General features: G+C 72.0%; 44 protein-coding genes. 24 read left to right on the top strand and 20 right to left on the bottom strand.

The genetic code is table 11. From position 1 onward, the window contains the following. The first annotated feature begins 105 nt into the window (after positions 1–105). From ACIPFH_RS41250 to ACIPFH_RS41230, 5 genes are all read left to right on the top strand, one after another. Positions 106–900, top strand: coding sequence for an MHYT domain-containing protein (locus tag ACIPFH_RS41250; protein WP_401834920.1), 795 nt, complete (start codon positions 106–108; stop codon positions 898–900). Positions 901–941: 41 nt separating this feature from the next. Then, entirely contained in the window at positions 942–3476 is a 2535-nt protein-coding gene (locus ACIPFH_RS41245) for a nitrate- and nitrite sensing domain-containing protein (protein ID WP_401834918.1), read from the top strand. Beyond that, positions 3473–3910 (top strand): roadblock/LC7 domain-containing protein, encoded by a 438-nt coding sequence (locus ACIPFH_RS41240; protein WP_401834915.1) that lies wholly within the window; start codon positions 3473–3475, stop codon positions 3908–3910. Before ACIPFH_RS41245 ends, ACIPFH_RS41240 begins: the two co-directional genes overlap by 4 nt. Positions 3911–3932: 22 nt before the next feature. Beyond that, on the top strand, positions 3933–4343 hold the full coding sequence (locus ACIPFH_RS41235) for a DUF742 domain-containing protein (RefSeq protein WP_401834913.1): 411 nt from the start codon (positions 3933–3935) through the stop codon (positions 4341–4343). Between the two features lie 248 nt (positions 4344–4591). Further along, positions 4592–5197 carry an ATP/GTP-binding protein gene (locus ACIPFH_RS41230; protein WP_356251791.1) on the top strand — a complete coding sequence of 202 codons (606 nt, stop codon included), beginning with the start codon at positions 4592–4594 and terminating at the stop codon, positions 5195–5197. Between the two features lie 22 nt (positions 5198–5219). On the opposite strand, the gene ACIPFH_RS41225 is transcribed toward ACIPFH_RS41230, so the two are convergent. After that, positions 5220–5648, bottom strand: coding sequence for a PPOX class F420-dependent oxidoreductase (locus ACIPFH_RS41225; RefSeq protein ID WP_401834911.1), 429 nt, complete (start codon positions 5646–5648; stop codon positions 5220–5222). Between the two features lie 104 nt (positions 5649–5752). Here ACIPFH_RS41225 and ACIPFH_RS41220 point away from each other — a divergent pair, with 104 nt between their 5' ends. Together ACIPFH_RS41220 and ACIPFH_RS41215 are read left to right on the top strand one after the other, a co-directional pair. Further along, a complete protein-coding gene (locus tag ACIPFH_RS41220; RefSeq protein WP_401834909.1) occupies positions 5753–6163 on the top strand; it encodes a roadblock/LC7 domain-containing protein in 411 nt (136 codons plus the stop codon). Between the two features lie 134 nt (positions 6164–6297). Then, positions 6298–7173, top strand: a complete 876-nt coding sequence (locus ACIPFH_RS41215; RefSeq protein ID WP_401834906.1) for a DUF6397 family protein — start codon at positions 6298–6300, stop codon at positions 7171–7173. A gap of 10 nt (positions 7174–7183) precedes the next feature. On the opposite strand, the gene ACIPFH_RS41210 is transcribed toward ACIPFH_RS41215, so the two are convergent. Both ACIPFH_RS41210 and ACIPFH_RS41205 read right to left on the bottom strand, forming a co-directional pair. Continuing rightward, positions 7184–8050 carry an acyl-CoA thioesterase II gene (locus ACIPFH_RS41210; RefSeq protein WP_356251804.1) on the bottom strand — a complete coding sequence of 289 codons (867 nt, stop codon included), beginning with the start codon at positions 8048–8050 and terminating at the stop codon, positions 7184–7186. Positions 8051–8111: 61 nt separating this feature from the next. Beyond that, positions 8112–10625, bottom strand: a complete 2514-nt coding sequence (locus tag ACIPFH_RS41205; protein ID WP_401834903.1) for a DEAD/DEAH box helicase — start codon at positions 10623–10625, stop codon at positions 8112–8114. 145 nt (positions 10626–10770) lie between these two features. On the opposite strand from ACIPFH_RS41205, the gene ACIPFH_RS41200 reads away from it, so the two are divergent. Further along, the gene (locus ACIPFH_RS41200) at positions 10771–11565 is read left to right on the top strand and encodes a metal-dependent hydrolase (protein ID WP_401834901.1); all 795 of its coding nucleotides are present in this window, start codon (positions 10771–10773) and stop codon (positions 11563–11565) included. An 89-nt stretch (positions 11566–11654) separates the two neighbouring features. On the opposite strand, the gene ACIPFH_RS41195 is transcribed toward ACIPFH_RS41200, so the two are convergent. The 4 genes from ACIPFH_RS41195 to ACIPFH_RS41180 all read right to left on the bottom strand — a co-directional run bounded on the left by ACIPFH_RS41195 (position 11655) and on the right by ACIPFH_RS41180 (position 16606). Next, positions 11655–11912, bottom strand: coding sequence for a type B 50S ribosomal protein L31 (locus ACIPFH_RS41195; protein WP_171395721.1), 258 nt, complete (start codon positions 11910–11912; stop codon positions 11655–11657). 51 nt (positions 11913–11963) lie between these two features. Further along, positions 11964–12434: a DUF5709 domain-containing protein gene (locus tag ACIPFH_RS41190; RefSeq protein WP_356251811.1), complete on the bottom strand. Its 471-nt coding sequence runs from the start codon at positions 12432–12434 to the stop codon at positions 11964–11966. 489 nt (positions 12435–12923) lie between these two features. Beyond that, the gene (locus ACIPFH_RS41185) at positions 12924–14759 is read right to left on the bottom strand and encodes an ABC transporter ATP-binding protein (RefSeq protein ID WP_401834897.1); all 1836 of its coding nucleotides are present in this window, start codon (positions 14757–14759) and stop codon (positions 12924–12926) included. After that, positions 14756–16606 carry an ABC transporter transmembrane domain-containing protein gene (locus ACIPFH_RS41180; RefSeq protein WP_401834895.1) on the bottom strand — a complete coding sequence of 617 codons (1851 nt, stop codon included), beginning with the start codon at positions 16604–16606 and terminating at the stop codon, positions 14756–14758. The genes ACIPFH_RS41185 and ACIPFH_RS41180 overlap by 4 nt, the downstream gene beginning before the upstream one ends. Before the next feature lie 255 nt (positions 16607–16861). Here ACIPFH_RS41180 and ACIPFH_RS41175 point away from each other — a divergent pair, with 255 nt between their 5' ends. The 3 genes from ACIPFH_RS41175 (at position 16862) to ACIPFH_RS41165 (ending at position 21024) form a co-directional block, all read left to right on the top strand. Further along, positions 16862–17695: a L,D-transpeptidase family protein gene (locus tag ACIPFH_RS41175; protein WP_401834892.1), complete on the top strand. Its 834-nt coding sequence runs from the start codon at positions 16862–16864 to the stop codon at positions 17693–17695. A 10-nt stretch (positions 17696–17705) separates the two neighbouring features. After that, positions 17706–19331, top strand: coding sequence for a peptide-N4-asparagine amidase (locus ACIPFH_RS41170; RefSeq protein ID WP_401834890.1), 1626 nt, complete (start codon positions 17706–17708; stop codon positions 19329–19331). A 181-nt stretch (positions 19332–19512) separates the two neighbouring features. Next, entirely contained in the window at positions 19513–21024 is a 1512-nt protein-coding gene (locus ACIPFH_RS41165; RefSeq protein WP_401834887.1) for a cation:dicarboxylate symporter family transporter, read from the top strand. Between the two features lie 78 nt (positions 21025–21102). Here ACIPFH_RS41165 and ACIPFH_RS41160 read toward each other — a convergent pair whose 3' ends face one another. Beyond that, positions 21103–21624 carry a MarR family winged helix-turn-helix transcriptional regulator gene (locus ACIPFH_RS41160; RefSeq protein WP_401834884.1) on the bottom strand — a complete coding sequence of 174 codons (522 nt, stop codon included), beginning with the start codon at positions 21622–21624 and terminating at the stop codon, positions 21103–21105. Positions 21625–21717: 93 nt separating this feature from the next. Here ACIPFH_RS41160 and ACIPFH_RS41155 point away from each other — a divergent pair, with 93 nt between their 5' ends. Next, positions 21718–23520: an ABC transporter ATP-binding protein gene (locus tag ACIPFH_RS41155; protein WP_401834882.1), complete on the top strand. Its 1803-nt coding sequence runs from the start codon at positions 21718–21720 to the stop codon at positions 23518–23520. A gap of 53 nt (positions 23521–23573) precedes the next feature. Continuing rightward, positions 23574–24428: an endolytic transglycosylase MltG gene (gene mltG, locus ACIPFH_RS41150; RefSeq protein WP_401834879.1), complete on the top strand. Its 855-nt coding sequence runs from the start codon at positions 23574–23576 to the stop codon at positions 24426–24428. A gap of 12 nt (positions 24429–24440) precedes the next feature. Here mltG and ACIPFH_RS41145 read toward each other — a convergent pair whose 3' ends face one another. The 3 genes from ACIPFH_RS41145 to ACIPFH_RS41135 all read right to left on the bottom strand — a co-directional run bounded on the left by ACIPFH_RS41145 (position 24441) and on the right by ACIPFH_RS41135 (position 26732). Continuing rightward, on the bottom strand, positions 24441–25517 hold the full coding sequence (locus tag ACIPFH_RS41145) for an NAD(P)-binding domain-containing protein (RefSeq protein ID WP_401834877.1): 1077 nt from the start codon (positions 25515–25517) through the stop codon (positions 24441–24443). 92 nt (positions 25518–25609) lie between these two features. Next, complete coding sequence (locus tag ACIPFH_RS41140) at positions 25610–26389, bottom strand: ABC transporter ATP-binding protein (RefSeq protein WP_401834876.1); 780 nt, start codon at positions 26387–26389, stop codon at positions 25610–25612. 259 nt (positions 26390–26648) lie between these two features. After that, entirely contained in the window at positions 26649–26732 is an 84-nt protein-coding gene (locus ACIPFH_RS41135) for a putative leader peptide (RefSeq protein WP_352340592.1), read from the bottom strand. Positions 26733–26855: 123 nt separating this feature from the next. Here ACIPFH_RS41135 and ACIPFH_RS41130 point away from each other — a divergent pair, with 123 nt between their 5' ends. The 6 genes from ACIPFH_RS41130 to ACIPFH_RS41105 all read left to right on the top strand — a co-directional run bounded on the left by ACIPFH_RS41130 (position 26856) and on the right by ACIPFH_RS41105 (position 36267). Continuing rightward, the gene (locus ACIPFH_RS41130; RefSeq protein ID WP_401834874.1) at positions 26856–27278 is read left to right on the top strand and encodes a secondary thiamine-phosphate synthase enzyme YjbQ; all 423 of its coding nucleotides are present in this window, start codon (positions 26856–26858) and stop codon (positions 27276–27278) included. Positions 27279–27570: 292 nt separating this feature from the next. Beyond that, positions 27571–30420: a SpoIIE family protein phosphatase gene (locus ACIPFH_RS41125; RefSeq protein WP_401834872.1), complete on the top strand. Its 2850-nt coding sequence runs from the start codon at positions 27571–27573 to the stop codon at positions 30418–30420. An 88-nt stretch (positions 30421–30508) separates the two neighbouring features. Continuing rightward, positions 30509–32056 (top strand): sugar ABC transporter ATP-binding protein, encoded by a 1548-nt coding sequence (locus ACIPFH_RS41120; RefSeq protein WP_401834869.1) that lies wholly within the window; start codon positions 30509–30511, stop codon positions 32054–32056. Continuing rightward, positions 32053–33147: an ABC transporter permease gene (locus ACIPFH_RS41115; protein WP_401834867.1), complete on the top strand. Its 1095-nt coding sequence runs from the start codon at positions 32053–32055 to the stop codon at positions 33145–33147. The genes ACIPFH_RS41120 and ACIPFH_RS41115 overlap by 4 nt, the downstream gene beginning before the upstream one ends. A gap of 70 nt (positions 33148–33217) precedes the next feature. Then, a complete protein-coding gene (locus ACIPFH_RS41110) occupies positions 33218–34381 on the top strand; it encodes a substrate-binding domain-containing protein (protein ID WP_401834865.1) in 1164 nt (387 codons plus the stop codon). A 254-nt stretch (positions 34382–34635) separates the two neighbouring features. Next, a complete protein-coding gene (locus tag ACIPFH_RS41105; RefSeq protein ID WP_401834863.1) occupies positions 34636–36267 on the top strand; it encodes a serine/threonine-protein kinase in 1632 nt (543 codons plus the stop codon). Positions 36268–36402: 135 nt separating this feature from the next. On the opposite strand, the gene ACIPFH_RS41100 is transcribed toward ACIPFH_RS41105, so the two are convergent. Next, positions 36403–36618: a DUF4177 domain-containing protein gene (locus ACIPFH_RS41100; RefSeq protein ID WP_057582602.1), complete on the bottom strand. Its 216-nt coding sequence runs from the start codon at positions 36616–36618 to the stop codon at positions 36403–36405. A 162-nt stretch (positions 36619–36780) separates the two neighbouring features. Beyond that, positions 36781–37518: a class I SAM-dependent DNA methyltransferase gene (locus ACIPFH_RS41095; protein ID WP_401834860.1), complete on the bottom strand. Its 738-nt coding sequence runs from the start codon at positions 37516–37518 to the stop codon at positions 36781–36783. 453 nt (positions 37519–37971) lie between these two features. On the opposite strand from ACIPFH_RS41095, the gene ACIPFH_RS41090 reads away from it, so the two are divergent. From ACIPFH_RS41090 to ACIPFH_RS41075, 4 genes are all read left to right on the top strand, one after another. Beyond that, positions 37972–38175 carry a cold-shock protein gene (locus tag ACIPFH_RS41090; protein WP_020125862.1) on the top strand — a complete coding sequence of 68 codons (204 nt, stop codon included), beginning with the start codon at positions 37972–37974 and terminating at the stop codon, positions 38173–38175. A gap of 201 nt (positions 38176–38376) precedes the next feature. Then, positions 38377–39807: a DEAD/DEAH box helicase gene (locus ACIPFH_RS41085; RefSeq protein ID WP_401834857.1), complete on the top strand. Its 1431-nt coding sequence runs from the start codon at positions 38377–38379 to the stop codon at positions 39805–39807. A gap of 214 nt (positions 39808–40021) precedes the next feature. Then, positions 40022–40462 carry an OsmC family protein gene (locus ACIPFH_RS41080; protein ID WP_401834856.1) on the top strand — a complete coding sequence of 147 codons (441 nt, stop codon included), beginning with the start codon at positions 40022–40024 and terminating at the stop codon, positions 40460–40462. 117 nt (positions 40463–40579) lie between these two features. Continuing rightward, complete coding sequence (locus ACIPFH_RS41075; RefSeq protein ID WP_401834853.1) at positions 40580–42301, top strand: hypothetical protein; 1722 nt, start codon at positions 40580–40582, stop codon at positions 42299–42301. 77 nt (positions 42302–42378) lie between these two features. Here ACIPFH_RS41075 and ACIPFH_RS41070 read toward each other — a convergent pair whose 3' ends face one another. From ACIPFH_RS41070 to ACIPFH_RS41045, 6 genes are all read right to left on the bottom strand, one after another. Next, positions 42379–43020 (bottom strand): cutinase family protein, encoded by a 642-nt coding sequence (locus tag ACIPFH_RS41070; RefSeq protein ID WP_401834851.1) that lies wholly within the window; start codon positions 43018–43020, stop codon positions 42379–42381. Positions 43021–43212: 192 nt separating this feature from the next. Further along, a complete protein-coding gene (locus ACIPFH_RS41065; protein ID WP_401834848.1) occupies positions 43213–44421 on the bottom strand; it encodes a PucR family transcriptional regulator in 1209 nt (402 codons plus the stop codon). A gap of 122 nt (positions 44422–44543) precedes the next feature. After that, the gene (locus ACIPFH_RS41060; protein ID WP_401834845.1) at positions 44544–45488 is read right to left on the bottom strand and encodes an alpha/beta hydrolase; all 945 of its coding nucleotides are present in this window, start codon (positions 45486–45488) and stop codon (positions 44544–44546) included. An 18-nt stretch (positions 45489–45506) separates the two neighbouring features. Continuing rightward, a complete protein-coding gene (locus ACIPFH_RS41055) occupies positions 45507–49565 on the bottom strand; it encodes a beta-ketoacyl synthase N-terminal-like domain-containing protein (RefSeq protein WP_401834843.1) in 4059 nt (1352 codons plus the stop codon). Next, positions 49562–51301 carry a fatty acyl-AMP ligase gene (locus tag ACIPFH_RS41050; RefSeq protein WP_401834841.1) on the bottom strand — a complete coding sequence of 580 codons (1740 nt, stop codon included), beginning with the start codon at positions 51299–51301 and terminating at the stop codon, positions 49562–49564. The genes ACIPFH_RS41055 and ACIPFH_RS41050 overlap by 4 nt, the downstream gene beginning before the upstream one ends. 47 nt (positions 51302–51348) lie before the next feature. Then, a complete protein-coding gene (locus ACIPFH_RS41045) occupies positions 51349–52941 on the bottom strand; it encodes an acyl-CoA carboxylase subunit beta (protein ID WP_401835043.1) in 1593 nt (530 codons plus the stop codon). A gap of 340 nt (positions 52942–53281) precedes the next feature. Here ACIPFH_RS41045 and ACIPFH_RS41040 point away from each other — a divergent pair, with 340 nt between their 5' ends. Next, the gene (locus tag ACIPFH_RS41040; protein WP_401834839.1) at positions 53282–54682 is read left to right on the top strand and encodes a cytochrome P450; all 1401 of its coding nucleotides are present in this window, start codon (positions 53282–53284) and stop codon (positions 54680–54682) included. A 102-nt stretch (positions 54683–54784) separates the two neighbouring features. On the opposite strand, the gene ACIPFH_RS41035 is transcribed toward ACIPFH_RS41040, so the two are convergent. Then, a complete protein-coding gene (locus tag ACIPFH_RS41035; protein WP_401834836.1) occupies positions 54785–57262 on the bottom strand; it encodes a CBM35 domain-containing protein in 2478 nt (825 codons plus the stop codon). Positions 57263–57671: the final 409 nt, after the last annotated feature.

Genomic DNA, 57671 nt, shown 5'->3' with positions numbered 1-57671 from the left:
TTCGAGCGTGACCCGATCGTTCCGGCGCACTACTGCGCCACATTTCAACACCTTTCGAAATGCGCCCCCTTTGTGCTCCTGTGCCCCGGCTAGCGTCCCGTGGCCATGGGACACCTGGACCACGCCGCCTTCGGCTGGCTGACCCCCGTGCTGTCGTACGTCATGGCCTGCGTCGGCGCCGCCCTCGGGCTGCGCTGCACCGTGCGTGCGCTCGGCGCCACCGGACGCTCACGCCGCAACTGGCTGATCACCGCGGCCTCGGCGATCGGCACCGGCATCTGGACCATGCACTTCGTGGCCATGCTCGGGTTCGCCGTCAGCGGCACCGACATCCGCTACGACGTTCCGCTGACCGTGCTCAGCCTTCTCGTCGCCATGGTCGTCGTCTGCGCCGGCGTCTTCGCCGTCGGCCACAGCCGCGACCGCACGCGCGCGTTGCTGATCGGCGGGCTCACCACCGGCCTGGGGGTGGCGAGCATGCACTACCTGGGCATGGCCGCCGTCCGACTGCACGCCGACGTGACCTACGACCCGGTACGCGTCGGACTGTCCGTCCTGATCGCGGTCGTCGCGGCAACCGCGGCCCTCTGGGCGGCGCTCAACATCAGGTCGCCGGTCGCGGTCACCCTCGCCTCGCTCGTCATGGGCGCGGCGGTGAGCAGCATGCACTACACCGCCATGTTCGCGGTGAGCGTCCATGTCACGCCCTCCGGTGAGGCGCTGTCCGGGGCCACGGCGATGCAGTTCATCTTCCCCCTCGCCGTCGGCCTCGGCTCCTACCTCTTCCTGACCTCGGCCTTCGTCGCGCTGTCACCCACCACGGGGGAGCGCGAGGCGTCCGCCTCGGCACAACAACCGGTGGACATCCTCACCGTCCGACAGCAGGCCGGGCCCGTCTGACGCGACCGGCCCGCCCCGAACCACTTCCGAGCGAGGAGGCCATGCGTACACCCCGTAGGACCCCCACGGCAGGCGCCGACGCGCCGCCCCCCACGCGCGGGCGCCGCGCCCACGCCGGACCCCCCGCCGACGAGGGACCGGAGGAGCAGACGGACGCACCGGAGGACGCGATACCCCCGCGCGCGCAACGCTGGCGCATCCGACCGCGCACGGTACGCGCCAAGATCGTCTGCCTCCTCATGGTGCCGGTCGTCTCCCTGCTGGCCCTGTGGGCGTACGCCACCGTCAGCACCGCCCAGAACGTGGCCGGGCTGCGCCAGTTGCAGCGCGTGGACTCCCAGGTCCGCGCCCCCGTGGCGGCCGCCGTGGCCGCCCTCCAGACCGAGCGGACGGCCGCCGTACGGTACGCGACCGACCCCGCCCCCGGGCAGGCCGGCGACCTGAGGACGCTCGCGGAACGCACGGACCGCGCGGTGGCCGGGCTGCGGCTCGGTGACGACAGCACCGTCGCCGACGGCCAGGAACTGCCCACGGGGGTGGCCCAGCGGCTCGAGACGTTCGTCTCCGGGGCCGAGGGACTGCCGCCGCTGCGGACCGCGGTGCTCGACGGCAACGCCGACTGGGAGGACGTCTACGGCCGGTACACGAGCACGATCTCAGCTGCCTTCTCGGTCGGCGGTGCCCTCTCCGGCATCCAGGACGCCGAACTCGGCTCGGACGCGCGTGTGCTGCTCGAGTTCTCCCGCGCGGGAGAGGCGCTCGCCCAGGAGGGCGCCGTGCTGGCCGGGGCCCGCCTCGCCGGACGCCTCGACGGAGACCGCCTACGGCTCTTCACCGGCGCCGTCGACACCCGCCGCACCCTGACGGAGTCGGCCGTCGCGGACCTGCGCGGGCCCGAACGCACCGCCTGGCAGCGCCTCGCCGCCGGCAGCGCCTACGCGGCCCTGTACGCCGCCGAGGACAAGGCGCTCGCCGACGTGTCCGGCGCGAAGGCGATCGCCGCCGCTCCCGCGAGAGTCTGGGACAAGGCCCACGCACGCGTGCAGCGCGGGATGCGGACCATCGAGGCGGACGCCGGACGTGGTGTCGCCGACCGCGCCGACCCGTTCACCCGCGGTCTGCTCACCTCGGCCGGTGCCGCGGTCCTGCTCGGCCTCGCCGCCGTGGTCGCCTCACTCGTCATCTCGGTACGCATCGGTCGCGGACTCGTCGTCGAACTGGTCAGCCTGCGCAACAGCGCGCTGGAGATCGCCCGGCGCAAACTCCCCGATGCCATGCGGAAACTGCGCGCCGGAGAGGAGATCGACGTCCGCGCCGAAGCGCCGCCGGGGCCTCCCTCCGACGACGAGACCGGCCAGGTGGCCGAGGCCCTGGGCACCGTGCACCGCGCCGCGCTCCGGGCCGCCGTGGAACGCGCCGAACTCGCCAGCGGAATCTCCGGGGTGTTCGTCAACCTCGCCCGCCGCAGCCAGGTCCTCGTCCACCGTCAGCTGAGCCTCCTGGACAGCATGGAGCGCCGTTCCGACGACCCGAACGAGCTGAGCGACCTCTTCCGGCTCGACCACCTCACCACCCGTATGCGGCGCCACGCGGAGAGCCTGATCATCCTGTCCGGGGCGGCGCCCGGCCGGGCCTGGCGGATGCCGGTCTCCCTCACCAACGTGGTCCGTGCCGCCGTCTCGGAGGTCGAGGACTACGCGCGCGTGGAGGTACGGCAGCTCCCGGAGGCAGCCGTCATCGGCACGGCGGTCGCCGACCTCACCCACCTGCTCGCCGAACTCGTCGAGAACGCGGCCCAGTTCTCGCCCCCGCACACGCGCGTGCGGGTCACCGGCGAACCAGTGGGCAACGGATACGCCGTCGAGGTCGAGGACCGGGGCCTGGGCATGGGCAAGGAGACCTTCACCGAAGCCAACCGGCGCATCGCGCAGTCCGAGGCCCTGGACCTCTTCGACAGCGACCAGCTCGGACTGTTCGTCGTCAGCAGGCTCGCCGCCCGTCACGGCATCAAGGTGCACCTGCGGACCTCGCCCTACGGCGGCACCACGGCGGTGGTCCTGCTGCCGACAGCGCTGCTGCACAGCGCCAAGCCGGAACGTTCCGTCCCCGAGGTGACGCCGGCACAGCAGCCCGCCGAGCGCGTGTACGCGCGTGTGTCCGTTACTGACCGGCACACCGCCGACACCCCCCAGGAGGCCGTCCCCGCCTCCGCCGACCGCCCCGCGCTGGCGGCCCCGGTACGGGCCGCAGCCGACCCGGCGGCCGCCGACCCCCCGCCTCCCGGAGTCACCGCCTTGCGTCTGCACCGCCCTCCGGACGACTCCGAAGGATCCGACGATCTGCCACGCCGGGTACGGCAGGCCAACCTCGCCCCGCAGTTGCGCAGGCCACTCCCCGAGGAGCCGGCCCAGCCGCCCGGCCCGCGCGGCGACGAAGGGCGCACCCCCGAGCTCGTACGGGACCGTATGTCCGCATACCGGAAGGGCTGGGCCCGGGGCGGTGGCAGGCAGCCCGGCCACGGAGCCGCCCCGGCACCCGAACCGGGCAGTGAAAGCAGCGAAGGAGACCCCAGATGATCCAGGACCCGAGCACGAGGTCGGCCCAGCGGTCCGGCGAACTCGACTGGCTGCTGGACGACTTGGTGATGCGCGTGAGTGAGGTTCGGCACGCCGTGGTGCTGTCCAACGACGGCCTCGCCGTGGGTGCGTCGACCGAGCTCAGGAGGGAGGACGCCGAGCACCTCGCCGCCGTCGCCTCCGGCTTCCACAGCCTCGCCAAGGGGGCGGGCCGGCACTTCGGCGCAGGTGGAGTGCGCCAGACCATGGTGGAGATGGACGACGGCTTCCTGTTCGTGGCCGCCGCGGGCGACGGCTCCTGCCTGACCCTCCTCACCGCCGTGAGCGCCGACATCGGCCTGGTCGCGTACGAGATGGCGCGGCTGGTCAAGCGGGTCGGAGAGCATCTCTACTCGGCGCCTCGCCTCGCCGCGCGGCCGCCCGCCGCCGGATGAGGCGAGAGAGCGACCCACGCAGATGACCGAGGACATGACCGGCGCCCCGCGCGAGCTGGGCAGCCAGTGGTACGACAACGAGGCCGGCCCGCTCGTCCGTCCCTACGCCATGACGGGCGGCCGCACGAAACCGGGGCCCACCGGGGTGCGGTTCGACCTGATCGCCCTGGTCACCCTGGATCCGGGCGCACCGGGCACGGACGGCATGCCGCTGGGACCGGAACACAGCATCCTCATCGGCCTCTGCCGCGAGGAGACCCAGTCCGTCGCCGAGCTCTCGGCGGGCGCGGACCTTCCCGTGGGCGTCGTACGAGTGCTCCTCGGAGACCTGCTGGAACTCGGCTGCGTCACCGTCAGCCGTCCGGTCCCGCCCGCGCAGCTGCCCGATGAACGGATTCTGCGTGAGGTGATCGAGGGACTGCGAGCGCTGTAGATGAACTTTCGGACCGACCCGGACGCGTACGGACCCGCCGCACACCGACTCGCGCACGCCTTCGCACACCGAACGCGCAAGAGTCGGTCACATCGGGCAGATAGCGGTCCAACCCCTCGCGAAGGCGCGGCGGTTGCCATGCTGCTGACTTCGCACCCGGGCGCCGAAACCCCGCGCGACCCTTGCGCCGGGGTCCGGCGCCCCGTACCGACCTCGACCGTTGCCGACACTCCCGAGAGAAGTGATCCATGGTCTCCGAGCACTCCGATGCCACGGGCGGCGACTCGGCCCCGCTGGCGTTGAAGATTCTGGTCGCCGGCGGGTTCGGCGTGGGCAAGACCACCATGGTGGGCGCGGTCAGCGAGATCAAGCCGCTGCGCACCGAAGAACTCCTCAGCGAGGCCGGGCAGTCGGTGGACGACACCGATGGCGTGGACCAGAAGGTGACGACGACCGTCGCCATGGACTTCGGCCGGATCACCATCCGTTCCGGCCTTTCCCTGTACCTGTTCGGAACTCCGGGACAGGACCGGTTCTGGTTCCTGTGGGACGAGCTGTCACAGGGGGCCCTGGGCGCGGTGGTGCTCGCCGACACCCGGCGTCTGGAGGACTGCTTCCCCGCGGTCGACTACTTCGAGCACCGGCACATCCCGTTCGTGGTGGCCGTCAACTGCTTCACGGGCACGCGGACCTACGGCGCCCAGGACGTCTCGCGCGCCCTCGACCTCGACGGCGGCACGCCCGTCGTCCTGTGCGACGCCCGTGACCGCGACTCGGGGAAGGAAGTGCTGATCCGGCTGGTCGAGTACGCCGGGCGGATGCACACCGCCCGGCTGCTCGACTCCGTGAGCTGACGTCTCCGTCGACGGGGGCGTGTCAGTCCGCGATGCGCTTCTGCGCCAGGACCTTGTGGACGGCGACCCGCACGAGCAGTTCACCCGGAACCCCGTTGCGGGCACCGAACTCCTCGGCGCGCTCCTCGCCCATGTACCGCGCCGCGATACGAGCCGCCCAGTGCCGGACCTCGTCGAGGTCCTCCGAGATGTGGGCCCGGCCCTGCAGCACCACGTAGTCGAACGGCGGCCGGTCGTCGTCCACACACAGGGCGATCCGGCCGTCCCGGACCAGATTGCGCCCCTTCACCGTGTCCTTACCGGTGTTGAACACCACTTCGTCCCCGTCGAGCAGGAACCAGATCGGTGCCACGTGCGGACTTCCGTCAGCTCGTACGGTGGAGAGCTTTCCGGTGCGGGTCCCGTACGTGACGAAGGCCCGCCATTCCTCATCGGTCATCTTCTGTGCCATGCCGCCATCCTCCTTGCTCCTGCGGCGGCTCGTGGGGAAGGCTTGCGACAGATTCTCCGGCGAGGCGGAGGATCACACGGGGAACGTCACACGGGGAGCGGGACATGGCGCAGAACCAGGGACTGGGTTGGCTGCTGGACGATTTGACCGAGCGCGTCGACCACGTCCGGCACGCACTCGTCCTGTCCAACGACGGGCTGGTGGCGGGCGCGAGCACGGGACTGCTCCAGGAGGACGCGGAGCACCTCGCCGCCGTCTCGTCCGGGCTGCACAGCCTGGCCAAGGGATCGGGGCGCCACTTCGGCGCGGGCCGGGTGCGCCAGACGATGATCGAGTTCGACGACGCGGTGCTGTTCGTCACCGCCGCGGGCACCGGCAGCTGTCTGTGCGTGCTCAGCGACGCGGAGGCCGACATGGGCCGGATCGCCTACGAGATGACCCTGCTCGTCAGCCGGGTCGGAGAGCACCTCAGCGTGGATGCCCGGCAGCCCGGCACACCACTGGAAGACCTCTGACCTGCACTTTTAACTGCCTCCGTGGAGTTATCCACAGGCTCGCCACGCGATCGGCGATTCCGGCTACGGTTTTTCCCGAGGCCACCGCGGACAGCGCGGGCCTGTTCCACTTCACTCCACGGGGGAGACCGACCATGTCCGGAAACACCGTCACGCGACCACGCTCCGATGTCTGCGCGCCGAGCCGAGCGGCGCGTGAACTGGACTTGAAACGAAGCGAGTTCGACCTCGCCGTGCACCTCGGGCGCATCAGGACCCTGCCCGACGAAGGAGGAGGGGGCCGGCGGGTGGCCCGGGCGGAGATCGACCGTCTGCGCTCGGACCCCGGCTTCCCCGAAACGCTGCGCGAGAGCGTGCTGACCGTGGGCACCGGCGCAGGCGCGGCCCTCCTGGGCGTGCCTCCCGCCCGGTTCACCCGCCTCGCGCGGCTGGGGCTGGTGGTGCCCGTCACGTTCTACCTCAACCGCTATCGTGCGGTCGTCTGGCTGTATCTCGCCGACGAACTGCGGCAGTTCGCCACTGACCGGAGCAACGCCTTCCTGCTGACCGGTCGTACGCCCGAGGTGCTGCGGAGCCAGCTGGCCGCGGGCGTCGACCTGCGGCCCCGGAACTGGCGCGGACGCCACCTGGGCTTCTTGTACCGTCAGGCCGACGGCCCCTGGCAACGCGCCGGAGTGCTGGCCGGATTCCTCGACCCGCTCCAGGTCGCGGAGATCGTCAAGGATCCCTACGAACGCTCCCACCTCAACCGGTTCCGGCCGGAACCGCCGGCCCACAGCACCCCCGGCACACCGGCCGCGCACCTCGTCGAGAAGCTCATGACGGCGGACGATCCCGACGAGATCGACTGGCTGAGGTACGACCTGGACCACACCGTGGACGAGGCCCGTGCCGAGCAGCCCGCTCCGCGGCCCTCCCCGAAACCGGCCCCCGCGCCCCCGGGTACGCCCGACGTGCCCGGCCGGCCGCCACGCGGCCTGCTGAACTGGCTGCGCCGCCGGAGCGAGTGACGCACCTGATCTACAAGGCCCGGAACAACCCCTCCTGGACGACGGACACCAGCAGGCGCCCCTCCAGGTCGTAGATGCGCCCGCGGGCCAGCCCGCGTCCGCCGGTGGCGATCGGCGACTCCTGGTCGTACAGGAACCACTCGTCCGCACGGAACGGCCGGTGGAACCACATCGCGTGGTCCAGCGACGCCATGTCGAAGTTCCGCGGGCCCCACAACGGCTCGATCGGGAGGCGGACGGCGTCCAGGAGGGTCATGTCACTGGCGTACGTGAGCGCGCAGGTGTGGACGAGCGGGTCGTCGCCGAGCGGCCCGACCGCGCGCATCCACACCGCGCTGCGCGGCTCGGCCTCCTTGACGTCCTCGGCGCTCCAGCGCAACCGGTCCGCGTACCGGATGTCGAAGGGCTGACGTCGCGCCATCCGCTCCAACTGCTCGGGCAACGCGCCCAGATGCTTCCGGATCTCCTCGACGACCGTGGGCAGGGACTCCGGGTCCGGAACCTCCCGAGCCGGCGCCAGCTGGTGCTCGAAGGGACCTTCCTCAGGCTTGTGAAAGGAGGCGGTGAGATTGAAGATCGTGCGCCCCTGCTGCACGGCGGTGACCCGGCGGGTCGTGAACGACCTTCCGTCCCGCACCCGTTCGACCTGGTACACGATCGGCACACCCGGTCGGCCCGGGCGCAGAAAGTACGCGTGCAGCGAGTGCACGGGCCGGTCGCCGTCGGTGGTCCGGCCGGCCGCGACCAGCGCCTGGCCCGCCACCTGGCCGCCGAAGACCCGCTGCAGGGACTCCTGCGGGCTGCGGCCGCGGAAGATGTTGACCTCGATCTGCTCGAGGTCGAGCAGGTCGACGAGCCTCTCGGCCGGATTCGTCATCGGTGCGGTTCTCCTGTGCCCTCTTCTGTACCTGGTGTACCTGCTGTACCTGCTTCGGGATTTACAGCTGGCCGACGGAGGTGACGCGCACCACCGCGCGGCCCTCGGCGTCGGAGGCCGTGAGATCGACCTCCGCACTGACACCCCAGTCGTGGTCGTCGTTCGGGTCGTCGAAGATCTGGCGGACCCGCCACAGGGCGTTCTGCGGCTCCTCCTGGATGATGAGCAGCTTCGGGCCTCGCGCGTCCGGGCCGGTGCCGAGGTCGTCGTACTCGTCCCAGTACTTGTCCATCGCCTCGCCCCACGCGTCGGCGTCCCAACCGGACTCGGCGTCCAACTCGCCGAGTTCGTCGACGTGGTCGAGAGCGGCGAGCTCGACCCTGCGGAACATCGCGTTGCGGACCAGGACCCGGAAGGCACGCGAGTTGGCCGTGACCGGCTTGACCTCGTCGGCCTTCTCCTGAGCCTCCTCGGCGGTCATCTCCGCGGGGTTGGCGAGCTGCTCCCACTCGTCCAGCAGGCTCGAGTCCACCTGGCGCACCATCTCGCCCAGCCACTCCACCAGATCCTGGAGATCCTCCGACTTGAGGTCGTCCGGGACGGTGTGGTCGAGTGCCTTGTAGGCGCCGGCCAGGTAGCGCAGCACGATGCCCTCGGTACGGGCCAGCTCGTAGTGGGACACCAACTCGGTGAAGGACATCGCCCGCTCGTACATGTCACGGATGACGGACTTCGGCGACAACGGATGGTCGCCGACCCACGGGTGGCTCTTGCGGTACGTGTTGTACGCGTGGAAGAGCAGCTCCTCCAGGGGCTTCGGGTACGAGATGTCCTGGAGGCGCTCCATCCGCTCCTCGTACTCGACGCCGTCCGCCTTCATCGCGGCCACCGCCTCGCCGCGCGCCTTGTTCTGCTGGGCGGCCAGGATCTGACGCGGGTCGTCCAATGTGGACTCCACGACGGAGACCATGTCGAGAGCGTAGGAAGGCGACTCCGGGTCCAGCAGTTCGAAGGCGGCCAGCGCGAAGGTGGACAGCGGCTGGTTCAGCGCGAAGTCCTGCTGGAGGTCCACGGTGAGGCGGACGACGCGGCCCGTGGGGTCCGGTTCGTCGAGCTTCTCGACGATCCCGCCGTCCAGCAGCGAACGGTAGATCGCGATCGCGCGCCGGACGTGCCGCAACTGCTGCTTGCGCGGCTCGTGGTTGTCCTCGAGCAGGTGCCGCATCGCCTCGAAGGCGTTGCCGGGCCGGGCGATCACCGACAGCAGCATCGTGTGCGTGACCCGGAAGCGGGACGTCAGCGGCTCCGGGTCGGACTCGATGAGCTTGTCGAAGGTGTTCTCCGTCCAGCCCACGAATCCTTCGGGCGCCTTCTTGCGTACCACCTTGCGGCGCTTCTTCGGGTCGTCGCCGGCCTTGTTGAGGGCCTTCTCGTTCTCGATGACGTGCTCGGGCGCCTGCGCGACCACCAGGCCCGCGGTGTCGAAGCCGGCCCGGCCGGCCCGGCCCGCGATCTGGTGGAACTCGCGGGCCCGCAGGGTACGCACCCGGTTGCCGTCGTACTTGGTCAGCGCCGTGAACAGCACGGTGCGGATGGGCACGTTGACGCCCACGCCGAGGGTGTCCGTACCGCAGATCACCTTCAACAGGCCGGCCTGGGCGAGCTTCTCCACCAGACGCCGATACTTGGGCAGCATGCCGGCGTGGTGGACGCCGATGCCGTGCCGCACGTAGCGCGAGAGGTTGCTGCCGAACTTCGTGGTGAAGCGGAAGCTGCCGATCAGATCGGCGATCCGTTCCTTCTCCTCGCGCGAGCACATGTTGATGCTCATCAGCGCCTGCGCCCGCTCCACCGCCTGTGCCTGAGTGAAGTGCACGATGTAGACGGGCGCCTGCTTCGTCACCAGCAGGTCGCTGAGCGTCTCCGTCATCGGGGTGTACCGGTACTCGTAGGACAGCGGCACGGGCCGGGTCGCCGAGCGCACCACCGACGTGGGACGGCCGGTGCGCCGGGCGAGGTCCTTCTCGAAGAAGGACACGTCGCCGAGCGTGGCCGACATGAGCACGAACTGCGCCTGGGGCAGCTCCAGGATGGGAATCTGCCATGCCCAGCCGCGGTCGCCCTCCGCGTAGAAGTGGAACTCGTCCATGACGACCTGACCGACGTCCGCGTTCCGGCCGTCGCGCAACGCGATCGAGGCGAGCACCTCCGCGGTGCAGCAGATGACCGGGGCGTCGGAGTTCACGGACGCGTCGCCGGTCAGCATGCCGACGTTCTCCGTGCCGAAGATCTTGCACAGCTCGAAGAACTTCTCCGACACCAACGCCTTGATGGGAGCCGTGTAGAAGGTGACCTCGTCGCGGGCGAGCGCCGCGAAGTGCGCGGCCGCCGCGATCATGCTCTTGCCGGAGCCGGTGGGCGTCGACACGATCACGTTCGCCCCGGAGACCACCTCGATCAGCGCCTCCTCCTGGTGGGGGTAGAGCGTCAGACCACGCTCCTGCGCCCAGGACTCGAAGGCTTCGTACAGGGCGTCGGGGTCTGCGGTCGGCGGCAACTGATCGATGAGGGTCACGACCCCATCTTGCCTGCCCGCACCCCTGAGGGGGGAATCGGATGCCGGCCCGAAGATCACGACCGCTACGCTGTGTCGCCGACGGAGCGTCAACGCACCCGGTCAACTGGACAGCGGCATTCGAGGAATAGGGCGGACACCGGCCATGATGGGACCAGCACACTCACTGTCGGGCGCCGCAGCCTGGCTCGGCGTCGGTGCGGCCGCCGCCGCGGCCGGGCACACGATGCCCTGGCCGGTGCTCCTCGCGGGTGCGCTGATCTGCGCCGGAGCCGCGCTCGCTCCGGACCTCGACCACAAGGCCGCCACCATCTCCCGGGCCTTCGGTCCCGTCTCGCGCTGGCTGTGCGAGATCGTCGACAAGCTCTCCTACGCCGTCTACAAGGGCACGAGGAAGCAGGGCGACCCGCGCCGCTCCGGAGGGCATCGAACACTGACGCACACCTGGCTGTGGGCCGTCATGATCGGCGGAGGTGCCTCGGCGCTGGCGATCACCGGTGGCCGTTGGGCGGTCCTGGCGCTTCTCTTCGTGCACATGGTGCTGGCGATCGAGGGGCTGCTGTGGCGGGCGGCCCGGGGGTCCAGCAGCGACGTGCTGGTGTGGCTGCTGGCGGCCACCAGTGCCTGGATCCTCGCCGGTGTCCTGGACAAGCCCGGCAACGGCTCGCACTGGCTGTTCACGGACCCGGGTCAGCAGTACCTGTGGCTGGGGCTGCCGATCGTGCTGGGCGCCCTGGTGCACGACATCGGCGACGCGCTGACCGTCTCGGGCTGCCCCGTCCTGTGGCCCATCCCGATCGGGCGCAAGCGCTGGTACCCGATCGGCCCGCCCAAGGTGATGCGGTTCCGGGCGGGCAGCTGGGTGGAGCTGAAGGTGCTGATGCCCGTGTTCATGCTGCTCGGGGGAGTGGGCGGGGCGGCCGCCCTGAACTACATCTGACGCCTCCGACGAGCGGCCCGACCGGTGCTGTCAGCGGCCGTCACGGTGGCGTCGACGGCCGCGAGGACGGTGGTCGTGACGGGGCCGGCTCACGTCATCGCTCCGCCGTCGCCGTAGCGCCGCTCGAAGCGGGCCACCCGGCCCTCCGTGTCCACGGTGCGCGCCTTGCCGGTGTAGAAGGGGTGGCTCTCGGAGGAGATCTCCACGTCCACGACCGGGTAGGTCTCGCCGTCGTCCCACTCGATGGTCTGATCGCTGGTGGCGGTGGACCGGGTCAGGAAGGCGTAACCGGCGGTCCGGTCGCGGAAGACGACCGCGTGGTAGTCGGGCTGCTTGTCCTGCTGCATGCGTGCTCCTCGTGCGGTGGAGGTGGTGGCGACGGACCGGCCATGGGCGGGTCAACCGGACAGGGCGTCCTCGTCGACGATGTGCATCGCGGCCTCCTCGGCGGAGGCCGCAGCGCCGTCGATGCCCACGTCCGTGGCTATCAGCGCGTTTTCCTCGTCCTCGTGAACCCCCTCGTCCGGTGCCACGAGCCGGCCCGAGCGTGCGGAGCCGACCTCGTTGTCGAGGAGTTCCCCGTCGGTGCCGTCGCAGTCACCGAGCCCGTCGCCGTCCGGCGCGTCGAGCTCCGGCACCTCCTCCGCGAGCCGCTGCTCCAGGCTCTCCCCCTGGCGGCGCTCCGCGGCGGTGACCCCGGCGTGCTCCACCGCCCAGGGGCGGTCCGGCGGGGACCAGCCGCGGTCGAGGGGGTCCTCGACACCGTCGTTCTCCAGTGTGTCCTCGGCGTCGAGCAGTCCGGCGTCGTCCTGGACGTCGGACGAGTCCGGCTGGTAGACGTCGTCTCCCCATCCGTCGGCACTGTTCACGGGTACCTCCAGGGGGTGACGTCCCCGTCCTCATCGCGGTCGGCGGCGGGGTGCCGCCGCACGGGGCACCGGTCGGGCGCGGGGTGTTCCGGCGGGATCCCGACTGCCTTCCGCGCGGGTGCCGGTATCCAGCGTTCCACTCCGATTCGGGACTGCGCAACGCCAGAGGAGGCGGGAAGGCGGGACGGGGCCGCCTCGACCGAGGTGCTGCGGCCGCGACCCGAGGCCGCCCCCGGGCCCACGACAACGAGTTCGTCGCCCCGCGCGGAGGCGCCCCCGGCACCCTCGACACGACCGGCCTCCGGCCCCCGCTCCGCTCCCGGCCACTGCCGCCGGGCCGAGAGCATCCGCGCCGGCGCCGGCGGTGAAACCGGCACGGCCGACGCGCTCAGGCGTCGCGCAGGCCCCGCCGGCGATACCGCCGCCAGCGCCACCAGCGCCTTCATGTCTCGCCCCGGCGTTGGTCGGCCGGGTCGGGCGCTTCGCTTCTCAGCCGTGCCACGACCGCCAGAGCGCCGCGTACGCCCCGTCGGCCGCGACCAGCTCGGTGTGGCTGCCCAGCTCGCTGATGCGGCCGTTCTCGACCACGGCGATGACGTCGGCGTCGTGGGCGGTGTGCAGGCGGTGGGCGATGGCGACGACGGTGCGGCCGTCCAGGACGCGGGCGAGGGACCGCTCCAGGTGGCGGGCCGCACGCGGGTCGAGCAGCGAGGTCGCCTCGTCCAGGACCAGGGTGTGCGGGTCGGCCAGGACGAGCCGGGCCAGGGCGATCTGCTGAGCCTGAGCCGGGGTGAGCGCGACGCCGCCGGACCCGACCTCGGTGTCCAGGCCGTCGTCCAGGGCCCGGGCCCAGCCGTCCGCGTCGACCGCGCCCAGGGCCGCCCACAGCTCGGCGTCCTCGGCGTCCTCCGCTTCCACCGGCCCCGTGGAGACGCCCTCGCTCGAGCGGAGTCGCGAGTGGGGGAGGGCGAGCCGGAGGTTGTCGCGCAGCGAGCCGACGAAGACGTGGTGCTCCTGGTTGACGAGTGCCACGTGGGAGCGGACCCGTTCGGCGGTCATCCGCGACAGCTCGGCGCCGCCGAGGGTGATCCGGCCGTCGCGGGGCGCGTAGATCCCGGCGAGCAGCCGCCCCAGCGTGGACTTCCCCGCGCCGGAGGGGCCGACCAGGGCCAGCCGGGTGCCGGGGGCGACCTCCAGGGTCACCTTCCGGAGCACGTCGACACCCTCCCGGTAGCCGAAATGGACCCGGTCGGCGTGCACGTCCCGGCCGTCGGGTGCGAGTCCGGCGTCTCCGCCGTCCGGCTCGATGTCGCGCACCCCGACGAGGCGGGCCAGCGACACCTGGGCGACCTGCAGCTCGTCGTACCAGCGCAGGATGAGGTTCACCGGGTCGACGAGCATCTGCGCCAGAAGCGCGCCCGTCGTGAGCTGGCCGACCCCGATCCAGCCCTTCAGCACGAACGCCCCGCCGAGCATCAGGACCGAACCGAGCACCGTGACGTGCACGAGGTTGATGACCGGGAAGAGCACCGAGCGCAGCCACAGCGTGTAGCGCTCCCAGGCGGTCCACTGCCGGATGCGCTGCTCGGAGATCGCGATGCGGCGGTCGCCCAGCCGGTGCGCCTCGACGGTGCGGCCCGCGTCCACGGTCTCGGCGAGGGCGGCGGCCACGGAGGCGTAGCCGGCGGCTTCGGAGCGGTAGCCGGCCGGCGCCCGCTTGAAGTACCAGCGGCACCCGGCCACCAGCAGAGGCACGGCGACCAGGACGGCCGGCGCCAGCGGCGGCGCCGTGACGACGAGCCCGCCGAGCAGCAGCAGGGCCCACATCACGCCGATGGTCAGCTGGGGGACGGCCTCGCGCATCGCGTTGGCCAGCCGGTCGATGTCCGTGGTGATCCGGGACAGCAGGTCGCCCGTCCCGGCCCGCTCGAGCACACCCGGCGGCAGCCGCACCGAGCGTACGAGGAAGTCCTCGCGCAGGTCGGCCAGCATCCGCTCGCCGAGCATCGCGCCGCGCAGCCGCACCTCTCGTACGAAGGCGGCCTGGACGACCAGGGCGAGTACGAACAGCGTGGCGACGAGTCCGAGGTGGAGTTCACGCGCGCCGTCCGACAGCCGCTCCACGAGGTCGCCGAGCAGCCACGGCCCGACCATCGAGGCGACCGTGGCGACCGTGTTCACGAGCAGGAGGAGCAGGAAGGCGCGGCGGTGCCGGCGCAGGAGTTCGGCCACGTAGGCGCGGACGGTCGCGGGGGCGCCGACGGGCAGCGTGTTCGCCGTCGTCGGTGCCGCCGGGTCGTACGCGGGCGGCGCGACGCCGATCATGCGGTCTCCTCGATCTCTTCGCGTTCGATCTCTTCGAGTGCGTCGTCTTCCAGGTCCTTCAACGCACCACTCAGGGAAGCCTTTTCGGCCCCCGGGGCCCCGACCGGCGCGGCTTCCTCCTCGGTCTCCCTGGTCACCACGGCTCGGTACCGGGGCTCGGAGCGCAGCAGTTCGCGGTGGACGCCCACCGCGACAGCCTCACGCCCGTCCACCAGCACGACCCGGTCGGCCCGGTCCAGGAGCAGTGGGGACGAGGTGAACACCACCGTCGTGCGCCCCGCCCGCAGTTCGCGCAGGCCCTCGGCGATCCGTGCCTCGGTGTGCGAGTCGACGGCGGAGGTGGGTTCGTCGAGGACGAGGACCTCGGGATCCGTGTACAGGGAGCGGGCCAGCGCGAGTCGTTGCCGCTGGCCGCCGGAGAGGGACCGGCCGCGCTCGGTGATGCGGGCGTCCATCGGGTCGTCGGCGTCCAAGGAGCCCTGGACCAGCGCGTCGAGGACGTCCCCGCACTGGGCGGCGGCCAGCGCCGCGCCCGCGTCGATCTCGCCCGAGGCGGGCACGTCGAGCAGGTCGCGCAGGGAACCGGACAGCAGCACCGGGTCCTTGTCCTGGACCAGGACCGCGGTGCGCGCGGAGTCCAGCGGCAGCTCGTTCAGCGGGACACCGCCGAGCAGCACCGAAGGGCTGTCCTCCGGGGGGTGCCCGCCCAGCCGTTCCGCCAGCCGTCCGGCCGCGTCCGGGTCGCCGCACACCACCGCGGTGAGCCGGGCGGCCGGCGCGAGCAGACCGGTCACGGGGTCGTACAGATCGCCCGCGGGCGCCTCGGCGGCGCGCGACCCGCCGACGTCGGTGACCCGTTCCAGGGACAGCACGCGTGCGGCGCGTTTGGCGGACGGACGCGAGAAGGAGTAGGCCATCGCGATCTCCTCGAAGTGCCTGAGGGGATAGGCCAGGACCATGACGGAGCTGTAGACCGTGACCAGCTCGCCGACGGTGATGCGGCCCTGACGGGCCAGGTGGACGCCGTAACAGACGACGGTGATCAGCAGCAGGCCGGGCAGCAGCACCTGGATGGCGCTGATCAGCGACCACATGCGCGCGCTGCGCACGGCCGCGTGCCGGACCTCCTGCGAGGCGCTGCGGTAGCGGTCGAGGAAGAGTTCCTCGCCGCCGATCCCGCGCAGCACCCGCAGGCCGGCCACGGTGTCCGAGGCGAGTTCGGTGGCGCGTCCGGCCTTCTCGCGCTGGAGGTCGGCCCGTCGCGTCGCCGGGGGCAGCAGGGGCAGGACCGCGAGAGCGAGGACGGGCAGGCCCACGGCGACCACCACGCCGAGCGTCGGCTGGTAGAAGACCAGGCCGACGCAGACCAGCAGCACCGTGAGGGCCGCGGCGGTGAAGCGGGACACGGCCTCCACGAACCAGCCGATCTTCTCGACGTCACCCGTGGAGACGGACACGACCTCACCGGCCGCGACCCGCCGGGTCAGCGCGGAGCCGAGCTGCGAGGCCTTGTGGGCGAGCAGCTGCTGGACCCGGGCGGCGGCGGTGATCCAGTTGGTGACGGCGGCGCGGTGCAGAAAGGTGTCCCCGATCGCCGCGGCGGCACCGCACAGGGCCATCAGGCCACCGGTGAGGGCGAGCCGGGTACCGGAACGGTCCACGACGGCCTCGACGGCGAACCCGACACAGAACGGCTGCGCGGAGACGGCCACGAAGTGCAGCAGCCCCCAGGCCAGGGCCTTGAGCTGGCCGCCCAGCTGGTTGCGGCCGAGCCACCACAGGAAGCGGGGTCCCGAGCGTGCGTCCGGCACGCCCGGGTCGGGGTACGGAAGGTCTTGGATCTGCATGACGTCCCAGTGGCTCGAGTCAGCGGTAGGGGGAGAGGGAGAGGGAAGGGGGGAGACGGGAGAGGGCGTGGGGGCCCTGCGGACGAACGGGAAGGTCCGCAGGGGGGCGGCAGCAAACCGTGCAAGGTTCGCGTCGCAGCGTGGTCAAAATCAACCGGTTTTCCATTGCGGCGGCCGGATCCGGCAGCTGTCCGACACGGGTCGGATGTCCGGAAACTGGCGCTGACGCCCGGAAAGTGGTGCGAGCATGGGCCGATGCGATCTGGCGATGGGCGGTGCCCGGGAGCCGCGACGGCGATCTGCGGCCTCTTGCTCACGGCTTTGTCCGCGTGCGGTGGTGCGGCTGTGGAGTACGGGAATGCCGGTGCGTCGGGAGTGGGGGCCGGGAGAGGCGAAACCTCGCCGAGCGCGGCCGCGGCGACCGGCGTCCCGGGCGTCGGTGACCGGTTGCGGCGGCGGATCCCGGCTGTTTCGCGCCAGGTCGTGGCGGTGTACGGCGACGGGAAGGACTCCGTGGACTCCACCGTCGTGCTGTACGCCAGGAGCGGCCGGGTCTGGGAGCGTGTCCGGAGCTGGCGGGGACACAACGGCAAGAAGGGCTGGACCGCCGAGCACCGCGCCGGCGACAACCGCAGCCCCGTCGGCGTGTTCACGCTCACCGCCGCGGGGGGTGTCCTGGCAGACCCCGGCACCAGGTTGCTGTACACCCGGTCCGCCGCCTTCGCGGCGCCGCGCTGGTGGGCGAGGTCGCACTGGCACGACTTCGACTACGTCATCGCCATCGACTACAACCGAGTCAAGGGCGCCCCGCCCAACGACCCGGCGCGACCCGAGGGGGAGCGGAAGGGTGGCGGAATCTGGCTGCACATGGACCACGGCAGCGGTACTTCGGCCTGTGTCAGCCTGTCCAGGACGGCGATGGAATACCTGCTGCGCACCCTCGACCCGGACCGGCATCCCGTGGTGGTCATGGGGGACAGGGACGCGCTGACGGCCTGGGCCGGATCCGCGAGTCCCGCCCGGCCGCGGGCGCCCGAACCGGCGCCCGCGGCGAAGGCGTCATTGCGGGGAGCGGTCGACTCCCCGTAGAACACCGGCCATGAGAAGCCGGATCATCATGTCCATGCTCACCGGAGGGATCCTCCTGGCGAGCACCGTCCTGGGGAGCGGCACGGCGCAAGGGGCGGCCGCCTCCCCCTCGGTGCCGGTGGGGGTCCCCGCCGAGTTCGGCACCGACTGGCACGACCCCCTCACCGCCGCGCCGCCCGTGACCAGGCCTCACGCCAAGGGGTGCCAGGTCACCCTCGCCGAGGCGCGGTTCCGCGACTTCACGCCGTACCGGGGCTCGTACACCCCGCCGGACGGCTGCGGCGACCGCTGGAGCAAGGTGGTGCTGCGGCTCGACGGCAAGGTCAAGGGGCGGCAGTTCGACCGGCTCGGCTATCTGCACGTCGGCGGGGTGGAGGTCTTCCGCACGTCGACGCCCGAGCCGTCGCCCGACGGGATCGAGTGGTCCGTCGAGAAGGACGTCACCCGCTACAGCGACACGTTCCGCTCCGCCCAGGACGTGGAGATGCTCATCGGCAACGTCGTGGACGACACCTACACCGGCGTGATCGACGTCAAGGTCACGCTCACCTTCTACGAGGGAAAGCCCGCCACTGTCCCCGACCGCGTCCTCACCCTGGCCGCCGGCCCGGACGGCCCGACCCTCACCACGCCCCGCAACAGCGAACGCGTCGTCGCCGAGGTGTACGCCACCGGCTCCGGCGGCGGGTGCGAGGAGTACTGGTACCTGACCGTGCCCGCGACAGCGCCCTACTCCTGCCGGGCGGACGACGGACCCTATCGGGAGGTGCAGGTCGAGGTCGACGGCCGACTGGCCGGAATCGCCGCCCCCTTCCCCACCGTCTGGACCGGCGGCTGGTCCAACCCCTTTCTCTGGTACGTGACTCCGGGCCCGCGGGCCTTCGACATCAAGCCGATCGAATACGACCTGACCCCCTTCGCCGGGATCCTCGACGACGGCCGTCCGCACCGCGTCGAGGTGTCCGTCGTCGGTGTGCCCGAGGGGCAGGGCGGCTGGAGCACACCGGTCAACGTGCTCGTCTGGCAGGACGCCGGGAAGGCCGTCGTCGGCGGGGGACTCCTCACGCACGAAGCCGGTGGGCTCACCGACTCCACCACCTACACACCCGGCACCGAGCACCGCGTCGACACCGTGGGCGGGCACCGCCTGACCGTCTCCGGGTACCTCGACACCTCGCACGGACGGGTACGGACGACCGTGACCCGCGCCCTGGCGAACACCTCGGCGCACCGATGGACCGACGGCGAGACCGTGGACGGCCTCGACGCGTCCTGGACGGACGACGAGTCGGTCACCGTCGACGGCCGCGGAGTGGTCCGTACGGTACGCACCCATCGGACGTACACGATGAACGGCACCACCACCCTCGGCGCCGACGACCGACTGCGCACCGTGCTGACCCTCGGCGACCGGGCCGACGCCGTGACGACTCGAAACGGCCGACGCGTGTCGTGGTCCCGGCTCGACGACACGTACCGGGGTGACGCCACGTTCACGGTGAACGTGCCGCGGGACCAGCGCCACGCGGTCGGCACGACGAGCGAGCGCTACCGGCTGTACGGATCGGACGGCTGCTACGACCGTCGACTGGCCACGGTGCAGGGGGTGTTGACCGGAGATCGAACAGGCTGCTGAGCCCGCACGCGTGCGACGCGTCACTCGGGGCGGGATTTACACGGCGGAAACGCGGAGGTCTTGTGCGCGATCAACGGCGCCTCCAAAGTGATCGCTACGGAAACCGCTTTCCGTATCGCAGAAGTTCTGTCCCTCCCTGTGTGAGCTCCTGCGTGTCACCGCCGTCCCCCAAGGAGTGCCCGTGCCGCCGTCCGTCCCGTCCCTGCCGCGACGCGTCGCACGCATACTGCGTACCTCACTCTTCGCGCAGGTCGCCTGCGCGCTCGTCCTCGGCGTCATCGTCGGAAAGCTGTGGCCCGACGTGGCCACGGATCTCCAACCGCTCGGCGACGGTTTCACCCGTCTCATCAAGACGATCATCTCGCCCCTGGTGTTCTGCGTGGTCGTGGTGGGCATCGCCAAGGCCGGTGATCTGAAGGCCTTCGGCCGGATCGGGCTCAAGGCCCTGATCTGGTTCGAGGTCGCGAGCACGCTCGCCCTGGTCATCGGGCTGCTCGCCGCCAACATCGTCCAGCCCGGTTCGGGGATGAACGTCGACCCGTCCACGCTCGACACGTCGGCGGTCGACGCGAAGACGGGCGGCGGTTCGCTGCCCTCGACGACCGAGTTCGTCGTGAACGCGCTGCCCACCAGCTTCATCGGCGCGTTCGCGGAGAACTCCCTGCTCCAAGTGCTCGTTCTGGCCTGTCTGGTGGGTGCCGCGCTGCTGCACCTCGGCCACACCAGGGTGCCGAAGGTCCTGCCGGCCATCGAGCAGGCTCAGGAGATCATCTTCGCGATCGTCGGCTTCGTCATGCGGCTGGCGCCGATCGCCGTGTTCGGGGCGATGGCCGTCCTGATCGGCAACTACGGCCTCGGCGTGATCGAGACCTACGGCAAGCTGATCATCCTCTGCTACGCGGCCGCCGCCCTCTTCGTCACGCTGCTCGCCGTCGCCCTGCGCGTGGTCACCGGACTGAGCCTGTGGAAGTTCCTGCGGTACATCCGCGAGGAGATGCTGCTCGCGCTCGGCACCGCCTCCACCGAGTCCGTCATGCCGCGCGTGATGCAGAAGCTGCGCAACGCCGGCGCCCGCGACGACGCCGTGGGCCTGGTGCTGCCCACCGGCTACTCCTTCAACCTCGACGGCGCCTCGCTCTACCTGTCCATCGGCACGCTGTTCATCGCCCAGGCGGTGGGCGTGGACCTCAGTCTGGGGCAGCAGATCACCGTGATCCTGGTGCTCATGCTCACCAGCAAGGGCATGGCCGGCATCCCCGGCTCGGCCTTCCTCGCCCTGTCCGCGACCGCCTCCTCGCTGGGGGCCATCCCCGCCGGCGCGGTCGCCCTGCTGCTGGGTGTGGACCGCATCATGGACTCGATGCGCGTCGTCACCAACCTCCTGGGCAACTGCGTGGCGGTCTTCGCCGTCTCCCGCTGGGAGGGCGCGCTGGACCTCGAGCGGGCGAAGAGGGTCCTGGACGGCGAGGCCGTTGCCGCCGCGGACGAGGAGCCGGACGACTCCGCGAAGCCGGATCCCTCCGCCGAGCCGGGGGGTTCCGCCGAGTCGGAGGGATCCGCACGGCCGGAGGGATCCGGGCCGACGGAGAGTCCCGCGTCGCCGGAGGGTTCGGAGAGTCCGGGAACGGCGGCCGGGCTTCCGGTCGTGGTCTCCGCGGGGCTCACCAAGGAGACAGCCCCCGAGGCCGGTTGATGGTCCGCGCCGAGCCAACGGGCCGTGGCCGCCCCTCCCGCAGGACGGAGGGGCGGCCACGGCCCGTTCTCGCGCCGCTCAGCAGTTCCGCCCCTGCCCCCGCTCCCGTCCTTGCCCTTGTCGCCGGCTCTGCTCCTGCCCTTGTCTCGGCCTCGGCGTCCGGTCCGGTGGCCCGTCCACCAGTGCGTCCAGCAACCCGCTCAACACCTCGCGCTCCAGGGCCGTCAGGGGATCGAGGATCTCCTCCGCGGCGGACATCCGCGCGCCCCGTAGCTGCCGCAGGGCCTTGCGGCCGTCCTCCGTGAGCTCGATCCGGATCACCCGCCGGTTCGTGGGGTCCGGCATCCGCCGCACCTTGCCGCTCGCCTCCAGCCCGTCGACCAGAGTCGTGACGGCCCGGGGCACCACCTCGAGCCGCTCGGCGAGGTCGGCCATGCGCGGCGGTGCGTCGCAGTGCGCCAGCGTGCGCAGCAATCGGGCCTGCGCAGGGGTGACGCCGAGCCCGCTCCGCTCCAGATGGTGTTTCTGGATGCGGTGCACCCGGCGCGTGAGCCGCAGCAACTGCTCGGCGAGCAGGCTGTCCGAATCGGGGGTGGTCATACGGGAACAATATCAGGATGCCGTTCATTGTGAGTATAGGTAACAATGAGCTATGCTCCGTCAATCCTGACCATCTCACCCTCCGTAGGAGCCATGCCCCGCGACCACATCGACTGGACCCCCTCGCCCGGCACCTCGCCCGAACAGCCTCGGCAGGTGCGCCGCATCCTCACGCTCTTCAAGCCCTACCGTGCCCGGCTCGCGGTCGTCGGCCTGCTGGTCGCCGCCGCCTCGCTGGTCGCCGTGGCCACCCCGTTCCTGCTGAAGGAGACGCTGGACGTCGCCATCCCCCAGGGGCGTACCGGCCTGCTCAGCCTCCTCGCCCTCGGCATGATCCTCAGCGCCGTCCTGGGCGGCGTCTTCGGTGTCCTGCAGACCCTGATCTCCACCACGGTCGGCCAGCGTGTCATGCACGACCTGCGCACGGCCGTCTACGACCGCCTGCAGCGGATGTCCCTCGCCTTCTTCACGCGCACGCGTACCGGCGAGGTGCAGTCCCGCATCGCCAACGACATCGGTGGCATGCAGGCCACCGTCACCTCCACCGCCACCTCGCTGGTCTCCAACTTCACCAGCGTGGTGGCCACGATCATCGCGATGGTCGCCCTCGACTGGCGGCTGACCGTCGTCTCGCTGCTCCTGCTGCCGGTGTTCGTGTGGATCAGCCGTCGCGTCGGCAACGAACGCAAGAAGATCACCACCCAACGCCAGAAGCAGATGGCCGTGATGGCCGCCACGGTCACCGAGTCGCTGTCGGTCAGCGGCATCCTGCTCGGCCGCACCATGGGCCGTTCGGACTCCCTCACACGGTCCTTCTCCGAGGAGTCCGAGCAACTGGTCGACCTCGAGGTGCGGTCCAGCATGGCCGGGCGCTGGCGCATGGCCGTGATCGGGATCGTCATGTCCGCCATGCCGGCGGTCATCTACTGGACCGCGGGCATGGCCCTCCAGTTGGGCGGCCCCGATGTCTCCCTCGGTACGATCGTCGCCTTCGTCTCGCTCCAGCAGGGCCTGTTCCGCCCCGCCGTCAGCCTCCTGTCGACCGGCGTGCAGATCCAGACCTCCCTCGCGCTCTTCCAGCGCATCTTCGAGTACCTCGACCTCCCCATCGACATCACCGAGCGCGACAACCCGGTCCATCTCGACCAGGTCAAGGGCGAGCTCCGCTTCGAGGACGTCACCTTCGGCTACGAGGGCAAGGGCGGGCCCGTCCTCGACGGCATCGACGTCACCGTCCCCGCCGGCGGCAGCCTCGCCGTGGTCGGCCCGACCGGCGCCGGCAAGTCCACGCTCGGCTACCTGGTGCCGCGCCTGTACGACGTGACGGGCGGCCGGGTCACCCTCGACGGGGTCGACGTCCGTGACCTCGACTTCGACACGCTCGCGCGCGCGGTCGGCGTCGTCTCGCAGGAGACGTACCTCTTCCATGCCACGGTCGCCGACAACCTGCGCTTCGCCAAGCCGGACGCCACCGACGAGGAACTGCACGCGGCCGCGCGGGCGGCGCAGATCCACGACCACATCGCCGCCCTGCCCGACGGCTACGACACGGTCGTCGGCGAGCGCGGCCACCGGTTCTCCGGTGGCGAGAAGCAGCGGCTGGCCATCGCCCGCACCATCCTGCGCGACCCGCCGGTACTGATCCTCGACGAGGCGACCAGCGCCCTCGACACGCGCACCGAACAGGCCGTCCAGGAGGCAATCGACGCGCTCTCGGCCAACCGCACCACGCTCACCATCGCGCACCGGCTGTCCACCATTCGGGGCGCCGACCAGATCATGGTCCTCGACTCCGGCCAGGTGGCCGAACGGGGCACGCACGAGGAGCTGTTGGAACGGGACGGGCGATACGCGGCACTGGTGCGACGGGATGCCCGCCTGGAGCCGACAAGATGACAGTATGGCAAGTTATGCCAGGTTTGTGACTATATGAGGGTTACCGTGCCCGCATGCAGATGAACACTCCGCCTCGGAGCACGATTCGACTGACGCGCCGGGGCCGTCTCGTCCTCATCGCGACCGGAGCCGTGGTGGCCGGCACCGCCGTGGCGGTGCCGCTGCTGAGCCTGGAGAGTCCGAAGCAGGAGGCGAAGCCGGCGACCCTGATCATCCCGGAGGGCTGGCGCGCGAGCCAGGTCTACGAGGCCGTCGACAAGGCCCTCGCCCTGCCGGCCGGCACCACCAGGAAAACGTTGCCCAGAGCCGGTCTGAAGCTGCCGAACGACGCCCAGGGCAATCCGGAGGGCTATCTCTTCCCGGCGACGTATCCGCTGGACAAGAAGGCGACGCCCCAGACCCTGCTGTCCTACATGGTCGACACAGCCAACAAGAAGTTCGGCGGGGCGCCGATCGCGGCAGGCGCCCAGCGCAACGCCATGAACGTCTATCAGACGGTCACCATCGCCAGCCTCGTGCAGGCCGAAGCCGCCACCAAGGCGGACATGGGCAAGGTGGCCCGGGTCGTGTTCAACCGCCTGAAACACGGGATGCCGTTGCAGATGGACTCCACCATCAACTACGCGCTGAACCGCCTCACGCTGAAGACGACGGAGAACGACACCCGTGTGGAGAGCCCTTACAACTCCTACCAGCGCATGGGCCTGCCGCCGACGCCGATCGACAACCCGGGCGAGGAGGCGATGCGCGCGGCGATCAGCCCCACCCCGGGCGACTGGCTCTACTTCGTCACCGTCAAGCCGGGCGACACGCGCTTCACGGCGAGCTACGCGGAGCACCAGCGCAACGTCGCCGAGTTCAACCGGAACCAGAAGGCCCCGAAGGGCCCGTCCGCGGCGGCCGGATGACCTGGCGGGCCGTCAGGCGGCGACCGCCGCCTCCGCGAGCAGCCGCCTGATGTCCCGTACGGCCGCGCGTCCGGCCCGGTTGGCGCCGATGGTGCTGGCCGACGGCCCGTAGCCGACGAGATGGATGCGCGGATCGGCGACGACACGGGTTTCCTCGACCCGGATGCCACCACCCGGCTCACGCAGCCGCAGCGGCGCCAGATGGTCGATGGCGGCCCGGAAACCGGTCCCCCACAGGATGACATCGGCGGCGACCCGCCGCCCGTCGTTCCACTCCACGCCGTCCGGAGTGATCCGGTCGAACATGGGCAGCCGGTCCAGCACCCCGTCGGCGAGCCCCTGCCGGATCGCGTCGTTGAGCGGCAGTCCCGTCACGGACACCACACTCTTCGGCGGCAGCCCCTGCCGCACCCGCTCCTCCACCAGCGCGACCGCCGCGCGGCCGGCGCCCTCGTCGAAGGGCCCCTCGCGGAACACGGGGGGCCGCCGCGTCACCCACGTGGTGGCCGCCGCGTACGGCGCGATCTCCAGCAGGTGCTGCGTACCGGACGCACCCCCGCCCACCACGACCACCCGTAGCCCGGCGAACGCCTCGGGACCCGGATACCGCGCGGTGTGCAGCTGACGGCCGCGGAAGGTCTCCTGGCCGGGGTAACGCGGCCAGAACGGCCGGTCCCAGGTGCCGGTGGCGTTGATCAGTGCCCGGGTGGACCACGTACCGTCGGAGGTCTCGACGAGCAGTCGTCCACCGGTGCCCTCGCGCACGGCCCGCACCTCCACCGGCCGCCGCACGCGCAGGTCGAAGGCGCGCTCGTAGGCGTCGAAGTACTCGGCGACGACCTCGGACGAAGGCCGGGCGGGATCCGCGCCCGTCAGCTCCATCCCGGGCAGCGCGTGCATCCCGTGCACCTTGCCGTACGTCAGTGAGGGCCACCGGAACTGCCAGGCGCCCCCCGGCGCAGGGGCGTGGTCGAGCACCACGAAGTCGCGCTCCGGCTCGAAACCGGTGCGCCGCAGGTGAAACGCGGCGGCCAGACCGGCCTGACCGGCGCCTATGACGACGACCTCGACCTCACGCAAGCTGTTCACGCTTCTACCAACGGCAGGACCGGCGTGGATCTTCCCGGGCGGGCCGGGACCAGTGGGACGGGTGCGCGGGAGGGGTCGAAAGGGGAGGGGAGTCAGGCCTCTTCGGCGGCAGTCGGGTCGTCCACGCCGAGGCGGCGTGACAGGCCGGCACGCAGTTCCGCGAACCGGGGATCGGCGGTGTCGCGCGGCCGTACGAGGTCGATCCTCCGCTCGTGTGCGATGCCGCCGTCGTCCATGACCAGGACCCGGTCGGCGAGCAGCACCGCCTCCTCGACGTCGTGCGTGACCAGGAGCACGGCGCATCCGCGGCGCTGCCACAACTCGGCCACCAGCCGTTGGGCATGGAGCCGGGCGGGCGTGTCGAGCGCGCCGAAGGGTTCGTCGAGCAGCAGCAGATCGGGTTCGCGCACCAGGGCCCGGGCCAGGGAGGCACGCTCGGCCTCGCCGCCGGACAGGATCTTCGGCCAGGCGTCGGCGCGACGTCCGAGTCCCACCTCGGCGAGGGCCTTGTCGGCCACGGTGCGGTCGGCCGGGCCCGGCAGGCCGAGGAGCACGTTGCGCCACACCTTCTTCCAGGGCGTCAGTCGCGGCGCCTGGAAGGCGACGGCCTTGCGGCGCGGCACCAGCACGGTGCCCCGGATGTCGCGGTCGAGCCCGGCCAGGATGCGCAGCAGCGTGGACTTGCCGCAGCCGCTGCGGCCGAGCAGGGCCACGAACTCGCCCGGCCGGATGTCGAGCCGCAGGCCGTCGATCACGGCCCGGCCCTCGAAGGAGCGGGTCAGCCCCTCGACGCGGACCGCCTGCGGCGGGTGGGCCGGGTGCGGAGCACGGGCCTCCTGGGGGCTCACCGGCCCGTGAACGTCGGTCGTCATCGCGTCAGCAGCCTTTCGTGGATCGGACGACGAAGTCGGCGAGCGGTCCGAGGCAGGCGTGGACGGGGGGCGTGGGGCGTGGCTGATGCTGATGGGGGCTCCTCGGAGAGGAACGGCGGTCGGCGGGACCGGGCGGACGCACCTCGGCACCGCCCCGTCACGGTCGGCTCAGGCACGACCGGGTGTGTGCGGTGAGGCGGGCGAAGGCGAGAGGGAAGGGCGAGGCGTGGTGGGGGGTGACGCGAGAGGTGAAAAGGCGTCAGCGGCCGCGTCGACACGCGGCGGAGGCCACCCGCAGCAGGTCGATGTGACCGCGCGTGGTGAGCAGGACTGAACGCAACATGCGGGTGAACGTAGCGAGGCCGCATGCCCACGGTCAACGGGCGTCTCGCGCACCGGACCCCGTGTATCGGGGTCCGGTCGGCCGGTCAGGTGTGGAACCCGGCGTATGGGTCAGGATGGGGGGATGTCAGATGCGTTGACCACCCGAGTTCTGCACATCACCTCAGGGTCCCGGGAGAGGATCGTCGACCTCACCGGGGACTGCGAGACGTTCCTGCGTGAAGCGGCCGCCGGTCGGGACGGCCTCCTGAACATCTTCGTCCCGCACGCCACGGCCGGCGTCGCGATCATCGAGACGGGCGCCGGAAGCGACGACGACCTGCTGGCCGCCCTGCACACCCTCCTCCCCGCCGACGACCGCTGGCAGCACCGGCACGGCAGCCCCGGCCACGGCCGCGACCACGTCCTGCCGGCCCTCGTCCCGCCCCATGCGACCTTGCCGGTCCTGGACGGCAGGCTGGAACTGGGGACGTGGCAGTCGGTGTGCCTGGTCGACACCAACAAGGACAACCCCGACCGGCAGGTCCGGCTGAGCTTCCTGGGTTAAGAGCTCCGAACAAAAGCGGAGTCCGATCAGCTCGCGGCGAGCGTGCGTGCCGGGCTCGCGTGCCGGGCTCCACTCTTGGTCGGAGCTCTAAGGGCCCGGCGGCGTCCAACGGCCGTTCGAAGACGTCTCCAGAAGCGGAGGGTTTCCGTTCGGTCACCGTGGGTGAAGTTCCCGGCCGGTCATGACTCGCGCTCGTTATGTCCGTATCCTCATCAATGTCGGATTATCCGCGAACGGTGACGAAGCCCAGGCGCAGGTGAGGCGGAGCGTGGTTCGGCCCGGCAGGGAGTCGATGGCGGCGGGACGTGCGACAGGCGGCACGGGTCCCGCTCATTTCCGTGAGCGGTTTCTGCAGGGCGAGACGGTCGAGCGGGGAGTGCGGACGTCCATCCTGGACTCGTGGCGGCGCTGCCGCTCCCTGGGCCTCTCGCCGGACCAGTCCGACCTTCCCTTCCGGGACGACTTCGACCTGGACGGCCCGCTCGTCCGCGCGGCCGTCCCGGTGCTCGACCGACTGCAGTCCACGTTCTCCGGCAGTGAGATCAACATCTCCGTCGCCGATGCGCGTGGGACGGTCCTGCTACGCCGTTTCGGTGAAACGTCGCTGGTCGGAAGTCTTCCGGCGATCCAGAGAGTTCCGGGCTTCGTCTTCGCCGAGCGGTTCGCCGGCACGAACGGCATCGGCCTCGCTCTGGCGGAGCGGCAACTCATCCGCGTCTACGGCGCCGAGCATTTCGCGGAGCGCTCCCAGCGAAACGCCTGCGTCGCCCTTCCCGTGCGCGACCTGCTCAGTGGGCGCATCGAGGGTGTCCTGTGTTTCGGCTATCCGCGCAGCTTCGAGACCTCGGCGCTGGCCGACGTGATCGGCAGAGCGGCCGGGGCCGTGGAGCGGCGGCTGCTGGGGCAGAGTTCCGCGCGTGAGCGTGCACTGCTGCGGGCGTACCTGGCAACCGGAGTCGATGCCGCAGTCGACCCTCATGCCGCCGTCCGCCCTCACCGCGGCATCGCGTTGGACGAACTGGTCCTCGAACTGCGCCCGCGCGACCAGGCGGTCCTCATGGAGAAGGCTGCCGAGTTGATCGCCCGTGCGCAGCGCGCTGCCGTCGACGTGCGCCTGCCCGACGGCCGGCGGATCACGCTCGTGAGCCGTCCGATGACGAGTGCCTCCGGGGTACAGGGCTTCGCCGTCGAGGCGGTCCTCCCCGGTCTCCCCTCGGAATCCCCGGACATCCCGCAGCAGGCCGACGAGCTGAGGGGCTTCGGCGTCGAGCGTGCCGTCGGTGTAGCCGTTCCGCGACTCTCCGCCGCCCCGCCGCGCCGACTCGCTCCCGACGCCGCGCCGGTCGGGGTCGTCGGGGCCGTCGACGGCAAGGGCCTCACGGACGACGGCACCGAAGGCGCGACGGGCGAGCCCTTCGAACCGCCGCCCTCGGCCAGAGGGCTCGTGCTGGTCGGAGAGCCGCATGTGGGTGCTTACGCGCTGGCCGCGCGACGCCGCCTCGAGCTGCTGTCCGAGGCCAGCGTCCGCATCGGCACCACCCTGGAGGTGCGCCGAACCGCCGAAGAACTCGCCGAGACGGCGGTCCCGCGACTGGCCGACTTCGTCACCGTCGATCTGCCGGAGGCCGTCCTGCGGGGTGAGGAGTCCGCCGACCCCCTCAGCGACCTGCGCCGCACGGTGGTCCACGGCATTCGCGACGGCCTCCCCTTCACCGCGGTCGGCAAGCGGATCGACTTCGGACCGACTGCGCCCCAGCTGCGGTGTCTGACCACCGGAGACGCAGTGCTGGAACCGGACCTGACGGTTTCCGCAGGCTGGCTCGCCCAGGACCCCGAGCACACCGGAGGGCTGCTGGCCCACGTCCACTCCCTCATCGCCGTACCCCTTGTCGCCCGCGGTGTCGTCCTGGGCATCGCCAGCTTCTACCGCGCCCAGGATCCCGCCCCGTTCGGGGACGACGACCGCTCTCTGGCCCAGGAACTCGCCTCTCGCGCCGCCCTGTCCATCGACAACGCCCGGCGCTACACGCACGAACGCACCATGGTCCTGGCCCTGCAGCGCAGACTGCTCCCGCACGGGCTGCCCGATCAGGAAGCCGTCGAGGTCGCCCATCGGTACCTGCCCGCCGAATTCGACGTGGGCGGGGACTGGTACGACGTCATCCCGCTCTCCGGCGCCCGCATCGGCCTCCTGGTCGGTGACGTCGTCGGTCACGGCATGCTCTCCGCCGCCACCATGGGACGGCTGCGCACCGCCGCACGCACCTTCGCCGAACTCGACCTCCCCCCGGACGAGGTACTCACCCACCTCGACAACCTGGTGGGGCGCATGGACCGGGAGGACTCCGAAGGGGAAGGCGTCGGCATCATCGGCGCGACCTGCCTGTACGTCATCTACGACCCGACCTCGCAGCATTGCGTCATGGCCCGCGCCGGCCACCCGCCGCCCGCGCTGGTCTGCCCCGACGGCAGCGTGTCCTATCCCGACCTGCCCGCCGGGCCCCCGCTCGGCCTCGGAGGGCTGCCCTTCGACGCCGTCGAGATCGACATCCCCGAGGACAGTCAGCTGGTCCTCTACACCGACGGACTCATCGAGGACCGGCACCGCGACGTCGACGTGGTCCTCGACCAGCTGCGCGGGGCCCTGGCCCACCATCCGGAACGCACACCCGAGGAGACCTGCCAGGCGATCCTGGACACCGTGGCACCGGCCCACCCGTGCGACGACATCGCCCTGCTCGTCGCCCGCACCCACGCCCTGGATTCCGGTCGGATCGCCACCTGGGAACTGCCCGCCGGCCCGGCCGTCGTCGGAGAGGTCCGTGCGCTCGCCCTCAGGCAACTTGCCGACTGGGGACTCGAGGAGCCGGCGTTCGCCGTGGAACTGATACTGAGCGAGCTGGTCACCAACGCCATCCGTCACGGTTCCGGGCCCATCCGGGTACGGCTGCTGCACGACCGCACCCTGATCTGCGAGGTCTCCGACACCAGCAACACCGCCCCGCACCTGCGTCGGGCGGCGAGCACCGACGAAGGCGGACGCGGCCTGTTCCTCGTCGCGCAACTGTCGCAGACGTGGGGGACCCGTTACCTCTCGGAGGGCAAGGTCATCTGGGCCGAGTGCGCACTCGACGGCGCGTGAGGAAAATGCCGAAATGGCATGATTGATCCAGTTAGTATCTCCTCTGAACGTCGGGAAGAACTCGTCAGGCCGACCCCCGGAGATGTCCGTGTACGACGCTCCCGACACGTCCGTGAAGGCGTTTCCCCCATTCGACGTGGAGCCCCTGGTCCGTATTCGCGGGCTCGGCAAGCGGTTCGGTGGCACCCTCGCCCTGGCCGGGGTCGACCTCGACGTCCACGCCGGCAGTGTCCTTGCCCTCCTCGGGCCCAACGGCGCCGGAAAGTCCACGCTCATCAAGGTGCTCGCCGGTGTCCACCATGCCGACGCGGGACAGATCACGGTCGACGGGCACCCGCTCGGAAGTCCCGCGGCCTCCCGCGGCATGTCCTTCATCCACCAGGACCTCGGTCTCGTGGAGTGGATGACGGTCGCCGAGAACATCGCCCTGAGCGCAGGGTATCCGCGCCGCGCCGGGCTGATCTCCTGGCGGAGGACCCGCGAGCGCTGCGTCGACGCCCTGCGGATCGTCGCCGGACATCTCGACCCCGACGCGCCGATCGCCGGGCTCGCCCCGGCCGAGCGTTCGCTGGTCGCGATCGCCAGAGCCCTGGCGGCACGCCCGAGACTCCTCGTCCTCGACGAGCCGACCGCCCGCCTCCCGGCCGCGGACTGCGCCCAGCTGTTCCGTGTCCTGCACGCCTTACGGGACCGGGGGCACGGCATCCTCTACGTCAGCCACCGCCTGGACGAGGTGTATGAGGTCGCCGACGCCTTCGCCGTGCTGCGTGACGGCCGCCTCGTCAGCCACGGCCCGCTGGCGGCCCACAGCCCCGCCCGTTTGGTGCACGACATCGTCGGCGGGGAACCGACCGCTCACCGCCCCGCCACGGCCCCGCCCGGCGGGCCGGCCGTACTGACCCTGGACGGCGTACGGACCACCGGCTCGGGCACGGTCGGCCTGGAGGTCGGGGCCGGGGAAGTCCTGGGCCTGGTCGGACTCACGGGCGCCGGGCAGACGGAACTGGGCCGGGCCCTCGTCGGTTCGCGTCCTCTTCTGGAGGGGCGGGCCCTGCTTGGCGGCCGGCCGTACCACCCTCGCACGGTCGCCGAAGCCGTCGGACTCGGTGTCGGCCTCGTACCCGGCGACAGACTGGGGGAGGGCTGTCTCGCCGAGCTGACCGTGCGGGAGAACCTCCTGGCCAATCCCCGCGCGGGAGGCCGGTCGGCGCCGCGCTGGATCAGCCCCCGCCGCGAACGCGCCGAGACCGCCATCCTGATCGAACGGTTCCTGGTGCGCCCCGGCGACGGCGAGGCCCCCCTCGCCGTCCTGTCCGGCGGCAACCAGCAGAAAGTCCTGATCGGCCGATGGCTTCGGCTGGGCCTGCGCCTGCTGATCCTCGAGGAGCCGACCGCGAGCGTGGACGTGGGCGCCAAAGCAGCCATCCACCGCCTGCTCGGTGAGGCAGTGGCCGCGGGTCTCGCGGTCCTGCTCATCTCCACCGACTTCGAGGAGGTCGCGGGTGTATGCCGGCGTGCCCTGGTCTTCGTCCGCGGGTCCGTGACCGCCGAGCTGAGCGGTGCGGACCTCACGGCAGCCGGGCTGACCCGGGAGGCGTCGGCCGTGCACCCTTCCGGCACGGGGACGAACCCATGACCGCCCCGCCCTCCCCCTCCTCACCCCGGAGACGACGGCGCCGACCGGGCGGACACCTCATCGGCGCCTACGGCCTGCTCGCCCTGACGGCCCTGCTCTTCCTGATCTTCTCCCTCGCCCTGCCCCGCACCTTCCCCACGCTGGACACCGCCGACTCCATCCTGTCCAACCAGTCGATCCCGGCCGTCCTCGCACTCGCCGCCATGGTCCCCATCGTGACCGGCGCGTTCGACCTCTCCATCGGCTACGGCCTCGGCCTGGCACACGTCATGGTGATACAGCTCGTCGTGAACGGCGGGTGGCCCTGGCCGCTCGCCTGCCTCGCCGTGATCGTCGGAGGCGCGGTAGCGGGCGTCCTCAACGGTGTCATCGTCGTGTTCGGCCGGATCGACTCCTTCATCGCCACCCTCGGTACCGGCAGCATGATGTACGCCGTGACCGGCTGGATCACCGACGGCGGCCGGATCGTCCCCGGCGGGCAAGGCCTTCCGGCGGCGTTCACCGACCTCTTCGACTCCACGTTCCTCGGCGTTCCGGTCCCCGCGTTCTACGTGCTGGCCCTCACCGTCGTTCTCTGGCTGGTGCTGGAGCGACTGCCGCTCGGCCGGTGCCTCTACGTCGTCGGCTCGAACCCGCGCGCGGCCGAGCTCGTCGGGATCCCGACCCGCAGGTACACCGTTTACGCCTTCGCCACGTCCGGGCTGATCGTCGGCCTCGCCGGTGTGCTGCTCGCGGCCCAGCAGCAGATCGGCAATCCGAGTGTCGGCCTCGACTATCTGCTGCCCGCCTTCGTCGGCGCCCTCCTCGGCTCCACGGCGATCAAACCCGGCCGGCCCAACGCCATCGGCACCGTCGTGGCCGTCGCGGTCCTCGCCGTCGGCCTCACCGGCATCGGCCAGCTGGGCGCCGACTTCTGGACCGTCCCGCTGTTCTACGGGGGCACCCTGCTCATCGCGGTCGGCCTGGCGGGATACGCCGCCCGGCGCCGGCTGCGCAGCGGCGTCGTCGCGGCCCACGACGCGTCGGCCGCGCCGCCCGGGCCGCCGTCCTCACCGACGCAGGACGGTGGGCCGGCAGGCACGACTCCCTGATCCACGCCAGGGGCACCGCCTCCGTGCCCCGGCCGCATCCTCCCGCCTCATTCCTACGCGAGGAGTTCCCGTGCACGGCAACCGCAGAGCCACCCCCGGCGTCCTCAGGGTTCGGCTCGTCGCCTGCGTCCTGCTGGCGACGGCAACCGCCCTCGCCGGCTGCGAACGCGGCTCGTCGGGCGGCCCGGCCGAGTCCACCACGGGCCCGAGCGGCTGCCCCGCCGTCCATGCCAGGGCCGACACCGCCGTCACACGGGCGGAGGAAACAGACGTCTCCTGGAACGGGCCGACCAGCGGCCCCACGGCGGTCTCGGGCAAGAACATCGTCTACGTCGCCCAGACCATGACCAATCCCGGGGTCGCGGGCGCGGCCGACGGGGTGAGGGAAGCCGCGCGGGTCATCGGGTGGAAGGTCCGGGTGATCGACGGCGGGGGCAGTCCCGCCGGCATCCAGACGGCGATGAGCGAGGCCGTGGCCCTCAAGCCCTCGGGGATCGTCATCGGCGGGTTCGACCCCAACTCGACGTTGCGGCAGGTCGCGCGGGCCAACGAGGAGCGCATCCCGCTCATCGGCTGGCACGCGGTCGCCGAGCCCGGCCCCAGCCGGCGGCCCGAGCTCTTCACCAACGTCACCACCCAGGTCGAGGACGTGGCCGCGATCAGCGCGCAGTGGATCATCTCGCGCTCCCACGGCCACGCCGGGGTCGTGCTCATCACCGACTCCTCGATCCCCTTCGCCAGGAACAAGTCCCAGCTGATCAGGAAGGAGCTCGCCACCTGCCGGGGCGTCAAGCTGCTCGCGTACGAGAACATCCCGATTCCGGACGCGAGCAGTCGCACCCCTCGGGAGATCTCCTCCCTCCTGGCCCGGTTCCAGAACAGCTGGACCCACTCCGTCGCCATCAACGACCTGTACTTCGCCGACGCGGCTCCCGCCTTCCGCGCGGCCGGACAGAAGGGCTCAGGCCCGCCCTTCAACATCGGCGCAGGCGACGGCGACCCCTCCGCCTTCCAGCGCATCAACGGCAGGCAGTACCAGGCCGCCACCGTGCCCGAGCCGCTGTCCCTCCAGGGCTGGCAGATCGTCGACGAGTTCAACCGTGCCTTCTCCGGTCGTCCCGCCAGCGGGTATGTGGCCCCCGTCCACATCGCCACGGCCGGAAACAGCGGCGGTGCCACGACCTGGGACCCGGCGGGCTACCAGGAGGCGTACCGAAAGATCTGGGGCAAGTGACCGAGGTGTCGGGGACCTGGCCGCCGCGGGCGCACCGGCTTTCGTCCGTACGACCCCGTGTGGTGGCGGGGCGTAGAGGTGTGCGGGAGCTTCCTGGGACGACATGTCCGGTTCTGCAGGAGAGGCTCTGCTTCGGCGGCCCGGTGACCGGGGGAGTGAAGGCCCGCCGTATCGGTGTCCGAGCGCTGGGCTAGAGTCTCGCCTCATCCTCGGTCGGACGTTCTGCCCGGGAACGTGCGCTGGGGGTACGGCACATGGGGCTCGAACGAATGGAACTGCCCGGCTACGAGATCCAGGAGGTCCTGGGGCAGGGTGGTTTCGCCACGGTGTACCGGGCCCGGCAGCTGGCCGTGGGCAGGGAGGTCGCGCTGAAGGTGGACAGCAGAACGCTGTCGACACCGCGCGACCGGCAGCGTTTCCTGCGTGAGGTAACCGCGGCCGGACAGCTGTCCGGGCATCCGCATGTGGTGCCGGTGTACGACGCCGGGGTGCTCGCCGACGACCGCCCTTACATGGTGCTGGAGTTGTGCCCCGGCGGCTCGCTCGGCGACCGGCTGCACCGGCAGGGACCACTGCCGCTCAAAGAGGCGCGCGACATCGGAGTGGGCCTGGCGGACGCGGTCGCGGCCGCTCACGCGGCCGGGGTGCTGCACCGCGACATCAAACCCGGAAACGTCATGGTCAACCGGTACGGCGGCGTGGCCCTCACCGACTTCGGGCTGGCGGCCATGCCCCGGCCGGGGCGGGAACTGTCCGTGACGCGGGAGGCGCTGACGCCCGCGTACGCGCCTCCCGAGGCCTTCCACATGGCCGAACCCAGCCGGGCCGGTGATGTGTACTCGCTGGCCGCCACCGTCTACGCCCTGCTGCGGGGCTGCCCACCGCACCACCCGGACGACGGAACCCAGCTCAGCCTCGCCGAACTGATCGTGCGCCACACCTGGCCGTACCCGGAACTGCCCGGAGTGCCGGCCGCTCTCAACTCGGTTCTCCGGCACGCCGTGGCCTCGGACCCGGCCCGCCGACTGTCCGACGCGGGCGCGTTCCGGGACGCTCTCGCCGCCGTCGATCTCGACACCGTCGACGTGGGAGGTGTCGGCGGCTTCGGACCGGTGACCGGCCTGACCACCGTTTCCTCGTACCGGGACGCGCCGCCCTCCTCGTACACGCCGCCGCGCGACGCGGCTCTTCCCTACGATGGCGCCCCTCCGCCGCCGTCCGTTCCGGACGCGGGTCGCACGACCTCGGTCTCCGGGCCCGGCGGCGACGGTGGACGGAAGGGATCGCGACGCCCCCGCCTGGTCGCCGTGCTGGCGGCGGTGGCCGTCTCGGTGGGTGTGTCGGTCACCGTGGTGACGTACCAGGGCGGCCGGCAGGACCGCGGGGACGAGGGCCCCGGCCCGGGGGCGTCCGCCTCTTCCGGTGCCACAGCCGAGAACAAGGACGCGTCCGGCGCAGGGGTGGCGACCACGACGGAGAACTGCCCCGCGGCGGGCGTCGACGGCGTCGGCGGCCGGTGTGTCGCGACCCCCGAGTGCTGGAGCGGCATCACGGACATCTCGGGCATCATCACGGTCAGCCGCGCGGACTGCCAGACCAGGCATGTGTGGGAGACCTTCGCCATCGCTCCGCTGCCGGAGGACGGCATGACGAACAACGCGCGGGATCTGGTCAGGCATCCTGACGTCAAGGCGCTGTGCTCACAGCGGGTCATGGCGGATTCCATGGTCCCCGGTGGCCGTGAGGTCGCCGACGAGTGGAACGTCGACGTCCTGCCGCCGACGGCGGGCGAGTGGGACAAGGGCCTGCGCGTCTTCCGCTGCGTGGCCGCGGCGGTCACGCAGGACGGGGAGAAGACCGGGAGCCAGTTCGCCGTGCAGGGGTGAACGGACCGTCGGCCGTGTGGCCGCGCACCGCATCACGAACGGCGGGCCCGGTCGCCGCGACGGCGGTCGGGGACGGCCGTCCGATGGCGCTGACGTCCAGCACCATCGTTCACGACGGCGGGCGGAACGGGGCCGTCAGCGGCGCGGGCGCTCCAGGGTGAGGAGCAGGCCCTCGACCGCACCGGGTCCGATACGGCCCTTGACGTCGGCGGACGTGATGGCCTTGAGGGCCCAGCCGTCCTCGGCGTGCTTGTTCAGAACCTTCTCCAGCTTGTCGCTGTCCAGCGCGTCTCCGATCAGTGACTCGCGGAAGGTGACGACCTTGTACTCGAGTGCGTGCGGGTTGCTCATGTCTGGGGCCTTCCTGTCGATGGCCCGGTTGCCGGAACCGGGGACAGCCAACCACCGGGCGACGTCCGCGCGCACGGCGGGGTGGGGCGTGTCGGAGAAGAGCCGTGACGCGAAGCCGAGCGGGGTGGGTGAGCGGGCCCGCACCGTGGAGACGGACAGGACTCAGGCCGGCTTGCGCCAGACGGAGATGTGCTTCGTGGAGTCCTGGGTGAACGGTGTGCCGTCCCAGTCCTCGACGCGCCGTTCCGGCTCGAGTCCCGCGATCCGTGCCATCAGGTCGAGCTCGGCGGGCCACGCGTACCGGTGGCGGGAGTTGCCGCGGCGGTAGCCGCCGTCGCCTTCGCGGGTGAGGTGGTGAGAGACGAGGATCTGCTCGACCAGGTCGAAGGTGTCGAAGCCGAGGTGCCGCTCGGACACGTCGAACGGCACCGCGACCTGCCCGGGCGGCAGGAAGCGCAGCGGCGGCACCAACAGCTCGACGACGAAGCGGCCGCCGGGCGCCAGATGCCGCGCGGCGTTGCGGAAGCACTCGACCTGCTCGTCCTGCGTGAGCAGGTTCGTGATGGTGTTGTAGACGAGGTACACGAGGGCGAACTCGCCGGGGACGGTGGTCGTGGCCATGTCCCCGATGACGACCGGGAGCGCGTCCTCGTCGATCTTGCGCCGCAGGACGGCCGCCATGGGCTCGGACAGTTCCACGCCCACCACGGGCACACCGCGCTCCCGCAGCGGGACACCCACGCGTCCGGTCCCGATGGCGAATTCCAGCGCCCGGCCGTCACCGGCGAGCGCGGTGAGGAAGTCGACGGTGGGTCCGAGGACAGCGGCCGAGGACATCTCGCTCTCCTCGGCGTCGTAGCGGTCGGCGATCGCGCGGGTCCACAGCTCGCTGCTCGTCATGAGCCGCCACTCTGCCGGGCGCCACGGCCCGCTGTCGACGTGATTTCCCACCGTCGGCCGCGAGGGGCACCGACCGCCGGACCGCCGCCGCGGCGGCTCGGTGCGGACGGTGGCCGACCGCCCGGCCCGGCTGATCGCACGCGCCGCAGCGGTGGGCGTTCTCCTGCGGCGCATCTTGTGTAATCTGAAAGTTAACCTTTCGCGTGTATTTGAGTTCGTACCGGCTTGCACGACCGATCCGGCGCCACGAGGGCGAAAGGTAGTGCGGTTGTATGTACCGTGCTAGGCTTCGTGCTAGTTGCAGTTGTGGTTCCCGAAACTTCAAGTGCCTCGGCGACAGTCCGTCGCCGGGCATTTTTGTATCTCCGGTGCTTATCCGGACGGGGTTCATTGTGGCAACGCATGGGTCCACACGGTGTGGACCTCTGGGCACTGCCCCGAAGGAGATGTGACATGGCTACTGGCACCGTCAAGTGGTTCAACTCGGAAAAGGGATTCGGTTTCATCGAGCAGGACGGCGGCGGCCCCGACGTTTTCGCTCACTACTCGAACATCGCCACCCAGGGCTTCCGTGAGCTCCAGGAGGGCCAGAAGGTGAACTTCGACGTCACGCAGGGCCAGAAGGGCCCGCAGGCCGAGAACATCACGCCCGCCTGACGCGAAGCGTACTAGGCAGCTGGGGCCCGCACCACGTGGTGCGGGCCCCAGCTTGCTGCTATTCCGGGATTCCACCGGAATTCTTTCAGTCTCATTTTCGGCCTGGTTTCCAGGCCGGGTTTCCGGCTCGTGCTTGCAATTCGTCCGGCTCGTTGCTGCCGGGAATTCCTCGATGCGTGCCCCGTCGAGGAAGGTTCTCCCATGAACCGTTCAGCTCGCACGAATGACCGCTCCGAGTTCGCGCTGCCGGTCACCGTCACCCCCGCACTCCCCGCCGCCGCGACCTTCGGTGAACTGGACATGCCGACCGAGTTGCTGGAGATGCTCACCGGGCACGGCCTCCACGAGCCGTTTCCGATCCAGGCCGCCACGTTGCCGAACTCGCTCGCGGGCCGTGACGTCCTGGGCCGCGGGCGCACGGGGTCGGGCAAGACGCTCGCCTTCGGCCTGGCGCTCCTCGTACGCACGGCCGGCCGGCGTGCCGAGGCCCGCAAGCCCCTGGCCCTGGTCCTGGTCCCCACGCGCGAGCTGGCCCAGCAGGTCACCGATGCGCTCACCCCCTACGCCCGGTTGCTGAAGCTGCGGCTGGCCACCGTGGTCGGCGGCATGTCGATCGGCAGGCAGGCCGCGGCGCTGCGGGCCGGGGCCGAGGTGGTCGTCGCGACTCCGGGCCGACTCACGGACCTCGTCGAGCGCAAGGACTGCCGCCTGGACCGGGTCGACATCACCGTCCTGGACGAGGCCGACCAGATGGCCGACATGGGCTTCCTGCCCCAGGTGACCGAGCTGCTCGACCAGGTTCGCCCCGCGGGGCAGCGCATGCTGTTCTCGGCCACGCTCGACAACAACATCGACGCTCTGGTCCGCCGGTACCTCCACGACCCGGTGGTCCACTCGGTCGACCCGTCGGCGGGCGCGGTCACCACGATGGAGCATCACGTGCTTCAGGTGCACGGCGCCGACAAGTACGCCACCGCCACCGAGATCGCCGCCCGCGAGGGGCGCGTGCTCATGTTCCTCGACACCAAGCACGCCGTCGACCAGTTCACCCGGCACCTGCAGGGCAGTGGCGTCAGGGCCGCCGCGCTGCACAGCGGGAAGTCGCAGCCGCAGCGCAACCACACCCTGGCCCGGTTCAAGGACGGGCATGTGACGGTACTGGTGGCGACCAACGTCGCGGCCCGCGGCATCCACATCGACAACCTCGACCTCGTCGTCAACGTCGACCCGCCCGCCGATCACAAGGACTACCTGCACCGCGGTGGCCGTACCGCACGCGCCGGCGAGTCCGGCAGCGTCGTCACGCTGGTGCTGCCCAACCAGCGCAAGGACATGGCCCGTCTGCTGTCCGACGCGGGCATCAGGCCGCAGATCACGCAGGTCCGCTCCGGCGAGGCCGAGCTGAGCCGTATCACCGGCGCCCAGGCTCCCTCCGGCGTCCCCGTCGGCGGCAGCGCACCCGCCGCCGCGGAGCGGCCGAAGCGCGGCGGCGCCCCCTTCCGCGGCATGGGCACCACCCCGGGGCGGGCCGGCCGTGGCGGTGGCGAGTCCCGCCGGGCCGCGGAGGCCCGCCAGACCGCCGAGGCCCGCGCCGCCGCCCGGGTACGCCGGGGCGGCCAGGGCAGGCCCTGAGGCCCTGCCGGGCACGCACCCCGGGCGCGGCACGGCGATGGGCCGTGTCCGACCCTTCGTGTCGGATCAGCGGGCGGCGTCCGGTGCGCCGCATCGCACGGCGGAGGACGACCCGCGTACTGGGCGTACTCGGGTCGTGCGACGACGCGGCGAGGTGCCGTGGCTGTCGTGTGCGCCCGCCGGAGATCACGGGACAACCCTTAGTGTCGTCGGCATGAGCGAAGACTCCCTGCGTCTGGTCACCGTCGAGCGGACCGGTACCGGTCGGTTCACCGCCACGAACGCGCGCGGCGGCACGATCGACTTCGGCACCGGCGCCGATTCCGACCAAGGCGCCGACTTCACCCCGGTGGAACTCCTGCTCGCGGCGATCGGCGGTTGCACCGCGGCCGACGTCGACGTCGCCACCGGGCGGCACGCGGAGCCCGCCGGGTTCACCGTCACCGTGACCGGCGACAAGATCAGCGACGAGCTCGGCAACCGGATGACCGACCTCGCGGTCGCCTTCTCCGTCACCTTCCCGGACGGCGCGTCCGGCGACCGGGCCCGGGCGATCCTGCCCCGGGCGGTCGCGATCTCCCACAACCGGCTGTGCACCGTCAGCCGCACGATCGAGGTCGGCACGCCCGTCACCGCGACGGTCGCGGACGCCTGACCGCACCACGGCATCTCCGGCTCGTTGTCTGCGGGCCGGTGACAAGCGCGCCGTCGAGCCCTGCGTTCTTGTGAGCACTTCCCGGTCGCGCGCTCTCCGCGGTTCTACGGTCCGCCTATGAACACGAGTCGTGGCAGAGGAAGGACGTGGTCCGGCGCGGCGCTGGCGGTGCTGCTGACCACGGGGGCGCTCACCGCAGCCGCCCCGGACGCTCAGGGAGACGACGCCCGGACCGAGACGCCCGTGGCGTCGACGCACCCGGCCGACGGCGTGACCGAGTCGCTGGTGCGGGTGAAGGCGCCGTTACCGCGGTCCTTCGGGGACCGTCCGGCGGCCTGCGACCGGCTGTCGTATCTGCGCTACCGCTCCGCCGACGGACCGGAGGCGTCGGCCGACGCGGACCGGATCCTCGTGGCCCAGCCCGGCATCCTGGAAGGTGCCGGAGCGTTCGACAGCGTCGCCCGAGGCACGGTGGCGAAAGCCGCCGCGCAGGGACGGCACATCGAGTTCTGGGCCCTGGACCGGCGCTCCAACTGCCTGGAGGACCGGACCGGCATCGCTTCCGGCGACCAGCACACCGCCGTCGACTACTACTACCGGGGCAAGCGGGTCGACGGCCGGGTCTTCGGGGGCTTCGTCGGCGACGGCAGGCTGGGGTGGATGGCGAAACTCGGCATCGAGCAGACCGTGCGCGACGAATACGACCTGCTGGCACGTGAGTTGCCCGACCAGGGCGTGCGCAAGAGCAAGGTGCTGTGCGGCGGGCATTCGCTGGGCGGGGTGATCACCGGGTACTTCGCGGCGGCCGACTTCGACGGCGACCCCGCCACCGTGGCGGACGCGGGACACAACCAGTGCGCCGGCTACTTCGCCCTCGACACGACGATCTCCACCTCGCTGGCAGACCTGAGCGGCAGCCTGCCCGACGACACCAACCTGCCGGACGTCGGGCTCGGTTACGCGGTGGTGCAGGCGGGGCTCGACACCGGGGTGCTGCCGCGCTCGCTGTCCGCGCCGGTACTGCTCAACCCGGAGACCATGACCCTGCTGGCCATCGCCGGCCTGGGCGCCGTACGCGACCCGGACGGTGAGGCGGACCTGCCGTCCTACCTGCCGTCCGGCATCAACATCGAGGCCACCAACCGCTTCCTGTTCTCCAGGGACACCGCCACCTTCCTCACGGGTTCACCAGGGGTGAAGGACTTCCGGCTCACCAACGCCACGGTGCTCGGGTCGCTGATGGACGACAACTCCGTACCCCTGGCGTTCCTGCAGAGCAGCGTGGGCCTCTTCGACGGCGGGCCGGTCACGGACAAGAACTTCCCGGCCGCCAACGGGAGTTCGCAGCCGACGCAGCTGTTCGGCGTCGCGTACAAGGCCATCCCCGCGCAGCCGCACGGGCCGCTGTACAGCTGGCGCGACTACGACCGTGTCGGCGACGCCGACGACCCCGGGTACCGGTCGGCCGACGGTACGCCGTTCACCGACGCGGGCAAGGAGGTCACCGACCTTCAGGAGCTGGCCCGCAGCCTGGCTGAGCAGCCGCTCGACTTCACCGAGCAGTACTTCCCGACCAAACTGGTGACCGACATCCAGCTGGCCACCTCACCACAGGTCAAGAGGCTGGTCGTCCATCCCGCGGGACTGACGGCCAACCCGACGCTCACGGTGCTCGCGGGCGACGGACTGCTCGCCGGCCGCATTCCGGCCGACCTGCACCCCGTGGTCGCCGCCGGCTACCAGCATCTCGACGTGCTGACCGCGGCGCCCGTGCAGAACAACGGCCGGCCCGAGGCCGTGGGGACCGCGCTCGCGACGTTCGCCCGTTCTCCCCGGTAGCCCTTGTCCCACACGTGGGCAGGGCCCGGGAGGATCTCCTCCCGGGCCCTGCCCACATGCCGTGCCGCCGGTGCGGGTCAGACCCTGCCGGCGGCGAACGTGGCCGCCGCGGAGGCGTCGGCGGTGTAACCGAGGTGGGCCAGCACGTCGTCCCCGCCGTTCTCACAGATGGGGTCACCGCCGGCGCAGAAATCGATGGTGCGGCTCTGGTAGGTGCCGGTGACGCTCTTGCCGAGGGCCCGGATCGGGTTGCCGAACAGCAGGACCGCGGCGACCCTCGGCGCGACCGCCGTGGGGAGGGTCGCGACGATGGGACTGCCGACCACCGCGCCCGCGCTGCTGATCCCGATGGAATTGTCGACGACGTTCGCACCCTGCGAATAGCCGACGAGAACGAAGCGCTGATTCGGGCAGGCCGTCGCCTGCTCCTCGACGTGGTTCACCAGATCCGCGTTTCCCTGCGCGGCCGAGGTGAGGGAAAGGTTCGCGGGATAGTTCACCGCATAGCTGGAGAGTTTCTTTCCCGTCAGTTTCTTCTGGAGTGCGGAGAACACCGGGTCGCCCACGATCAGGCCGAGCGTGCCCGGTTCGAAGGTGCCACGAGCTGCCACGACGTCGACGTCCGAGCAGGCGGCGGCCGCTGCCGCGGGCGCCGAGAGAGTGGTGAGGCCGGCACTTCCGGCCAATGAGAGCGCGGCGAGACACAAGCGGATACGCATGGGGATCCTTTGCGGGTGGGGCGCGTGACGCACCTGATGAAAAGGACAGTCCCGAAGGTATTCGCGTTCTCTTGCCACGTGTTATGGACGGGAATTCAGAAATTCACCCGGTTTTTGTACCGTCGTGAGTGGGTCGGGTTCTAGCGGCTCGGGTGCGAGTGATTCGGGCCGGGGTTTCCATGCGCGGGCCGGTCAGGAGCGGTTCGCGGAGCGCAGGGCGAGGATCAGGTCCAGGCGGGCGCCAGGGTCGTGCAGGGCGTCGCCGAACAGCTTCTCCAGCTGGCGCAGGCGGTAGCGGACCGTCTGCGGGTGGATGTGGAGCCGGGCGGCGACCTCGGGCACGTTGCTGCCGCTGAGCAGCCAGGCCGACAGCGTCTCGGCCAGCCGGGCGCGCTGCCCCTCGGAGACGGTGTCGAGGGGCGCGAGCGCCCGCGCCTCCAACTGGGCGAGCAGCGGTTCGTCACTGTGCAGCAACAGGGTGGACAGATGGTCGGCGCACCGCACCACGCCCTGTCGGGGCAGGATGCCGCGGCCCATCAGCCCCAGCGCCCGCGTGGCCCAGCGCAGCGACTGCGCGGCCTCGGTGACGGGGACCGTCGGGCCGATCGCCGCCGGGCGTCCCTGGAGGCCGAGGACGAAGGACCGGCCCCCGAACCGCCCGGAGCCCTCCGGGTCCGGCACGAGCACACGCGGCGGCCGTGACTCCATGTCCGTCAGCGCCCCGGGCATCGCGGGCGGCCGATCCGCCGCCTGCGGGTCCCCGCCGGCCGCCAGCGTGACGACGGCGACCTGCGAGGGCACCCGCCAGCGTGCGGCGTGTGCCAGGTCCTGCACCGCTTCCGCGGACACCGGCCCGTCGCCCAGCAGCAGATCGAGCAGGCGTCGGCGGCGTCGTTCCAGCTCGTCCGTGCTGTGCGACCGTGCCTCCGCGTATCCCTCGGCGGCCGCCTCCGCGACCTCGTGCACGGTTTGGAACGCCAGTTCGCCGAGTGTCGCCACGGCCGCCGAGTCCAGCCCCAGTTCCTCCGCCGTGCGGCCCATCAGCCGCCAGGCGTGCAGACCGCCCACGCGCAACGCGGACTGCAGCGCGTCCAGGCTGCGGCCCTCGACGGCCTCGCCGCGCCCGAGTTCGTAGTACGTCGCGGCGATGGCGGCTCCCTGGCCGCGCGGGTCGGCGATGTGATCGACGAACAACGTGAGCGCCTGCACCACTCCGGCCCTGAGGTTGCGGCCGTAGTTCCCGTCGGCGGGCCGCGCGTACTCGGGGACCTGCCTGCGGACCTCCTCCTCCACCTCGTCGGCCACCCTCTCCAGTTGGGCGCGCAACAGCCCGGCCAGGTCGGGCGGAACCGAGACGGTTCCAGGTTCGGCGGGCAGGCCGCGCGGAGTGGGGACAGCCACGACGGACACTCCTTTCACCCGGAGGCGGCTCGCCCACGGAGCGCTGCCCGTGGGACGAGGGGGACGTCCTGTGTCGGACGGACGGCCCCTGCGCTCCGTTCCGTGCCCCGGCTGCGCCGAGGTCACGCCGGCACTCCCAGCGCACCGGCGAGCATCGGCCACGAGGCGGCGAACTCCCTCCTCCAGTAGACCCAGCTGTGTCCTCCTCCCGCGTAGTAGTGGGTGGTGGCCGGGACGCCGAGGAGCGCGAGGAGGTCGGTGAAGGCGTGCGCGGAGAGCCACAGGGTGCTCTCCAGTGCCTCGGGCAGCCAGTCGCCGACGCCGCCGACCACTCCGCTGCCGCTGGACACGTAGAGGGGCGTGCCGCGCAGACCGGCGGCGCGGGCGCGCGGGTTGAAGTCGCGCCAGGTGAGGGCGTTGAGGATCGGATTGCCCCAGAGCGAGTGGGGAGCCAGGCTCTCGCGGGCCACGATGGCGTCCAGGAGGGTGGGCACACCGGGAGCGGTGGTGTCGAGGATGCCGCTGTAGGAGGCCGCGGCGGCGAACAGGCCCGGATGGCGGGCAGCGTGCGCCATCGCTCCGTAGCCTCCCGTGGAGACCCCGGCGACGGCCCGCACACCGGACGCCCGGTAGTCGCGGGCCAGCAACGCCGGTACCTCCTGGATCTGGAAGGCCTCGTAGTCGGGGCCGCCGCGCCACGCGCTGGGGATACCGGTGGGGCCCGCGTCCGGCATGGCCACGATCAGGTCGCGGCCCGCGGTGAAGGCCTCGATGTCCGTCTCGCGGGTCCAGGACGTGTAGTCGTCGTGGGCACCGTGCAGGAGGTACAGGACGGGGTACCGCCGCTCGGGCCGGGCGTCGAAGTCCGACGGCAGGATCAGCCGGACCGGCGCGCTGCGGCCCAGCGCCGGGGAGGACAGGGACACGTCGAGGGTGCGCGGTGCCAGCCGGGTCGTGGCCCCGGCGCGTCCCGCGGCGCCGGTGGCGCCGAACAGGGCGGCCAGTCCGCCTGCCGCCGCGGCCCGGGTGACGGCGCGTCGGGACGGTCGGTTCGTGTGCTTCGGCATGGCGGCTCCTCAGTCCGGTTACGCGGGTCCGCCCGGCGCGGCGAGCAGCTGCCGCAGATGGGCGGCGATCTCGTCGACGTGCGGCGGGTCGAGCAGCGAGAGGTGGTGGCCCGGGACCGGTACGACCGTCAGACGCGGGCACACCTCGTCCCAGCCGAGGGCTTCGTCGTCCCGTTCGTACGCCGGGTCGCGCACGGTGTGCGGGGCCGGTTCGGTGGCCCGGTACAGCACCACGCGGCCGTCGTGGCGGTCCGGACGGTGGGCCTCGCCGATCCTCAGGTCCAGGTAGGAGGCACGCTGGTGCTCCAGCGCGGCGGCCGGTACCGCGACGGCCCCGCTCAGGGCGCGCAGCACGAGGTCGATGCGCTCGCGGTCGTCGTCCATCGCGACGAGATCGTCGTACGGCAGGCGCAGCCTGACCCCGTAGGTGTCGGCGACGTGCCGGGCGAAGCCCGTGAAGTGGGCGCGGACGCGGTCGGCGGGCGTACGGTCGGGCGAGGGGAGGGGCCGCACCGGGTCGATGAGCACGACCAGTGGCACGGTACGTCCGGCGGCGGTGAGTTGGCGTGCCGTCTCCTGGGCGACGAAGCCGCCGAAGGACCAACCGCCGAGCAGACAGGGTCCGTCGGGGTGGGCGGCGGTGATCGCCTCGGCGTAGCGGCGAGCCTTCTCCGGCACGGTACCGGCGTCCTCCAACCGGTCCAGCCCGTGCACCGGACGGTCGTCGCCGAGGCGTTCGGCGAGTGCGCGGTAGACGTCGGACCGGCCGCCGGCCGCGTGGCACAGGAACAGCGGCGGCAGGGCGCCGGTGGCGCGCAGGGCCCGCAGCGGCGAGGACGCGGCCATCGCGGTCGGCGCGGCGGGGAGCGCCTGCTGGATACGAGCGACCGCTTCGTCGACGGTGGCGGCGCCGAGCAGGTCGCGCAGCGGTAGTTCGATCCCGAACTCGCGTTCCACGGCGGTGCGGATGCGGACGGCCATCAGAGAGTCCAGGCCAAGGTCGGCCAGTGCTGTGGCGGGCGCGATCCGGGCCGTCGGGTGGCCGGTGACGGCGGCGATGTGGTGGCTGAGGCGGGCGGCCACCGAGGGCGGGCCGTCGGCTTCCTCCACCGGTGCGGCGGGCCCGGCCCAGCGATCCACGGTCGTTCCGGTCGCCGTCGCCGTCGCCGTCGCCGTCGCCGTCGCCGTCGCCGTCGCCGCGACGGGGGCGCGGCCGTCCGTCCACCAGTACCGGGTGTGCCGCCAGCGCGGTGCCGGCAGGTCGACGACGCGGCCGGGCGGCAGCGGCAGGGGCAGACCCGCGGCGTACAGGGCGCCCATCCCTGAGAGGAACGCGGCGGAGCCGTCCGCGTCGCGGCGCACGGTGCCCACGGCGAGGGCTCCGGGCACCGTGTCGGTCACCGGCCCAACCAGGACCGGATGCGGCGAGATCTCGACGAAGGCGGTGTGACCGTCGGCCGCGGCCGCCGCGAGGGCCCGGTCCAAACGCACGGGCCGGCGAAGGTTCGCGGCCCAGTGGGCGGCGTCGAACCGGCACTCCCCGCGGGGGTCGTCGAGGACGGTGGAGTAGACCGGGATCCGCGTCGGCCCGCCCCGGACGTCGGACAGGGCGGCGGTGAGTTCGGGAAGGAGCGGGTCCACCTGGGGCGAGTGTCCGGCGCCGGCCACCCGCATCGCCCGGGCGGCCCGGCCCCGCTCCTCCAGTCGGCGCACGAGCCGGGTGACCGCGAGCTCGTCACCGGTGACGACCTTCTGCCGGGGCGAGGAGTGGACCGCGACCTGGACGCCCGGGAAGTCGCTTTCCAGGGCGTCGAGTTCGCCGTCCTCGAGGTCGACCACGGCCATCGCGCCGCCGTGCAGCCCGCTCAGCAGGCGGGCCCGTACGGCGACGATCCGGGCCGCGTCCGACACGTCCAGGGCACCCGCGCAGACGGCGGCAGCCACCTCGCCCATGGAGTGACCGATCACGGCGGCCGGTTCGACGCCGTACGAGCGCCACAATTCGGCCAGCGCCAACTGGTAGCCGAACAGCACGGGTTGGGCGATCTCCAGACGGTCGAGGGCCGCACCGCAGGCCAGCTGGTCGTAGAGGGAGAACCCGCAGGCTGCGGCGAGCCGGGCGTCGAGCTTCTCCACGGCGGCGGCGAAGGCCGGTTCCTCGGCCAGCAGCCGGCGTCCCATGCCGGGCCACTGGCTGCCGTACCCGGAGAACACCCAGACCGGGCCGCGCCCGACACGATCACGATCGCCGGTCAGCACGCTCGCGTGCGGCCGGCTCTGCGACAACGCGTCCAGCGCCTCGGCCAGTTCCTCCCGGTCGTGGGCGACGACGGCGGCGCGCACCGGCCCGCGCCCGGTGCGTCCGGCGAGCGTACGCGCCACGTCGGCCGCACGCGCGGCGCTTCCCTCCGGCGTACGCAGCCACGCGGCGAGCCGGGCCGCGGTGTCCCGGACCCGGTCGGTGTCGACGTCGGACAGCAGATGCAGCCGGGCGGCCGGCTCCTCGGCCGGGGCAGACGGCCGCACGTCGGGCCGCCATTCCTCCAGCACCGCGTGGGCGTTGGTACCGCCGAACCCGAAGCCCGACACCCCGGCGGTGGCCGTCCCGCCGTAACGGGGCCACGGCTCGGGCTCGGTCACCACCCGCAGTCGCACGTCGTCCGGGGCGCTGCCGCCGGCGCAGTGCAGCGAGGGCGGAACCCGGTCGTGATGCAGCGCGAGGACCGTCTTCACCAGTCCCGCGATGCCCGCGGCGGACTCCAGGTGGCCGAGGTTGCCCTTGACGGAGCCGAGGAGCAGCGGCTGGTCGGGGTCTCGGCCCGCGCCCAGCACCGCACCGAGCGCGCCCGCCTCGATCGGGTCGCCGAGCGGGGTGCCGGTGCCGTGCGCCTCGACGTAGTCGATGTGCGTCGGGGACAGCCCGGCCCGCGGGTAGACGGTGCTCAACAGGGCCTGCTGCGCGGCCGGGTTGGGCGCGAGGAGACCGTTCGAGCGGCCGTCGGAGTTGACGGCGGTGGCACGGACGACGGCGAGGACGCGATCACCGTCCCGCTCGGCTTCGGACAGCCGTTTCAGCAGCACGGCCGCGCATCCCTCGCCGCGCCCGATGCCGTCGGCCGCCGTGGAGAACGGCTTGCAGCGCCCGTCCGGCGCGAGGGCGCCCGCCCGCGCGAAGGCGACGCCGACGACGGGCGACAGCAGCAGGTTGACCCCGGCGGCGATCGCCAGGTCGCTCTCGCCGGTGCGCAGGCTGACACAGGCGTGGTGCACGGCGACGAGTGAGGACGAGCACGCGGTGTCGACGGCCATGCTCGGGCCGCGGGTGTCCAGGACGTAGGAGAGTCGGCCCGCGGCCACACCGAGCGCGGCGCCCGCCGGGGCCCACGGATCGACGGCGCCCGGATCGGCGCCGGTCAGCTGTCCGTACTCCGGGGCACAGATGCCGACGAAGACGCCGGTTGCCGTGCCGGCGAGAGCGGCGGCCGGGACGGCGGCGTGGTCGAGGGTCTCGTGGACGACCTCCAGGAGGATCCGCTGCTGGGGGTCCATCACCCTGGCCTCGCGCGGTGTGACGCGGAAGAAGTCGGCGTCGAACCCGGCGATGTCGTCGAGGTAGCCGCCGTGAGCGGGTGCCTCGGCGGGCGGGAAGACGGTGAAGTCGCGCCACCGGTCGCCGGGGACCCGCCCGATCGCGTCGACCCCGTCGTCCAGCAGCCGCCAGTAGTCGGCCGGGCCGCGCACCCCGCCGGGCAGCCGGCAGCCGACCCCGATGACCGCGACGGGCTCGCCGGGCGCTGCCGGAGGAGGGGACGCGGGCGTCGCGGGGAGGTGCCGCGCGTCCGGGCCGCGCAGTTGCGCCACCAGCGCCGCCAGGGTGGGCGCCGACCAGAGCAGCGTCGCCGGCAGCTCGCGGCCCGTGAGCCGGGACAGCTCCCCGGCCAGCACGACCGCGTCCCGCGAGGACATGCCGAGATCGGCCAGCGGCAGGTCCATCGGTACGTCGTCGCCGGTGCCGTTCCAGGTGGCGACCCGTTCCGCGATCAGGCGGCGCAGCGCGTCCTCGTCGACGCCCCTCATCGCGTCGTCCCCGCGACGAAGGCGCCCGCCAGATAGCGGGCCCGGGTCAGGGCGCGCGCCACCTTGCCGCTGGACGTCCGCGGGACGGTGCCGGGAGCGACGAGGAGGACGTCGGCGAGCCGCAGGCCGTGCCGGGCGGAGACGGCCGCGCGCACGGCCCGCACCAGGGCCGGTACGTCGATCGCGTCGAGGCCGGTGGCCCGGCTGTGTTCGGCCACGAGGACGACGCGCTCGCCCGCGTCGCCCGGCACGCCGAAGGCGGCGAGCCGGTCGCGGCGCACGGCCGGATGCGCGTCCTGGGCGGTGGCCTCCACGTCCTGCGGATAGTGGTTGCGGCCGTCGACGACGATGAGGTCCTTCAGCCGGCCGGTGACGATCAGCTGTCCGTCCAGCGTTGTGCCCAGGTCACCGGTGCGCAGCCAGCCGCCCGCGGCGCCGGCCAGGAGGGCGCCGAAGACACGCCGGCTCTGCGCCTGGTTGTTCCAGTAGCCGCGCCCCACGTTGGGGCCCCGCACCCAGATCTCGCCGACCTCCCCGTCGGACAGGGGGTCGCGGGAGACGGGATCGACGATGCGAACCCGCTGACCGGCAGGGGCGCCACAGCCGGCCAGCTGCACGGCGCCGGCGTCGTCCGGCCGCGCGAGCAGGGCCTTTCCGGCGGCGAGGGCGTCCCGGTCGAGAGCGAACCGGCGCAACGGCTCGCCGGGGCGGGCGGCGCTGACGAAGACGGTGGCCTCGGCGAGCCCGTACGACGGACAGTGGACGTCCGCCGCCAGTCCCTGGTCGGCGAACGCCGCGTGGAAGCGGTCGGCGGTGCCGGGCCGGACCGGTTCACTGCCGTTGATCAACGCGGCCACACCGTCGAGCCGCAGCTCCGTCTTCTGCGCCTCGGTGACGGCCGCGACGCAGTAGTCGTAGGCGAAGTTGGGCGCGGCGCTCACCGCACGCGGATGGGCGGCGAGCAGCCGCAGCCAGCGCGCCGGCTCGCGCAGGAACGCGGCCGGGTCCATGAGGACCGACAGCCTGCCCTGTACGACGGGAGCCGCGACGCTCAGCACGAGCCCCATGTCGTGGTAGAGCGGCAGCCAGCCCACGCAGGTCACCGGGTGCGCGTCGGCGCCGTAGGCGGTCAGCGCCTGGCGGGCGTTGGCGACCACGTTGGCGTGGGTGATCTCCACGCCCGCCGGAGCGCGGGTGGACCCGGACGTGTACTGGAGATAGGCGGTCGCCCCGGCGTCCGGCGCGGCCGCGGGCCGGTCCCGGGCCATGGAGTCGGGCACCTGGTCCACCGCGACGGCCGGGACGTGCGCACGCTCGCAGAACTCCGCCACCTCCGCCATGGCCCGGCTCGAGGTCACCACCACCGCGGGACGCGCGTCGGCCAGGACGCCGGCGAGCCGGTCCCCGTGCCCGGACAAGCCGGGCGGATACAGCGGTACGGCGACCAGCCCGGCGGCCAGCGCCGCCAGGAAACCGGTGACGTACTCGGTTCCCTGCGGGCACAGCAGCGCCACCCGCGCCCCCGGCCCGGCCTCCTCGGCGAGCCGGGCCGCGAGCGCCCGAACCCGTAGGTCCAGGCTCTTCCAGGTCAGCGTGCGGTGTACGCCGCGCGAGCGCGGTCCGGGATGGTCGACGAAGGTGAACGCCCGGCGGTCGGGGGCGGTTTCGGCCCAGTGCCACAGGTACTCGGGCAGAGTCCGGTACGCGGGCGCGAGCGGGGGGCGGCTGCTGTCCATCGGGCGGGACTCCTCACATCGCGGTGTCGGCTCGCGGGTAGGGCGGATCAGAGCGGGATGTTGCCGTGCCGGCGTTCCGGCATCGGGGCGCGTTTGCCGCGCAGCGCGCGCAGGGCGCGGCAGAGGTGCGCGCGAGTGTCGCGGGGGGCGATGACGGCGTCGACGTAACCGCGTTCGGCGGCCGGGTAGGGCGTCCCGTGGGTGGCCTCGTACGCCGCGACGAGAGTGGCGCGCAGCTCCTCGGGATCGGCGGCGGCGGCGAGTTCACGCCGGTGCAGCACGCCGACGGCGCCCTGCGCGCCCATGACCGCGATGCGGGCGGTCGGCCAGGCGAGGTTGAGGTCGGCACCCAGGTGTTTGGAGCCCATCACCGCGTACCCGCCCCCGTACGCCTTGCGCACCACCACCGTGAGCTTCGGGACCGTCGCCTCGGCGTAGGCGTACAGCAGTTTGGCGCCGCGCCGGATGATGCCGGCCCGCTCCTGGCTGACGCCCGAGAGGTAGCCGGGGACGTCGGCGAAGGTCAGCAGGGGTATGCCGAACGCGTCGCAGAACCGCACGAACCGCGCGGCCTTCTCGGAGGCGTCGATGTCGAGGACGCCGGCCGCGTGCAGCGGCTGGTTGGCGACGACCCCGACGGTGGTGCCCTCGACCCGGGCCAGGGCACAGACGATGTTCGGCGCGAACAGCTCCTGCACCTGGAGCAGTTCACCGTCGTCGACGACCGCGTGCAGGATGTCGCGCATGTCGTAGGCCTGACCGGGGCGGTCGGGGACCACCTCGTCGAGCCGGGCCCCGACGGGCGGGGGCGTGGGGGCGTACTCCGGCGGTCGCCCGAGGTTGTTGGCGGGCAGGTACGAGAGCAGGTCGCGTACGGTGTCGAGGGCGTCCTCCTCGTCGGCGGCCAGGAAGTGGGCGTTGCCGTTGACGGCGTTGCTGGCACGGGCGCCGCCCAGGTCCTCGGCGGTCGTCCGCTCGCCGGTGACGGCTTCGATGACGTCGGGCCCGGTGACGAACATGTGCGAGACGCCGTCCACCATCACGGTGAAGTCGGTGATGGCGGGTGAGTACGCGGCCCCGCCCGCGCAGGAGCCCAGGACGACGGAGATCTGCGGGATGACCCCGGAGGCCCGCACGTTGCGGTGGACCAGCTCGGCGTAGAGGGCGAGCGAGGCGACGCCCTCCTGGATCCGGGCGCCGCCGGAGTCGTTGAGACCGATGACCGGACAGCCGGTCTTCAGCGCGAGGTCCATGAGGGCCACGGTCTTCTCACCGAACGCCTCGCCCATGCTGCCGCCGAAGACCGTGGAGTCCTGGGCGAACACACAGACCTGCCGCCCGTCGACGGTGCCGTACCCGGTGACGACTCCGTCGCCGTAGGGCCGACGGGCGCCGTCCCCCGTGGGTCTGGCCCGGACGAACAGGCCGGTCTCCGTGAACGAGCCTTCGTCCAGCAGCCGTTCGATCCGCTCCCGCGCACCGAGAGCCCCGTGTCTCCTGGGTGTGCCGGGCACCACCGCCTGTGCCCGGCGGCGTTCCAGGTCCGCGATGCGTTCGGCGGTGCGATCCGCCGTGCCCGTCGCTCCCCCCGTCGCCGTTGCTTTTGCCGTCGCCCGGGACGTTGTCGCCTCTCGCGTCACAGCCACCTCCGAAGTGGTTCTCGAATATGGCAGCGATGCGGGTGCGGCCTCCGGCTGTCGCCGTTCTGTGTGCGTGAGTTGAGTCCTCGGGGGCGGAGGTTCGTCCTGGTGTGACAAGGACGACGGCCGGATGCCCGTGCGGTTCGGGACCGGCGGCGTCAACCGCGCGCAGCGGCACGGGAGTTGGCGCGGCGCGGCGGTCGGGCACCGGCAGCACCGCGGCCGCGCCGGGCCGTGCCCCCGTCGTTCACCGCGCCGGGGGCCTGGGATAGGGTCCGTCCGGTTCCGGCTACCGGGTGAAGACGCGCCGGTACGGGGAGTGGCGGAGGGCGGCAGAGCGATGGAATCGCAGGTGGGCGACGGCAAATCCGTGGACCTTGGCGGCGAGCGGTTGGAGACGTTGGCTCCGGAACCGCTGCTGACCCGGGACTACGAGACGCGCCCCTCGCTCGTGTACGAGAGGCTCAGGCAGCGGCACGGTGCGGTCGCGCCGGTCGATCTGCTGGGGGTGCCCGCCTGGCTGGTCCTGGGCTACCGCGAGTCGCTCGAGGTGCTCCAGGACGACGCCGGGTGGCCCAAGGGGCTGGAGAAGTGGCGGGCCCGCTCGGAGGGCAGGGTGCCGGCCGACTGGCCGCTCGGACCGTCCCTCGAGGTCAACCATGTGCTGATCCAGGGAGGTCCCGGCTACCGGCCGTTGCGGACGGCCTGGGACGCGGCGCTCAAGCCGTTCCAGGACCCGCGCCACCCGCAGGCCAAGCGGCTGAAGACGGCCGTCACCGCCTACGCCGACGAACTGATCAGTCTGGTGGGACAGGCCGGTGGCACGGGCTGGGCGGATCTGTCCGCCCAGTTCTCCCGGCCGCTGCCGCTGATGGTGGCGAGCCGTCTGCTCGGCTTCCCCGGCTCGCAGGGCGACGACGCGCTGATGGACATGTGGCGGGTACTGGACGCGGGCCCGGACGCGGAGCCGGCCCTGGAACGGCTGCTGGCGGCGCTGGCCGAACTGGCGGCGGGCAAGCTGGAGAAGCCGGGGGAGGACTTCCCCTCGTACCTGCTGGCCGCGCATCCCGACCTCTCGCTCGACCAGCTGGCCCGCGAACTGTTCATGCTGCTCGGCATGACCTCCGACCACGTCGGCATCCTCATATCCAACACGGTGGTCGAGGTGATCTCGGGGGAGGGCGGCGTGCGTGCCAGCCTGTCCGCCGGGATGGTCAGGGAGAGCATGAACCGGGTGGTCATGCGCAAGCCGCCGCTGGTGAACTTCGTGCCGCGCTTCGCGGCCGAGGACACCCGGCTCGGGAACTACACCATCCGGGCCGGTGACCCGGTGTGGGTCTCCTCCGCGGCTGCGCACGCCGACCCGCTCTTCGCCGGACATGTGGAGTCGGGCACCACCGTCAGCACCCGGGCACACCTGGCCTGGGGCGCGGGCCGTCGCCAGTGCCCGGCGCGCGAGCTGGCGTCGACGGTCGCGGCGGTCGGTGTGGGCCGGTTGTTCGAGCGGTTCTCCCACCTGGACCTCGCCCTGCCCGTCGACCAACTGCCGTGGCGCTCCTCGCCCTTCATGCGGGGCCTGCGCTCGCTGCCCGTACGGTACGAACTCGCCACGCTGCCGGAGCAGCCGTCCTCGCAGGCCCCGGCCGCGGAACCGACCGGCACGGAACTGCCCGATCCCGCGGTCCGGCAGCGCTCGTCGCTGTGGAGCTATCTGACCGGTCTGATCGGCGTCGGCCGCTGACCCCGGGGCACACCACCCGCGCCTCGGGACCGGGACCGCATCGCACTGTCGGGCCCGCATCGCACTGTCGGGCCCGCATCGCGCTGTCGGGCCCGCATCGGACTACGGCCGTAGCAGGACCCGGCCCAGTTCGATGCGGCCGATCTGCGGGGCCCAGCCCGTCGCGTTGCGGAAGGTCACGGAGTTGGCCCCCTCCCGCAGGTCGACGGGGACGCCCAGTGTCCAGTAGTCGTGCGGGCTCCAGGTGTTCTTGAAGGCGACCCGCGTCGGCGCTCCGGAGCCGACGGTGAGGTCCGCCGTACGGGACATGATGTCGGTGTTGTAGGCGTGGCCGTTGTCGCGGCGGTCGTCGTGCGCGTAGTGGACGACGAGCACATAGCGGCCGGAGTCGGGCGCGTGCACCGTGAACTCGGCTCTGGAGTCAGGGCTGTTGCCGAGGTCGGCGACGCACGAGCCACCAGGGGCATGGGCGGAGTCGACCAGCTTCGCCCCTCCGGTGAGGACGGCGGACGCGGCATCGTGGGAAAGGACGCCCGCGGTCGAACCCGCGCCCGAGACGTCGAGGGACCGGACGGCGGCGTTCCGCGCGGTCACCGCGACGCGGTTGTTGCCCGCCACCAGATAGAGCCGCAGTGGCTCGTCCGGCGCCGCCGTCACCCGCTCGCCGTGCAGCGTCAGTCGTACCGCCGCCGAGGACCTCGGCACGACCGTGTAATAGCCGTCCACAGGGGCGTGGACGTCGAAGACGGCCCGGTCGCCCTCACTCAGGAGGAGGGCGCCCGTGCCCACTCCGGCGGACGAGGAGTAGTCGTACGACGGCCCGCCACCGATGTCCGCGAGCGTCGCCTCGTACGACGCCGTCGGCGCGCCGGTGAGCGCGGTGAGGTCGATGCGGTCGAGGGTGACCTCGGCGTCGCCCTTGGCGAGAGTCAGCACATGGGTGCCGGCCGGCAACCCGACGGTGAGGTCCTTCTTGGCGCGATGGGCCCAGTTCTGTGTCGAGGGGTATGTCACCGTGACCGGGTCCGCGCCGTCGACGAGCAGTTTCTGGGTGGCGGGAGCGCCGGACCCGTTGCCGTACAGGATCGCGAGGTCGTACGTCCCGTCCGCCGGGACCGTCACCGTGAAGTCGACCCTGCTGGAAGCGGTGTCGAGGGGACCGACGTCCTGCGTGCCGGAGGCCGCGTAACCGTTGGCGTCGACGACCGTCCCAAGGGTGTTGACCTCGCCGCCGGTGATCACCGCGTCCTGGGCCTCGTACGACGCCGACCAGGGCACCGACACGGCGGACGGGGCGCCGGCGCCGCCCGGGGTGAGGACGACCCGGTACGCGGACATCCGGCGCCCGCCGCGCAGCGGGACGGTCACCGAACCGTCGTCCGCGACCTCGCATGCGGTACGGGCGAGGATCCGGGGAGCGGCATGCGGGCCCTCGTAGCCCGACCAGGCGGCCTCGGCGACGGTCGCGGTGACCGTGCGGCCGAAGACAGCCCGGGGGACGCCCCGCACGACGACGTCCACGTCGCCGTCCGAGCCGCCGAGCAGCACCTGGGCCTGGCGGCGCGCCGTGTCGAGGGAGGCGAGGCCCTGGAGGGTGTCGACGGTGTGGGGCTGCGGCGGGGTGACCTCCACGGTGTCGCCGGTCAGTCCGGCGTACCAACGGAAGAACCACCAGCCGCCGTTGGGGATGTTGGTGCGCACCACGTTGCCGTCCAGGTTGCCGGCGGCGTCCCAGTAGGCCTGGTTGGCGTACACCTTGTTCCGCTCGAACATCGCCACCCACTGCACGAGTTGTCCCGGCACGGACAGATCACGGCGGTTGGCGTACTCGTCGATGCTGATCCTCAGCGGTGCGATCCCCAACCGCCGCTCGATGCGGCGGTAGTCGTCGTGGTGGGCCTGGAAGTCCCGCAGCGAGTCCGGGCTCAACTCGTGCCAGGTCACCACCTGGGGCAGCACGTTCTCCCGCTGGGCGAAGGTGAGGAAGTCGTTCATCAGGCGGGAGTGGTACCCGGTCTCGTTGGGTCCGGCGATCCTCGCGCCGGGGGCGAGCGCGCGGATATGCCGGTACACGGTTCTCCAGTCCGCGAAGAACCGGTCGCGATTGGTCTCGTACCGCTCCTGGTCGCCGACGCCGAGGTCGTACCAGATCCAGTCCGGCTCGTTGAACGGGATGTGGACGAAGCGGTCGCCGTGCGGGTCCGCCGACACCTCCTTGACGATCGCGTCGACCTTGGGGAGGTAGTCGTCGATGCCCAGGTTCTCGTACGGCCACTCGCTGTAGACGTCCTGCATCATCACGTTGATCTCGCCGCCGCCGTTGCGGAAGAACGCCCGGGACACGGAGAGCGCGTCCCCGTTGGGGTGCTGGGCGCCGCCCTCCGGCTTCTGCGTGATGCTGGTGATCTTCAGCGGGGCGAGAGCGGCGTCGCTGGGCACCCCGTCGTCACCGATGCCGTACAGCGCGCCGTTGGCGCCGAGCAGCACCGGGCCTTCGGAGACCGACAGGTCGACGACGAGGCGCTGCGGGGTGGCTGTGGGTGTTGCTGCCGACGACGCTATGTGACCGGTCACATCCATGGGGCGATTCTGATCGGTCGCACAGGGGCCGTCAAGGGAGCGTGCCGGGGGAGGACGGGGAGCCGGCCGCCTGACGCCGCTGGGTGGCCGGCGGTGCGGGTGCTGCGGGTGGCGACGGTGGAGGGCCGGGCGGGTGCTGCGGGTGCTGCGGGTGCTGCGGGTGCCGATGGCCCGAACGGGTGCCGCGCCGGTTACCGCCGCACGGTGAGCAGGCGGAGCGGATGGGCGACCCGGAAGGCGTGCGCCGCCGCCTGGGCCAGGCCGGATCCGGGTCGCTCCGGCGGCTCCCCGTACGGCCGGGGGGGGGGGGGGGGGGGGGGGGGGGGGGGGCGGGGGGCGGGCGCGCGCCGCCCGCCCCCCCCCGCCCCCCCCCCCGCCGCCCCCGCCGCGCGGGCGCCCCGGCCGCCCG

Origin of the sequence: Streptomyces sp. NPDC088157, assembly GCF_044741545.1 — a bacterium.
Taxonomy (GTDB): Bacteria; Actinomycetota; Actinomycetes; order Streptomycetales; family Streptomycetaceae; genus Streptomyces.
Note: the sequence above shows the minus strand (reverse complement) of the source record. Positions and strands in the feature narration are given on the sequence as shown.

Coding starts and splice junctions, on each gene's coding strand:
- ACIPFH_RS41195 (WP_171395721.1), bottom strand. CDS start 11,912: ATGCAGCAGGACAAGCAGCCCGACTACCACGCGGTCGTCTTCCGCGAC.
- mltG (WP_401834879.1), top strand. CDS start 23,574: ATGCAGATGAACACTCCGCCTCGGAGCACGATTCGACTGACGCGCCGG.
- ACIPFH_RS41240 (WP_401834915.1), top strand. CDS start 3,473: ATGATCCAGGACCCGAGCACGAGGTCGGCCCAGCGGTCCGGCGAACTC.
- ACIPFH_RS41060 (WP_401834845.1), bottom strand. CDS start 45,488: ATGCCGAAGCACACGAACCGACCGTCCCGACGCGCCGTCACCCGGGCC.
- ACIPFH_RS41185 (WP_401834897.1), bottom strand. CDS start 14,759: ATGATCGGCGTCGCGCCGCCCGCGTACGACCCGGCGGCACCGACGACG.
- ACIPFH_RS41250 (WP_401834920.1), top strand. CDS start 106: ATGGGACACCTGGACCACGCCGCCTTCGGCTGGCTGACCCCCGTGCTG.
- ACIPFH_RS41200 (WP_401834901.1), top strand. CDS start 10,771: ATGATGGGACCAGCACACTCACTGTCGGGCGCCGCAGCCTGGCTCGGC.
- ACIPFH_RS41155 (WP_401834882.1), top strand. CDS start 21,718: ATGCCCCGCGACCACATCGACTGGACCCCCTCGCCCGGCACCTCGCCC.
- ACIPFH_RS41160 (WP_401834884.1), bottom strand. CDS start 21,624: ATGACCACCCCCGATTCGGACAGCCTGCTCGCCGAGCAGTTGCTGCGG.
- ACIPFH_RS41225 (WP_401834911.1), bottom strand. CDS start 5,648: ATGGCACAGAAGATGACCGATGAGGAATGGCGGGCCTTCGTCACGTAC.
- ACIPFH_RS41035 (WP_401834836.1), bottom strand. CDS start 57,262: ATGGATGTGACCGGTCACATAGCGTCGTCGGCAGCAACACCCACAGCC.
- ACIPFH_RS41115 (WP_401834867.1), top strand. CDS start 32,053: ATGACCGCCCCGCCCTCCCCCTCCTCACCCCGGAGACGACGGCGCCGA.
- ACIPFH_RS41055 (WP_401834843.1), bottom strand. CDS start 49,565: ATGAGGGGCGTCGACGAGGACGCGCTGCGCCGCCTGATCGCGGAACGG.
- ACIPFH_RS41070 (WP_401834851.1), bottom strand. CDS start 43,020: ATGCGTATCCGCTTGTGTCTCGCCGCGCTCTCATTGGCCGGAAGTGCC.
- ACIPFH_RS41040 (WP_401834839.1), top strand. CDS start 53,282: ATGGAATCGCAGGTGGGCGACGGCAAATCCGTGGACCTTGGCGGCGAG.
- ACIPFH_RS41140 (WP_401834876.1), bottom strand. CDS start 26,389: ATGACGACCGACGTTCACGGGCCGGTGAGCCCCCAGGAGGCCCGTGCT.
- ACIPFH_RS41130 (WP_401834874.1), top strand. CDS start 26,856: ATGTCAGATGCGTTGACCACCCGAGTTCTGCACATCACCTCAGGGTCC.
- ACIPFH_RS41170 (WP_401834890.1), top strand. CDS start 17,706: ATGAGAAGCCGGATCATCATGTCCATGCTCACCGGAGGGATCCTCCTG.
- ACIPFH_RS41090 (WP_020125862.1), top strand. CDS start 37,972: ATGGCTACTGGCACCGTCAAGTGGTTCAACTCGGAAAAGGGATTCGGT.
- ACIPFH_RS41175 (WP_401834892.1), top strand. CDS start 16,862: ATGCGATCTGGCGATGGGCGGTGCCCGGGAGCCGCGACGGCGATCTGC.
- ACIPFH_RS41230 (WP_356251791.1), top strand. CDS start 4,592: ATGGTCTCCGAGCACTCCGATGCCACGGGCGGCGACTCGGCCCCGCTG.
- ACIPFH_RS41220 (WP_401834909.1), top strand. CDS start 5,753: ATGGCGCAGAACCAGGGACTGGGTTGGCTGCTGGACGATTTGACCGAG.
- ACIPFH_RS41135 (WP_352340592.1), bottom strand. CDS start 26,732: ATGTTGCGTTCAGTCCTGCTCACCACGCGCGGTCACATCGACCTGCTG.
- ACIPFH_RS41080 (WP_401834856.1), top strand. CDS start 40,022: ATGAGCGAAGACTCCCTGCGTCTGGTCACCGTCGAGCGGACCGGTACC.
- ACIPFH_RS41125 (WP_401834872.1), top strand. CDS start 27,571: ATGGCGGCGGGACGTGCGACAGGCGGCACGGGTCCCGCTCATTTCCGT.
- ACIPFH_RS41215 (WP_401834906.1), top strand. CDS start 6,298: ATGTCCGGAAACACCGTCACGCGACCACGCTCCGATGTCTGCGCGCCG.
- ACIPFH_RS41105 (WP_401834863.1), top strand. CDS start 34,636: ATGGGGCTCGAACGAATGGAACTGCCCGGCTACGAGATCCAGGAGGTC.
- ACIPFH_RS41210 (WP_356251804.1), bottom strand. CDS start 8,050: ATGACGAATCCGGCCGAGAGGCTCGTCGACCTGCTCGACCTCGAGCAG.
- ACIPFH_RS41050 (WP_401834841.1), bottom strand. CDS start 51,301: ATGGACAGCAGCCGCCCCCCGCTCGCGCCCGCGTACCGGACTCTGCCC.
- ACIPFH_RS41245 (WP_401834918.1), top strand. CDS start 942: ATGCGTACACCCCGTAGGACCCCCACGGCAGGCGCCGACGCGCCGCCC.
- ACIPFH_RS41180 (WP_401834895.1), bottom strand. CDS start 16,606: ATGCAGATCCAAGACCTTCCGTACCCCGACCCGGGCGTGCCGGACGCA.
- ACIPFH_RS41100 (WP_057582602.1), bottom strand. CDS start 36,618: ATGAGCAACCCGCACGCACTCGAGTACAAGGTCGTCACCTTCCGCGAG.
- ACIPFH_RS41235 (WP_401834913.1), top strand. CDS start 3,933: ATGACCGAGGACATGACCGGCGCCCCGCGCGAGCTGGGCAGCCAGTGG.
- ACIPFH_RS41075 (WP_401834853.1), top strand. CDS start 40,580: ATGAACACGAGTCGTGGCAGAGGAAGGACGTGGTCCGGCGCGGCGCTG.
- ACIPFH_RS41095 (WP_401834860.1), bottom strand. CDS start 37,518: ATGACGAGCAGCGAGCTGTGGACCCGCGCGATCGCCGACCGCTACGAC.
- ACIPFH_RS41085 (WP_401834857.1), top strand. CDS start 38,377: ATGAACCGTTCAGCTCGCACGAATGACCGCTCCGAGTTCGCGCTGCCG.